Source organism: Microseira sp. BLCC-F43 (assembly GCF_041929235.1).
Taxonomy (GTDB): Bacteria; Cyanobacteriota; Cyanobacteriia; order Cyanobacteriales; family Aerosakkonemataceae; genus Microseira.
This window is the reverse complement of the sequence record NZ_JBHFNP010000019.1, coordinates 1-57,671: the sequence shown is the minus strand read 5'-3', so window position 1 is coordinate 57,671 and position 57,671 is coordinate 1. Positions and strand designations below refer to the sequence as shown.

At 46.6% G+C, this 57,671-nt stretch carries 39 protein-coding genes and 6 pseudogenes (1 of these 45 running past the window's edge); 7 read left to right on the top strand and 38 right to left on the bottom strand.

The annotated features are described in order from the left end of the window. From ACE1CM_RS02345 to ACE1CM_RS02310, 8 genes and pseudogenes are all read right to left on the bottom strand, one after another. Positions 1-755 carry the 5' portion of a TIGR02587 family membrane protein gene (locus tag ACE1CM_RS02345; protein ID WP_374875789.1) on the bottom strand. It extends 133 nt beyond the left edge of the window, so the window shows 755 of its 888 coding nt (coding positions 1-755); it begins with the start codon at positions 753-755; its stop codon lies beyond the left edge, outside the window. A gap of 84 nt (positions 756-839) precedes the next feature. Then, positions 840-1,298 carry a nitrate reductase associated protein gene (locus ACE1CM_RS02340; protein ID WP_374875788.1) on the bottom strand — a complete coding sequence of 153 codons (459 nt, stop codon included), beginning with the start codon at positions 1,296-1,298 and terminating at the stop codon, positions 840-842. 169 nt (positions 1,299-1,467) lie between these two features. Continuing rightward, positions 1,468-1,938, bottom strand: a complete 471-nt coding sequence (locus ACE1CM_RS02335) for a phosphate-starvation-inducible PsiE family protein (RefSeq protein ID WP_374875787.1) — start codon at positions 1,936-1,938, stop codon at positions 1,468-1,470. 159 nt (positions 1,939-2,097) lie between these two features. Next, the gene (locus ACE1CM_RS02330; protein ID WP_374875786.1) at positions 2,098-4,401 is read right to left on the bottom strand and encodes a molybdopterin oxidoreductase family protein; all 2,304 of its coding nucleotides are present in this window, start codon (positions 4,399-4,401) and stop codon (positions 2,098-2,100) included. A gap of 157 nt (positions 4,402-4,558) precedes the next feature. Continuing rightward, positions 4,559-6,085 (bottom strand): NarK family nitrate/nitrite MFS transporter, encoded by a 1,527-nt coding sequence (locus tag ACE1CM_RS02325; protein ID WP_374875785.1) that lies wholly within the window; start codon positions 6,083-6,085, stop codon positions 4,559-4,561. Between the two features lie 106 nt (positions 6,086-6,191). After that, entirely contained in the window at positions 6,192-6,542 is a 351-nt protein-coding gene (locus ACE1CM_RS02320) for a 2Fe-2S iron-sulfur cluster-binding protein (RefSeq protein WP_374875807.1), read from the bottom strand. Positions 6,543-6,599: 57 nt separating this feature from the next. Further along, positions 6,600-8,129 (bottom strand): annotated as a pseudogene (locus tag ACE1CM_RS02315) (ferredoxin--nitrite reductase); the annotation flags it as partial. 790 nt (positions 8,130-8,919) lie between these two features. Then, on the bottom strand, positions 8,920-9,081 hold the full coding sequence (locus ACE1CM_RS02310; protein WP_374875784.1) for a hypothetical protein: 162 nt from the start codon (positions 9,079-9,081) through the stop codon (positions 8,920-8,922). Positions 9,082-9,215: 134 nt separating this feature from the next. Here ACE1CM_RS02310 and ACE1CM_RS02305 point away from each other — a divergent pair, with 134 nt between their 5' ends. Then, positions 9,216-12,116, top strand: coding sequence for a family 78 glycoside hydrolase catalytic domain (locus ACE1CM_RS02305; RefSeq protein ID WP_374875783.1), 2,901 nt, complete (start codon positions 9,216-9,218; stop codon positions 12,114-12,116). 42 nt (positions 12,117-12,158) lie between these two features. Here ACE1CM_RS02305 and ACE1CM_RS02300 read toward each other — a convergent pair whose 3' ends face one another. From ACE1CM_RS02300 to ACE1CM_RS02270, 7 genes and pseudogenes are all read right to left on the bottom strand, one after another. Then, positions 12,159-13,460 (bottom strand): response regulator, encoded by a 1,302-nt coding sequence (locus ACE1CM_RS02300; RefSeq protein WP_374875782.1) that lies wholly within the window; start codon positions 13,458-13,460, stop codon positions 12,159-12,161. Between the two features lie 105 nt (positions 13,461-13,565). Further along, positions 13,566-14,018, bottom strand: a complete 453-nt coding sequence (locus ACE1CM_RS02295) for a PleD family two-component system response regulator (RefSeq protein WP_374875806.1) — start codon at positions 14,016-14,018, stop codon at positions 13,566-13,568. 624 nt (positions 14,019-14,642) lie between these two features. Next, a pseudogene (locus ACE1CM_RS02290) lies at positions 14,643-15,928 on the bottom strand (RNA-guided endonuclease InsQ/TnpB family protein). 209 nt (positions 15,929-16,137) lie between these two features. Further along, positions 16,138-16,515: a response regulator gene (locus tag ACE1CM_RS02285; protein WP_374875781.1), complete on the bottom strand. Its 378-nt coding sequence runs from the start codon at positions 16,513-16,515 to the stop codon at positions 16,138-16,140. A gap of 40 nt (positions 16,516-16,555) precedes the next feature. Beyond that, the gene (locus tag ACE1CM_RS02280) at positions 16,556-18,481 is read right to left on the bottom strand and encodes a PAS domain S-box protein (protein WP_374875780.1); all 1,926 of its coding nucleotides are present in this window, start codon (positions 18,479-18,481) and stop codon (positions 16,556-16,558) included. A 207-nt stretch (positions 18,482-18,688) separates the two neighbouring features. Further along, the gene (locus ACE1CM_RS02275) at positions 18,689-25,243 is read right to left on the bottom strand and encodes a HAMP domain-containing protein (protein ID WP_374875779.1); all 6,555 of its coding nucleotides are present in this window, start codon (positions 25,241-25,243) and stop codon (positions 18,689-18,691) included. Between the two features lie 160 nt (positions 25,244-25,403). Continuing rightward, a complete protein-coding gene (locus tag ACE1CM_RS02270) occupies positions 25,404-25,589 on the bottom strand; it encodes a hypothetical protein (RefSeq protein WP_374875778.1) in 186 nt (61 codons plus the stop codon). Positions 25,590-25,846: 257 nt separating this feature from the next. Here ACE1CM_RS02270 and ACE1CM_RS02265 point away from each other — a divergent pair, with 257 nt between their 5' ends. Continuing rightward, entirely contained in the window at positions 25,847-26,047 is a 201-nt protein-coding gene (locus tag ACE1CM_RS02265; protein ID WP_374875777.1) for a hypothetical protein, read from the top strand. On the opposite strand, the gene ACE1CM_RS02260 is transcribed toward ACE1CM_RS02265, so the two are convergent. Continuing rightward, complete coding sequence (locus ACE1CM_RS02260; protein WP_374875776.1) at positions 26,024-27,598, bottom strand: response regulator; 1,575 nt, start codon at positions 27,596-27,598, stop codon at positions 26,024-26,026. The genes ACE1CM_RS02265 and ACE1CM_RS02260 overlap by 24 nt on opposite strands. Positions 27,599-28,075: 477 nt before the next feature. After that, the gene (locus ACE1CM_RS02255) at positions 28,076-28,924 is read right to left on the bottom strand and encodes a nitrate ABC transporter ATP-binding protein (protein ID WP_374875775.1); all 849 of its coding nucleotides are present in this window, start codon (positions 28,922-28,924) and stop codon (positions 28,076-28,078) included. Between ACE1CM_RS02255 and ACE1CM_RS02250 the strand changes: the two genes are divergently transcribed. Further along, on the top strand, positions 28,923-29,081 hold the full coding sequence (locus ACE1CM_RS02250) for a hypothetical protein (protein WP_374875774.1): 159 nt from the start codon (positions 28,923-28,925) through the stop codon (positions 29,079-29,081). The two genes, ACE1CM_RS02255 and ACE1CM_RS02250, sit on opposite strands and share 2 nt — an antisense overlap. 34 nt (positions 29,082-29,115) lie before the next feature. Here ACE1CM_RS02250 and ACE1CM_RS02245 read toward each other — a convergent pair whose 3' ends face one another. The 3 genes from ACE1CM_RS02245 to ACE1CM_RS02235 form a co-directional block, all read right to left on the bottom strand. After that, entirely contained in the window at positions 29,116-31,185 is a 2,070-nt protein-coding gene (locus ACE1CM_RS02245; RefSeq protein ID WP_374875805.1) for a nitrate ABC transporter ATP-binding protein, read from the bottom strand. 64 nt (positions 31,186-31,249) lie between these two features. Continuing rightward, a complete protein-coding gene (gene ntrB / locus ACE1CM_RS02240; RefSeq protein WP_374875773.1) occupies positions 31,250-32,095 on the bottom strand; it encodes a nitrate ABC transporter permease in 846 nt (281 codons plus the stop codon). 112 nt (positions 32,096-32,207) lie between these two features. Beyond that, the gene (locus ACE1CM_RS02235) at positions 32,208-33,566 is read right to left on the bottom strand and encodes a CmpA/NrtA family ABC transporter substrate-binding protein (protein ID WP_374875772.1); all 1,359 of its coding nucleotides are present in this window, start codon (positions 33,564-33,566) and stop codon (positions 32,208-32,210) included. Positions 33,567-34,184: 618 nt separating this feature from the next. Here ACE1CM_RS02235 and ACE1CM_RS02230 point away from each other — a divergent pair. Next, complete coding sequence (locus tag ACE1CM_RS02230) at positions 34,185-34,655, top strand: ubiquinol-cytochrome c reductase iron-sulfur subunit (RefSeq protein ID WP_374875771.1); 471 nt, start codon at positions 34,185-34,187, stop codon at positions 34,653-34,655. A gap of 352 nt (positions 34,656-35,007) precedes the next feature. Further along, entirely contained in the window at positions 35,008-36,480 is a 1,473-nt protein-coding gene (locus ACE1CM_RS02225) for a HEAT repeat domain-containing protein (RefSeq protein ID WP_374875770.1), read from the top strand. Between the two features lie 511 nt (positions 36,481-36,991). Here the strand turns inward: ACE1CM_RS02225 and ACE1CM_RS02220 are convergent. Further along, positions 36,992-37,141: pseudogene (locus ACE1CM_RS02220) on the bottom strand (calcium-binding protein); the annotation flags it as partial. A gap of 2 nt (positions 37,142-37,143) precedes the next feature. Further along, the gene (locus ACE1CM_RS02215; protein WP_374875769.1) at positions 37,144-39,126 is read right to left on the bottom strand and encodes a pentapeptide repeat-containing protein; all 1,983 of its coding nucleotides are present in this window, start codon (positions 39,124-39,126) and stop codon (positions 37,144-37,146) included. Between the two features lie 949 nt (positions 39,127-40,075). Here ACE1CM_RS02215 and ACE1CM_RS02210 point away from each other — a divergent pair. Together ACE1CM_RS02210 and ACE1CM_RS02205 are read left to right on the top strand one after the other, a co-directional pair. Further along, positions 40,076-40,270: a hypothetical protein gene (locus ACE1CM_RS02210; RefSeq protein WP_374875768.1), complete on the top strand. Its 195-nt coding sequence runs from the start codon at positions 40,076-40,078 to the stop codon at positions 40,268-40,270. A gap of 32 nt (positions 40,271-40,302) precedes the next feature. Further along, a pseudogene (locus tag ACE1CM_RS02205) lies at positions 40,303-40,470 on the top strand (LysR family transcriptional regulator); the annotation flags it as partial. On the opposite strand, the gene ACE1CM_RS02200 reads toward ACE1CM_RS02205, so the two are convergent. The 16 genes and pseudogenes from ACE1CM_RS02200 to ACE1CM_RS02125 form a co-directional block, all read right to left on the bottom strand. After that, positions 40,435-40,926 carry an aspartyl/asparaginyl beta-hydroxylase domain-containing protein gene (locus tag ACE1CM_RS02200; RefSeq protein ID WP_374875804.1) on the bottom strand — a complete coding sequence of 164 codons (492 nt, stop codon included), beginning with the start codon at positions 40,924-40,926 and terminating at the stop codon, positions 40,435-40,437. The pseudogene ACE1CM_RS02205 and the gene ACE1CM_RS02200 overlap by 36 nt on opposite strands. Positions 40,927-41,837: 911 nt before the next feature. Beyond that, the gene (locus ACE1CM_RS02195; RefSeq protein ID WP_374875767.1) at positions 41,838-42,323 is read right to left on the bottom strand and encodes an RNA-guided endonuclease InsQ/TnpB family protein; all 486 of its coding nucleotides are present in this window, start codon (positions 42,321-42,323) and stop codon (positions 41,838-41,840) included. Between the two features lie 431 nt (positions 42,324-42,754). Then, positions 42,755-43,018, bottom strand: a complete 264-nt coding sequence (locus ACE1CM_RS02190; protein ID WP_374875766.1) for a hypothetical protein — start codon at positions 43,016-43,018, stop codon at positions 42,755-42,757. A 421-nt stretch (positions 43,019-43,439) separates the two neighbouring features. After that, a complete protein-coding gene (locus ACE1CM_RS02185; protein WP_374875765.1) occupies positions 43,440-44,261 on the bottom strand; it encodes a hypothetical protein in 822 nt (273 codons plus the stop codon). 163 nt (positions 44,262-44,424) lie between these two features. Further along, positions 44,425-44,622: a hypothetical protein gene (locus tag ACE1CM_RS02180; RefSeq protein ID WP_374875808.1), complete on the bottom strand. Its 198-nt coding sequence runs from the start codon at positions 44,620-44,622 to the stop codon at positions 44,425-44,427. A 43-nt stretch (positions 44,623-44,665) separates the two neighbouring features. Continuing rightward, positions 44,666-45,872: pseudogene (locus tag ACE1CM_RS02175) on the bottom strand (RNA-guided endonuclease InsQ/TnpB family protein); the annotation flags it as partial. Positions 45,873-45,882: 10 nt separating this feature from the next. Continuing rightward, positions 45,883-46,533 carry an ATP-binding cassette domain-containing protein gene (locus ACE1CM_RS02170; protein WP_374875764.1) on the bottom strand — a complete coding sequence of 217 codons (651 nt, stop codon included), beginning with the start codon at positions 46,531-46,533 and terminating at the stop codon, positions 45,883-45,885. After that, a complete protein-coding gene (locus ACE1CM_RS02165; protein ID WP_374875763.1) occupies positions 46,455-47,129 on the bottom strand; it encodes an ABC transporter transmembrane domain-containing protein in 675 nt (224 codons plus the stop codon). Before ACE1CM_RS02165 ends, ACE1CM_RS02170 begins: the two co-directional genes overlap by 79 nt. A 38-nt stretch (positions 47,130-47,167) precedes the next feature. Next, positions 47,168-47,347 carry a hypothetical protein gene (locus tag ACE1CM_RS02160; RefSeq protein ID WP_374875762.1) on the bottom strand — a complete coding sequence of 60 codons (180 nt, stop codon included), beginning with the start codon at positions 47,345-47,347 and terminating at the stop codon, positions 47,168-47,170. 34 nt (positions 47,348-47,381) lie between these two features. After that, positions 47,382-48,233, bottom strand: a complete 852-nt coding sequence (locus ACE1CM_RS02155) for a hypothetical protein (RefSeq protein ID WP_374875761.1) — start codon at positions 48,231-48,233, stop codon at positions 47,382-47,384. 903 nt (positions 48,234-49,136) lie between these two features. Continuing rightward, a complete protein-coding gene (locus ACE1CM_RS02150; protein WP_374875760.1) occupies positions 49,137-50,003 on the bottom strand; it encodes a calcium-binding protein in 867 nt (288 codons plus the stop codon). Positions 50,004-50,016: 13 nt separating this feature from the next. Next, complete coding sequence (locus ACE1CM_RS02145; protein WP_374875803.1) at positions 50,017-50,340, bottom strand: peptidylprolyl isomerase; 324 nt, start codon at positions 50,338-50,340, stop codon at positions 50,017-50,019. Between the two features lie 780 nt (positions 50,341-51,120). Then, positions 51,121-52,344 (bottom strand): annotated as a pseudogene (locus tag ACE1CM_RS02140) (glycosyltransferase family 4 protein); the annotation flags it as partial. 136 nt (positions 52,345-52,480) lie between these two features. Continuing rightward, positions 52,481-53,737 carry a calcium-binding protein gene (locus ACE1CM_RS02135; RefSeq protein WP_374875759.1) on the bottom strand — a complete coding sequence of 419 codons (1,257 nt, stop codon included), beginning with the start codon at positions 53,735-53,737 and terminating at the stop codon, positions 52,481-52,483. A gap of 948 nt (positions 53,738-54,685) precedes the next feature. Further along, positions 54,686-55,867 (bottom strand): calcium-binding protein, encoded by a 1,182-nt coding sequence (locus ACE1CM_RS02130; protein WP_374875758.1) that lies wholly within the window; start codon positions 55,865-55,867, stop codon positions 54,686-54,688. A 366-nt stretch (positions 55,868-56,233) separates the two neighbouring features. Beyond that, a complete protein-coding gene (locus ACE1CM_RS02125; protein WP_374875757.1) occupies positions 56,234-57,490 on the bottom strand; it encodes a calcium-binding protein in 1,257 nt (418 codons plus the stop codon). Positions 57,491-57,671: the final 181 nt, after the last annotated feature.

The following is a 57,671-nucleotide window of genomic DNA, read 5'->3' as shown; positions in this document are numbered from 1 at the left end:
ATTGCTGCCGAAGCAACTAGGGCTACGGCATAGGTAATAATACTGCCGGAGATGATGGTAAAAATGCTTCTAGAACGAGTAAATTTATCTGCGCCGATGAAGTTGCTATAGAACAGGATAATAGCACCCAGTACTATCGAAACTAAAGCTAAACCGAGCAATCTTATCGAAGAAATTTCGATGCCGACCATAATAATTTCTTCTGTCGGTGCGACGTTGGCTGCAAATAGAACAGCACCGCACAATGAGATTACAACTTGTCCCCAAAAATCCCCTTGGTTTTCAATTGGACTGGGTGGCCCTTTTGGCTGCTTTTGATCGTTCATGTTGCTGTCGTTATCTCCACCTCCAAGTTGCGCGGTCCCCACTGAAACGCCGATAGCAACAGTCATCGCTTCAACGGTAATTTTTCCGATAATTTCTTCCCATGTCATATCAGCGGTAATGCGCCCTAGCAACCATAAAAAAGCGGTGGAAACTAGCATTCCTAGACCCATTTCTTCCACCGAGTCTATGACGACTTCTAGGCGATTTGCATCGTAACGTAAACCTCCGTAGTTGTTGTAACCTAACAGCAGGGTGAAGGTGGCGAGGACGTAAATAAATATGCGAAATGGATGGATGGTGAAACCTGCCCACCACACTTCCATTGTGTAGATTAGGGGCAAAGAGAACATGATGCCACCGATGACGCCCCGCAAGTATTCTTGAAGGGATTCGGTGAGCGATCGCTGCTTGTCTGCTTTACAATCCATCCGTTATATCCGTTAGGCCGACATATTGTTACATATGTAACAATCGCCTTTGAGCCTATGGCTTGTCTACTATCCGCAGATAGATTAAGTTGCGATTAAGTTAAATTCTTTCATGGCTGGTAAAAAGTTGAGATTTTCGTGACTGGAACGGCTGAGTTTAATTAAAGCAAAACGCTGGTCTGGGGTTAGTGCTGCCCACTGTTGGGGTGTCAGCTTCAGGTTAAATTCTTGGGCTTTTTCTTGAACGCTTTCTGGTATGGTTGTTTCGTCCATCCAAGCTGGGTGAGGATCGATGGGAAGTTCGCTGGGTAATGCACCTGTTTGTTTTAACACCAGTTGCTGTAAATATTCGCGATAAGTTTGAATTTCGCTTTCTGTCGTACAAGGCATTTCGACGAGTGATTCTCGTTCTGCCAAATTAAAGTGATTCCAATGAGATAATTTTAGTTTAATGCCGCAAGTATCTAACTTGAGACGCACTTGCATGGGGATGCAGCGTAAAGATTCTACAAAGTCGGCTTCAAATTGGAAGAATTTGGTCATTTGGTAATTGGTAATTGGTAATGGGTACTTGGTAATTGGTAATTGCCAATCGCTAATTGCTAATTGCTAATTGCTAATTGCCCATCGCTAATAATTATTTTTCATTTGCTATTAGCCATTAGCCATTAGCCATTAGCTATTAGCAATTAGCTATTAGCTGTTAGCCCTCTCATTCACTCCGGTGAGGTTTGTTCATATATCGAATGACTAAGTAGCTGATGGAAAGAGCGAGAATGGCAATGGCAAGACCGATCAGATCCATTGCCGTTTTCTTTTCTAAGTCTAAGATAATGATTTTCCGAGCTACGGCAATTAAAGAAGTGACGATGACTAACTCGACTTGAACAACGTGTTTTTTAAGATAGGCGGTGATATTTTCTAATAGTTCAAGTGCAATCAAAACATTCAAAAATAGACCAAATATTTTGAACAAGGTATCTTTAAAGAAGCCTTCTGATGGCATGAACAGTTCTTGAAATAAAACAAAACCCAGGTCATAAACTGAAACTAAAATCACTACCACCATCGCCAGGGATAAAACTTTGGAAATGATAACTACTATGGTTTCCAGGTTATGCAGGAAAGGTTCGTCTTCAGTAGACGAGGCGATTTGTTTGGAGAGTTTTTTCCACTGGGACATAATGATTGTGAGTGCTGATAGCGACAGCGTTATCAGGTTAAGCTGAGAGCGCTGGCGTTTCTTGCCGGTTGCCTCTGGTCTGTTGAAACACAGAACTTAGAGGATACTAGCATTCAGCGGAGTGCAATAACACAGGACTTACGCCAAGAAACCGGGTTTCTATGAAAAATCGCAGCAAGAAACCCGGTTTCTAGGATCGTCGTGGGTAAGTCCTGATAAAATAGGTTGCGGCTGTGAGTTAGTGGAAATGGGTACTAATTGTACGGCGCAGGCTTTTAATTCGGGTTGCAGGGAATCGGGACAAGCTTCTGGGTGCGTCAGGGCGTTGGCTTCGGCGTTGTCTGCCCATAGTGCGCCCCAGTGCATAGGGGCGAAGACGGTACCGGGAGTAATCGCTTTAGTTACTTTAGCGGGAAAGCGGGCGCTACCGCGACGGCTCTTGACTTCGACCAAATCTCCTTCCTCGATACCCAATTTCCCAGCATCGCGGGGATGAATTTCCAGAAATGGATTGGGGTGCATTTGTTGAATTTTGTCGATCCGTCCGGTGCGGGTGAGGGTGTGCCAGTGTCCGTAAACTCTGCCGACGGTTAAAACAAAAGGATATTGCGGATCGGGAGGTTCTGCCAGTCCCCGCGAGTGATAAGCACCAAAACGGGCACGTCCGTCGGGGGTGTGGAAGCGCAGATCGGTGTAAAGTCGCTGCGAGGAAGAGGACGGGGAGACAGTGAGACGGGGTGACGGGTCGAGATTTGCCGAAAAACTCCCCGCGTCACCGCCTCCCCGCCTCCCCGCGTCCTCTTCCTCAGAAGCGGGACAAGGCCATTGTATCGGACCTTCTGCTTGCAGGCGTTGGTGACTGATGCCGCTTTGGTCGCAGGGGCGTCCTTTGGTTAATCCGACGAATTCGGCATAAACTTCGGCGGAGTTGGCGAAGTTAAATTGTTCGACAAAACCTAAGCGGCGTCCGACTTCGGCGAAGATTTCCCAGTCTGCTCTTGATTGTCCACTGCGATCGCGAAATCCTGGACAAAGGGTGATCGTGCGTTCGCTATTGGTCATGACGCCGGTTTTTTCACTCCACTGCGCTGCTGGTAGCACCACGTGGGCGTAATGGGCGGTTTCGGTGGGGTAGTAGGCGTCTTGGTAGACGGTGAAGGGCGATCGCAACAAAGCTTTCTTCGTCCGTTCCAAATCCGGCATACTTACGGCAGGATTAGTAGCGGCTATCCACAAAAAGCCTACCTCGCCCCTTTCCAAACCCTCAATCATTTCCCACACCGTCAAACCCCGTTCGGGGGAAATTCTACCCGCAGGCAGATGCCAAAACTCCTCAACTTCGGATCGGTGTTGGGGATTTTTCACTACGCGATAACCGGGTAAAAGATGGGACAACCCGCCTGCTTCCCGTCCTCCCATTGCATTCGGTTGTCCGGTGAGGGAAAATGGCCCTGCACCTGGTTTGCCCATTTGACCTGTCATCAGATGTAAATTAATCAGAGTTCTAGCTTTAGCCGTACCTTCGCTAGATTGATTAATTCCCATCGACCACAAGGATAAAACGCGCTGGGATTCGCCCCAATATCTAGCGGCGGTTTCTAATTCATCAACGCTGATACCGCAGCGTCGCGCGACCATTTCTGGGTGGTATTCTTTAACGATCTCTGCATAAGCTGGGAACCCGCTGGTACATTCATCTATAAACTCGAAATTAATATAATCCCAACGCATTAGCAGATGGGCGATACCATTCATTAAATCGATATCGGTTCCCGGATTAATTGCCAGGTGCAAATCTGCTGCTTCAGCCGTCGTTGTGCGGCGTGGATCGACTACAATTAGCTTGACATTTTTGTTCTTTTTGTGGTGTTTCCGCAGCCGGTTAAACACAATGGGGTGACATTCTGCGGTGTTAGTGCCAATTAAAAAGGCACAATCGGTTAAGTCTAAATCTTCGTAACAGCAAGGTGGCCCATCGGCACCAAAACTTTGAATATAAGCTGCCACTGCACTCGACATGCACAGGCGCGAGTTGGCATCGAAATTATTAGTACCCAAACACCCTTTTAGGAGTTTTTGGGCGATATAGTAATCTTCGGTTTGGAACTGACCGGAACCATACATGCAAATTGATTCTGGTCCAGAAGTAAAGCGCAGGGTTTGGATGCGGTTTACTATTGCATCTAAAGCTTCATCCCAGGTGACGCGGCGTAATGGTTGATCGAGGGATTCGCGCATCATGGGATACATTAGTCGATCTTTGGTTAAAGATTCGGCAATTGTGGCACCCTTAACGCATACCATACCCTGACTAGAGGGGTGAGAGCGATCGCCCTGCACTTTCCAAACAGGTCTTCCTTGACTGTCTCGATGGGTTGGTTTTCCTATTTGTGCCGGAGGCGACACTTCTAAACCACAGCCAACACCACAGTATGGACAAAGTGTTTTTGTTGAGTTAGTCATGGTCATTGCACCGTAATTGGTAATTGGTAATTGGTAATTGGTAATTGGTAATTGGTAATTGGTAATTGGTAATTGTAGATGTCAGAGTTTTATTTAATCCAAAATCCAAAATAAACCATTAACAATTACCCATTACCGATTACCCATTACCGATTACCTATTCTTGTTCTCTGTCGTAAGCCAGCTTGGGATAGGAAGGCAGTTCTGGGGTTTCTGCTGCGGGTTCTTCTTCGTAGTGGGCGGCAAAGGAACCTTTGGGTTCTTTGAGGAAGAAGGCACACATAGCGGCGCAGATAAAGGCAGCGACTCCCATTACTTCAAACAGGGTTTTAGCATCGGTCAAGCTGTAAATGGTGAGGAAAATTACGCCGCCGAAGTTACCGTATGCGCCCACATTTCCAGAGACTTGTCCGGTAATTTCTTTTTTGATTAGGGGGACGATGCCGTAGGTAGCGCCGCACCCGGCTTGAGCAAAGTAAGCTGAGAACATTGTCACGGCAATTGCTAGGGGAATAGGCCAACCTGCACCAATTCCGTGGGCTAATAGATAACCAATTCCAACACCAACGGTGATAACGGTCATCGTCCACTTGCGGCTGCCTAATTTATCGGAAATTAAACCACCAGAAGGACGAGAAACCAAGTTCAAGAATGGATAGGTGGCTGCAATCATTGCTGCTATTGCGTGTTCGAGGGCAAAGGTTTTTTCAAAGAATGTGGGCAGCATCGAAACCGCAGCCAATTCAGACCCAAATGTGACGACGTAGCAAAATTCTAATAGAGCAACTTGACGGAATTCGTAGCGTTCGGATGGGGCGTAAGTTTTACGACCATCTAGTAGGTCTTGGTTGACGTGAGTTGCTTTAATTGTTTGATAGACAAACAACGCTCCCAAGCATAACCATACGATTAACATTCCGTCGAGAGAAAGGAAGTGAATCGCTGGTTGTGCTAAGCGCCAAGCTAGCAATCCCAGGGCGAAAATTAACCCAAAATTGGAGAGAATCATCGCATAAAAACTGCGGACGCTGGTAACTTCCATTGCCCCGCTTTTCTTGGCTTTTCTGTAAGTTGCACCGGGGGGCGTATCTTGGATGTTTTTGTTATTGTAGTAAATCCAACCGTAAAGTGAGGCGATAATGCCAGTAAGTGCGATCGCCAGTCGCCAGTTAGTCGCACCACCGGATATAAATGCGGTAGATACTGCCAACATCGGTAGAGCAAATTCCGCGCCAAACGCACCAAAATTACCCCATCCGCCGTAAATTCCTTCAGCCATGCCAATATCTTTCGGCGGGAACCATTCCGACACCATGCGAATACCGACCACAAATCCAGCCCCAACAATTCCCATTAACAACCGACTTAAAACCAGTTGATGAAAATCTTGGGATAGTGCCGTTGCCAAACAAGGAACGATCGCAAACATTAATAAGCTAGAAAACGTTACCTTTGGTCCAAATCGATCCAGCAACATACCGATAATAATTCTTGCTGGAATCGTCAGCGCCAGGTTACAGATACCTAATGTTTTAATTTGTTCCGGCGCTAAATGTAACTCTTTCCCAATAGTTGTCGCAAACGGAGCAAAGTTAAACCAACAGACGAAGGTGAGGAAGAAGGCAAACCAGGTCATGTGCAAGATGCGATATCGCCCCTGAAACGACCACATTTCTTTAAGCATTACAAACCTTCCTGAAATTACGATTTGATTGAATAATTGCAGATGGCAGATTGCAGATTTAACTATTTCTAAAATCTGCAATCTAAAATCTTAAATCTGCAATCTCTTATGCATCGAGCGTGACTCGTCCGACTGCCTGCCCGATGCAGGTTAAGATGAACCCATCAGCGCGATCTTTATCATCAAGCGCCGCAGGTTCTCCGTCATACTTCACCTCTCCTTGCACCAACTTTTGCTTGCAAGTGCCGCAACTTCCGCCACGACAACTGCTGGGAAGTTCAATACCAGCTTGTTCTGCTGCTTCTAAAATCGATTGCCCTGCTTCAAGAGCAATTTCTTTGCCAGATTTAGCAAAATAAACCTTGTTCTTAGTTACAACTTCAGAACTGCGAACATCTGCATGTCCGTTTGTATCGAGAGGAGAAGACTGTTGCGATTTACCGTTGCTGGAATTCACATCATCAGTAAAAATCAATCCGGCGGCGCTATTTTTACTTTCTACGTCCGGATTCAGTTTTGCCTCGAAGTGTTCTACGAGCAAATTCCGCAAAATCGGTTTTAAATCTTCGCAAGGAATACCTTTCATGACGCAGCTACCCAAATGGGCATCTTTGCCCACTTTGCCGCCCATGTAAATATCAACCCCTTCAACTGCTTTGCCGTTTTTACGCGCTTTGGTTCCCATTAAACCAATGTCGGCAACTTGGGGTTGACCGCAGGAATTGGGGCATCCAGTCCAGTGAATTCGCACTGGTTTTATTAATGTTACTTCCCCATCCAATTCCTTAATCAATGCTACAGCCCGATTCTTAGTTTCAATTAAAGCAAAGTTGCAGAATTGTGCCCCCGTGCAAGAAACTAGCGCCCGCGTTAAAGGTTGAGGTGAGATGGAGAATTTTTCTAGCAGCGGTTCTTTCAAAAAGGCGTCGAGGCGGGCATCTGGAATGTTAGGAATAATCGCATTTTGCTCGACGGTTAAGCGAATTTCCCCACTGCCGTAAACATCTGCTATCCGCGCCAGTTCAAACATATCTTCGGCATACAACCGACCGACGGGAATGTTCAATCCGGCATAATTTAATCCCGGTTGCTTTTGTTTATAAACCCCAATGTGGTCGCGTTTTTCCCATTCGATTTCATCTTTTTCTGCTTCGAGTTGCAAGGGGCGTCCGAATTCTTTTTCCACTGCGGCGCGGAACTTATTTAAACCCCATTCATCTATTAGCCACATCAAGCGAGATTTTTGCCGATTCGCGCGCAGTCCGTTATCGCGATAAATGACTAAAATTGCCCGACATAAATCTACTACTTCGTCGGGACGTACCCAAGCATGTAAGGGAATGGCAGCATCGCAGCGTCTGGCGGAGAAGAATCCACCCACCAAAACGTTAAACCCAAAAACGCCATTTTTGAACCCAGGAATAAACGCGATATCGTTAATTTCAGCGTGAATTGAGTTATCGCGACATCCGCCAATCGCGATATTAAATTTACGCGGCAAGTTGGTAAACTCTGGATTACCTTCACCGTTGTTGGTGATCGTATCTTGCACTTGATTGCACAACTCGCGCGTGTCGTACAATTCATCCGCATCAATTCCCGCTACTGGAGAACCTGTGATGTTGCGGACATTATCCATCCCCGACTGAATGCTGGTGAGTCCAACGGATTTTAATTTGCGGAAAATATCAGGTACATCTTCAATCCGGATTCCCCGCAATTGAATATTTTGTCTCGTTGTAATATCTCCAGTGCCATCATCGCCGTAACGCTGTATTATCTCTGCTAGCGCTCGGATTTGTTCGCTGTTGGTGATGCCATTTGGTATCCGCAACCGCATCATAAATTTACCGGGGGTGACGGGGCGGAAAAATATCCCCAACCACTTTAACCGATAGTCCCGATCGGCTTCATCCATTGCTTCCCAGCCAATTCTGGCAAAGTCTTCTAACTCTGCCTTGACCATCAAACCATCTTTTTCGGATTTGATTTTTTCAAATTTATTCTGAGTTTGAGTCGCTGTCGGTATGGCTGTGCTAGTCATGAATTACCCTGCCTGTGATTTCTCTAAATTAATCTGTTTTTGCACCTAAATCAAATTGTTTTGTTTAGGCAGAATTTTTACCGCTTTTATCAACAACCTTGGGCGACTATTTGGTTGTCTGATTCCATATTTTTCTGAAATCGAGTATAATTGAGTGTATGCCCTTCATTTTATCTTTGGCGAATTTGTTTTTTTGTTGATTTAACCTTTGCTAGTCTCACTTTGATAAAGTTTGAACTTTGGCAAGGGTGAGTTAAGGGAAAACTCGATTCCCGCCCCAACTATTTGCGGTCAATCCGCCCCGATTAGATATGCCTAAAGATGCCAACGGGTGTGGTATCTATTGCATATTAGTAGGCTATTAGTATCAAACGGTTAAATTAGTATCGCAAGTTACAAAATAATTGTAAAGATGTATGAAGCGCATTTTTTCAATGCGGTTTTTACATTAAGGGCGGACGCAGTGGAATCAGGCTGATTCCCGATTTCAGAGTAGGAGCAGGGGAATCAAAATATTTAATATGGCAACCGCACTGGCAGTTAGGAGGTTATTTATGAGAGAAACCCTTGATACAACACGCTTCTTCCCCTAGTCCCATGCCCCATGCCCCTAGTCTCTAGCTATACAACCCACATTCCGCACCCTCAACTGTTACATTGAAGAGAATCAGAATCAAGCTCTCTGTTTGAGGGGGGAAAGGGGAGCGCTGCTCCCCTTTCAGATACCGCAAAATAGGACAGGACGTAAAGAAATGTAAAAAACCCATAGACATCGGCTGGATTCTGTGAGTCAGAACACGAGCGTCATCCCCTCATCCAGCGCCTGCGGCACCACATCCAAATCCATCAGGTAATCCCCAAAGCGCTTGATTTGACTGGTCATATAAGGACAACAGTCTTTACTCAAAGCGATCGCGCCACTAATACCTGTACAGAAAGTCGAAGGTTTCATTTACTTGGTTTAGACAGTACTCCGATGCCACGCCCTTTGGCTAAAACCTTAGCAGACCGGACACACCATTATTCATAATTAATTAATCCTGCTTCGCGCTATCAGGTCGCTAAGTTCATTTTCTTTTGTCCAATATGAAAAGAAGAAAATTTCTACATTTGACAGTTGGCGGTGCGGTGGGGAGTATAGTAATAAACAACCAGACTGCTGATACATCAGCCTTGGTCAACGTTCAGACCCATCCAACCCGAACCGTTGAGGCCAAGTTTATCTGGTACGATAATCAAGGCTTGGGACGGAATTTGTACGGTCTTTTCCGTAAATCGTTTCAGATTCAAGGAAACATTAAATCCGCGCTTTTCAGCTTATTTGCCGATACATCTTACCAGCTTTTTGTGAACGGTGAATTTGTTGAATTTGGGCCTGTCCGCTTCGATCCGAGATTTCCTCTCTACGATACGCATGACATTACTAGGTATCTCAGACCAGGGAAAAACGTAATTGCCGTCCAAGTCAATTACTTTGGTCACAAAACCTTTAAATCGATTCCGGCTCGAGCGGGATGGATTAGCTGGGGTACTGTCGAATTAGATAGCGGTAAAATTATATCACTTCACACAGAGGGAGAGTCATGGCGCACCAAACCTGATGGAGCGCATTGGCGTTATGCTTCCAAAACCAGTTTCGCCTTAAACACTGCCGACTTGTTCGATCAGAGTCGCGAGGAACTTAACTGGAAAGACATCGATTTTCAAGATAACCAGTGGTCTAAAGCCGTGGAACTAGCGAAGCAGGAGACTTGGGGAGCGCTAGCACCAAGGTCTATTCCCTATATGTCGGGAAAAATCATTTCTATTCCGGCGCTTGCTAATCCGCTGGCTTTGAAAAAATTTGAATACTGGTATTCTTTTTCCGTACCAATACCTCACTTTCATGAGGAAAACAAAGCAGAATTTAGCAATTTTATTGCCTTTACCACTTGGATTTACTCTCCTATAGATCAGGTCATCACTGCTGGAGTTTTCTGGGGCGAGAGCTGGCTCAACGGGAAGGAAATTCCACGGGGTGTTGAGTCTGTAAATCAGAGCATGCGTATCAATCAGCGCTGGGAACTCAGGCAAGGATGGAACCACCTATTTGGCAAGGTTGGTGCTTATTATGATATTCTGCATCAGTATTTTGCCATACCTCAAAATAAGGGTATCATCTTTTCTGCTGATAAAAACCCCAACTCAGTCTATACGTTTAAACATTCCCCTGTTCTGAAGGCGGCGGCATTTGAAAAACATCTAAAAGATAAACCTCTACCCTATTCCTCTGAGGAGACACTCGATGAAATCGGCGGATGGGTCTTGGTAACAAAAGATGAGAAAGCTCACAGCCCCTGCCGCGAAACGAGCTGGGATAATTATGGTGAGCCATTTGAGACTCTGACACCAGAGACCTTGCAAGGCCATGTTTTTCGGTTAAGGGATTATCCTCATGGCTTTTCGCTGCTGATGGATATGGGTCATATGCATTTAGGTTTTCCCCGCATCCAACTCGAAGGTGTCCGTGGAGCAATTATCGACCTGACATACAGCGAACATCTCAATCCAGACAAGGTACATCTTCGCCACACGCATTTTTATTCCAGTGGTGACCGAGTGCTGTGTAGCAGAGATACGGTGGATTGGTTCCCCAGTCATCCACGCGGTATGCGGTATTTCAAACTTACACTCCGCAATACAACAGCAGATGTCACCCTCAAGTCCGTCTCCCTACGTTTAGCTAACTATCCTGTGGAATCAAAAGGCTGGTTTCGCTGTTCCGACCCACTTCTCAATCAAATCTGGCTGATGGGACAACGTACACAGGCAGCCAATATGGAGGATGCGTTTGTTGACACTCCAGGGAGGGAACGGGGTATGTACGGGCGAGACACCATCATCCAGTATTATGTCAACCTAGCTACGTTCGGCGACCAGGCCCTAATGCAGCGCTGCCTAGAACTCTACGGTCAGTCCCCCGATGCAACGGGTAAATTCCGTGCTGTGTATCCGAATACGGGAGACTATACCATTGCTGATTTTGCCTTAAACATGGTGGAAGGTTACTGCGCTTATTACAAGCATACCAATGATACCCATCGCATCCAAACCGACTGGGAAGCGATTATGAAAAACCTTCAGTGGTTTCACAATCTCGCCGATGAACGCAACGATTTGCTGCTGGATGTTCAATGGCATATCCGTCAAAATATCGACCCTAACTACGGCTTCTTTGGCGATCCGGACATTGTCAAAAATTATATGGACAATACAGGCATTCACTGCGTATTTAGCTGTACCTATCTGATTGCCCTACAGAATGCCGTGGTACTCGCCCAAGCGATTGGGAAAACACAAGACGCACAAGCGCTACAAAAACGAGTCAACATCCTGACTCGCACGATTCCCGAGAGTTTCTGGAATTCACAGAAGGGTTGTTTCAGCGACAATCTAAAACGCACCACCCATTCAGCACATGCCAGTCTGTTTGCAGTCCGGGCTGGTCTTGTCAATGCCACACAGCTAGAATCGATTCGGAAACATGTTGCCCACGAACTCCGCTCCCTGTTCGTCAACGGCTTCGATCCTTCAGACGGAGTCTTTGTATCACCGAGTTTCGCTTTTTATATGCTCGATGGTCTTTATCAAGCTGGGTTAGCGGCAACAGCCGAAAATCTAATGCGGCAGGGTTGGGGTTGGGCACTAGCTCAAGGACTGAAGACCTGCCCAGAATATTTCTCCCTCGCACTCAGTCAATCCCACGCCTGGTCAGCCAGCCCGACTTACTATCTGTCAAAGTATGTTTTGGGCGTACATTTCCCCAAAGCGCCCAATTTGGATGTCGTAGAAATCCGCGTGCAAACTGACAGTATTACACAGGCTGAAGGTGCTTTCCCGCATCCAAAGGGTTTGATAGAAGTCAAATGGCATACCGAAAACGGCAAGCGAGTTTTTGACACAGTCAAAGCACCTCAAGGCGTTCAGATTCTCTTGCGCCAATCCTAAATCCGCCATTGTCCGTTAGCTACTGCCCGTTTGGCGAGCGCTTTAGGCCATCCTCAAAAGGGTTTTGTTTGTGCAACCCCCCATTTGAGTCTGGTGACTGACGCCACCGTCGCGGTTGCCCCTATCCCAAGCGAGCAAATTTGCCCGCTCTGGAAGCTGGAAGAAGAACGTCGCGCCGCGTTGGGGAGCAGCTTGCGCCCAAATCTTGCCACCGTGGCGTTGAATAATTCGTTGTACGGTTACCAACCCAATCCCCGTTCCTTCAAACTCTCCCCGATCGTGCAGGCGGTGGAAGGCGGTGAATAATTTATCCGCTGCAGTCATGTCAAAGCCAACACCATTGTCGCGCACGTAGTAAGTCCTGAGTTGTTTCTCTAGGCTATCTCCCTTGTCTACTCTGCTGCTCTTGTTCCTTGCTGCTGTACTCTCCTGTTCTAGGACACCAAATTCAATGCAGGCATGGGGTTGCTTCCCGGTATACTTCCAAGCATTCCCCAGCAGGTTTTCCAGCACGATTTGCAGCAGGCGGGGGTCGCCTTGTACAGTCATTCCAGAAGCGATCGCCAACTCAACCTGTCGCTGGGGTTCGCTTTGATGCAGTTTTGCCACAATGTTTTGCCCCATTAAACTCAAATCTACTGTCTCGTACCAAATCTGACGGCTTTTCCCTAATGACAAATTCAGTAAATCGTCAATTAGTTGCCCCATGCGCTTACTGGCAAGATTAATTTCCTCTATGTATTGTTTGTCTGTCTTCTCCAGCCTTTCAGTACGGTACATCAAAAGTAAATCGCTAAAGCCTTTAATAGTCGTCAGCGGGTTACGCAGATCGTGGCAAACAGCGGCATTGAAAGCTTCTAGTTCTTTGTTAGCGATTTGGCATTGCTGATTCAACCGCGAAATCTCTTCTAGCTGCTGTTGCAGTTGTTTGTTGGCAGCTGCGAGTTGTTCTGCTTGTTGTTTCAGTTCTACAAACACTTTAACTTTAGAGAGCAATATTTCCGGCACAATTGGCTTGACCAGGTAGTCTACCGCCCCAACACCATAACCTTTAAATATAAACTCGGTCGTTTTACCAATCCCTGTGATAAAAATAATCGGCGTCTGGCGCGAATTTTCCCGCATCCTAATTAATTCTGCCGTCTCAAATCCATCCATACCAGGCATCTGGACATCAAGCAAGATCGCGGCAAAATCCTGAGCGAGCAGGCATTTTAATGCTTCCTCGCCAGAATTGGCTTTGACCAAATTCTGTTCCAAGCTCTCTAGTACTGCCTCCAAAGCCAGCAAATTTTTTGAGTTATCGTCCACTAGGAGGATGTTAACTTTTTTTTCGTATAGCATAATGGGTTAGAGCGAACCAGCGATCAAATGCTACGTCAAGAATGTGAATTATTTGTGAAGTAATTTCATCGCGGCTGGTACAACTGCGCCAAGGGGGAAAAAGTATCAGCAATAGGTGATGTCACGGGATGAGGGCAAGGAAGAATAATAGGGATCGTACTCGATGCCACATGTCGGGGAATTTTGAGCGGAATTTGTTTTCAAGTGGATTACGATCGCTAGCAATAGGTGCTTCAAATCGATGGGTTTTGTCAGATAGTCATTCGCCCCTAGCCCCATGGCAAGGCAATGCGCGTCAGCATCTACCTCGGCGGTGAGAAAGATAAACGGTATATTGGCTGTAGCCACATCTTCGCGTAATGCTTTGAGTACCTCATACCCATCGAGTTCAGGCATATGAATATCAGAAAGAATCAAGTCTGGCTTGTGTTTTCTTGCTAACTCTAAGCCAACCATACCATTTTCAGCGAGCGTCACTTCAAAATTCTCTGATGTCAGAAACAATGAAATCATGAGTCTCGGGTCTGGGTCATCTTCAATCACCAAAATCTTTTTCATACGTTCCTCGGTATGTTTAATTTTAAACAAAAAAGCACAAATCATTCCCTCGATTCCTTAGGGTATTAGCGAGGCAAAATGACTCCCCTATTCTTGGTAAGCTCTACACCAAAATCAAGATGTTGTTACCAAGTAATTAAATCGAGCCAACTGTTTCTCAATTTAATCTAAGCTTGTGAAGATTTTGTGAATAGCTTAACTGACCAAGTAAAAAATTACTCGGCAAATTTTATAAGTATTTTTACTTAAAAAATCGATTCATTTCTTGTCCGATCGATTACAGCGAATTGCAAGATCGTCTAGGTAAAGCAATTTTCGCGCCTTTTGTCAAGCGCGCACCCTTAAGGGTGCGCGCTTGACAAACCAAGGTGTACCTCATCCGACTGCAATCCGCTATACCCATAATCAGAAGCCGGGACACGGCATTATTAACGTTATCTGTTTGTCCGAGAAATCTATGATGCCGTGTCCCTACGCAACGACAGAGTGAGGTTTTTTTATTATGGGCAATTCAACGGACATCGTATCAGATCTTGTCCGGTAGCAACCGTTGTGTAACTGCTAATAGCTAATCGCTAATCGCTGCTGGAGGAGGCAATTAGCAATTAGCAAGCTGGCAATTAGTCATATGAGATTTTGTTTGGTTGAGCTTTGACGTACTCCCCTGACTGAAGTCGAGGGGAAACTCATGCGGATGTTACGAGGAGGGTTGAAACCGCGCCTCTTCACCGCAACTTCTCTGCTTCTAGGACTCTTAACTAGACGGTTTCGGGTCCCCGCCAGACCGTCTCCACAGGCAATTTCTTTATTGTCCAAGATGCGTCCCACCTCAGACAGTCCACGATTCCGAATGATTTGTGCTGCTGCTACATCTCTATGCGTTGTGTAACCACACTCAGGGCAAGAGTGAACTCTATCTCTTAACTCCTTCTTACCTGTGTGTGCATCACATTGAGGGCAAACTTGAGAGGTGTAATTTTTATCCACCTTTCCAAAGTACACACCCCGTTTCCAGCACACAAATTTCAAGATAGACAAGAACTGTCCAAATCCAGCATCAAGCGTGTGCTTGCTGAACATGCCGCCCATACTCGGAAATCGATATCTTCCACAAATATCATCCCGACACCATCACATAGCTTGTGGGCTAACTTAAAGTGCCAGTCTTTCCTAGTGTCGCTAATGCGTTGATGTAGTCGTGCAATCTTTCGATTGAGTTTGTGACGATTGAAAGACCCTTTCTTTTTGTGCTTCAGTCTGCGTTGTAGCAATTTCAGCTTACGGTGCAGCGAATTTAAGAATCGGGGTCTTTCTATCACATCTCCATCGGATGTTGCCACAAATTTATCAAGTCCCAAGTCAATACCCATCGGATGACCAGTGGGTATCGTATCAGGTACATTGACATCGCACTCCAATGTCAGCATCACAAAATATCCAGACGCCTTGCGGACAATCCGTGCTTGTTTAACGACAAATCCGTCTGGAATCTCTCGTGATTTAACATATTCCAGCCATCCTAATTGAGGCAGCTTGATTTGACTTCCCTTTAAAATCTCTGATTTACCAAGCTGCGGATAAACAAATGACCGCATCCGGTATCTATTCTTAAAGCGAGGGAATCCCATCCCTTTGCGACTCATGTCTAAAAACGCTGTTTCCAATTTCCTCAAAACTTGCTGCAACACTTTAGCGTTGACAGTTTTAAGTTCTGGAAACCTCTCTTTGGCAAGAGTGAGTGACTTGCACTGAGCCGCGTAATTGGCGTATTTTACCTCTGCTGGAACAATGTACTCTGAGGTGATTGAGCAACCATTAACCGGACATTTCCGATAATTTATCCAATCCTTGCGTTCACGCAAAGCAAAATTCCATACTTTGTGACACACCGTTAAAGTTTGTTCAATCATCTGGATTTGTTCTGGTGTAGGTTTGGCTTTTTACTCGTAGGTTAGGCTTAACACTTATTTTCACCTCCTACATTATTGCATGATTTTGTATAATTGTGGGAGACGGAAGGATAAATCCTTCCTTTCGCTTTCATCCACCGCTTAAAAGACGGTGGCTCTCAGCTTCTAAGATGTTCTGGTAGGAGCGGGTTTTAGCAATAACCGCTGTTTTATCTGTTCCAGTTGAGAATCTTGCAGATTTTAGCGACTATATACTCAGGGGTGAAGGGTTTAGTAACTACCCCATTAACGCCTAAATCTAGCAATTGTTTTTGTTCGCTAAAGCCTGCTTTGGCTGTGACTAAAATAGTCGGTATGTCTTTAATGGCACTATTTGCCTGTAACTGACGAAATGTGGTAGGGCCATCCATATCGGGCATCATTACATCTAGCAGGATAGCATCGGGTTGCTCTGCTTCGGCGATCGCTAACCCTTCCCTACCCGATGCGGCGGTAAAAACTTCCCACCCCGCCGCTGCTTCCAAACAGATTTGCAGGATTTCCCGCACACCATCTTCATCGTCAATGATTAAAATTCGTTTGGTCATATATTTGTTTTGTGACTAGCGTAAATCATTTTTGATTTTTTCATCGGGGCAGAGTGAAGTAAAAATTGCTACCCTCCCCTAGAACGCTTTCCACCCAGATTTCTCCGCCGTGTTGCTGCACGATGCTGCGACAAATAGCTAACCCCAAACCCGTACCTCCTTGTTTGCGGGAATCAGAGGCATCAACCTGGTGAAACCGCTCGAATATAGTATCAATTTTTTCAGCCGGAATTCCCCGCCCCTGGTCTTTCACCTCAAACAATACAGTGCTTTCCTGGTCAAGATCCCCTCGCTGTTCAACTGTTAACCAGACGGTTGCACCTTCGGGGGAAAATTTTATAGCATTGCTGAGGAGATTTGTCAATACTTGGACAATGCGATCGCTATCAACATTTAATCGAATCGATTGGGGAGAAACCGAGATAGTCACTTTGGCACGATTTGCCATTTCCTGCATTGAATCTATAGCTTTTACCATTAAATCGGCAGCATTGCAGGATTGTTTTGATAAACCGATTTTACCTGATTGCAGGCGTTCTAAATCGAGGATGTCGTTAACGATTCTGACTAAGCGATCGCTATTTTCCTCGGCGATGGCGATAACGCGGCGACCTTTGTCAGAATTAGCATCTACCAAACCAGTAGATAGCAGGTGTAAAGCACCGTGAATTGCGGTGAGAGGGGTGCGGAGTTCGTGACTGACAACGGCGATAAACTCGTTTTTAATTTGTTCTATTGCTTGACGTTCGGTAATGTCTTTAAAAGTAATAACTGCACCGACAATCTCGCCTTGTTCTTGAATCGGCGTGCTGACGTACTCCACAGGAAACTTAGAACCATTCTTCCGCCAAAAAACCTCGTTATTGATGTGATGAATTGTGCCATCTTTTAATGACTTATAAACCGGGCATTCTTCTAAAGGATAAGGACTTCCATCTGCTTTTGAATGGTGCAACAAGCTGTGCATTGGTTTACCGATCAGTTCTGACTGTTCGTATCCCAGCATTTTCGCTGCAACTGGATTAATAAAAGTTGTTTCTCCTTCCCGATTTACCCCGTAAATTCCTTCACCTGCCGATTGTAAAATTAGCGATTTTTGATGATTTAGAATCGCGATTTCCTCTTCGGATCGTTTGCGCGAGGTAATGTCGCGAATTATTCCTAATAATCCGATGGTGTTGCCATCAGCATCTTTAACAAGGGTATTAATTGTATCGCCGATAAATTTTTCACCATTTTTCCTAAAATAAACCATTTCATAACTCCTTAAATTGTCTATATTATTCAGAACGGTTGTCAGCGAGATTTTGTTATTCTTCCAGATAATTTGGTAATCTTGATTAATTGCTTCTGCGCTTTCGTAACCGAATAAGGTTGTAAATGCTGGATTGCACATCATTATTTTTAAATTCAAATCCGCCAAAATTATGGCGTCGGGAATCGATTCAAATATAGCTTTAAACTCGCCTTGCTTTATTTCCAATAATTTAGTAGTTCTCCGATGCTTTTTTATTTCGTTTTGCAATTCTAAATTTATTGAATCAACCAGTTGTTTTTGCTGTTTGATTTGGGCATTTGTCTTAAATATATTGATAAAAATTGATACCTTATATTTCAGTATTTCTGCTGGAAACGGCTTAATCATATAATCTACCGCTCCCACGGCATAACCTTTAAACATAAACTGTTCGTTTTTGTGGAATGCTGTGAGGAAAATAATCGGAGTTTGTTGATTTTTCGGGCGCAATCTAATTAATTCTGCCGTTTCAAATCCATCCATCCCCGGCATTTGAACGTCTAGCAGAATTACAGCGAAATCTCGATCGAGAAGGCATTTTAATGCTTCTTCACCCGAATTAGCTCTGACTAAATTTTGCCCCAAACTCTCCAGTATTGCTTCCAGTGCCAGTAAATTTTCTGGATGGTCGTCAACGAGGAGAATATTGACTTTGTGGTCATTGGTCATTGGTAATTGGTCATTGGTAATTGGTAGTTGGTAATTGGTAGTTTAATAACTCGTTCCCAGGTTCAACCTGGGAACGAAATCTGGGAGGTTCTACCTCGCTTTTAATCTCGTTAACTCGTTTAACTCTTAACTCGTTCCCAGGTTCAACCTGGGAACGAAATCTGGGAGGTTCTACCTCCCTTAGTGCAAGCTGTAAATACAAGAACATTATTGATACAACCATACGCGGAGGAGAGAAAGTAACTGTTGCATGTTCACGGGCTTGGTAATATAGTCAGATGCACCAGCTTCGATGCACTTTTCCCGATCGCCTTGCATAGCTTTAGCGGTGAGGGCGACGATTGGCAAAGAATGGAATTGATTCATCTGGCGAATAGTACGCATAGTTTCGTATCCGTCCATTTCCGGCATCATTACGTCCATCAGGACGATATCGATGTCGGGGGTGTTTTGCAACATGAAAATGCCATTTGAGCCATTATCAGCGTACACGACTTGGATGCGATAGTACTCCAACATACTGGTGAGGGCGAAAACATTCCGCACGTCGTCATCGACGATCAGAACTTTTTTGCCTGCCAGTTCGGGTATGCTTTGATGGTAGCGATCCAGCATCTGCTGTTTCTCTAATTCGAGATTGGCTTTTGAGCGATGTAGGAATAAACTGGTTTGGTCGAGAAGGCGCGCGATCGCTTGGTCATCTTTGATGATAATTCTAGCGATCGCTTGTTTGAGTGCGGTTGTTTCTTGCTGGGTTAACTCCTTATCTGTGTAAACAATTATCGGTAAAAACATCAATCCTTGGGTTTGATGACTCCTGACTCGTTGCTGAATTTGTTTGATTAATTCCAATCCGTTGATATCTGGCAAAATCAAATCCAGCACGATGCAATCAAATCGTTGTTGTCCTAGCGCTTCTAGCGCTGCTACTCCTTTTCCGACAGCAGTTATAGAAACGTCATCGCCGGAAAGCAACTCAACGATACTGTCGCGTTCGGTTGGATCTGCTTGCACTACTAGCAGGTTTTTCACCTGGCGTTCGGCAAAAGCTTTCAAGTTCACCAATGCTTGAGATAATGCAGCTGTAGTAACAGGTTTTTGCAGATAGGAAACTGCCCCTTGTTTGAGACCGCGTTGGTGTTCTGATTCAATTACCGTGAGAATATAAACGGGGATGTGCCGCGTTTTGGCGTCGTGTTTTAAACAATCGAGAACTGTCCATCCATTCATCACCGGCAATTGGATATCTAAGAAGATAGCATCCGGGTGAAATTGCGATGCCAAAGCTAATCCTGTTTCCCCTTGCAAAGCAATGATGCCTTTAAAACCTGTTTCCCGCGCCATCTGCAACAAAACGTGAGCAAAGTTAAAGTCGTCGTCTATTATTAGTACCACCCGATCTCCGGGTTGAATTTGTCCCCGGTCATCGCTTAAGGGTTGATAATTTGACTCGGGAATATGGGAAGAGGACGCGGGGACGCGGGGAGGGGGGGACGCGGAGGAAGAGGACGCGGGGACGCGGGGAGGGGGGGACGCGGGGATGGGGGTAGGTGTTGGTGAGGAGATAGGTAGAGGAATTTTTTCTGAGTGGCGATCGCTTTCTTTTTGTACCTGCTGTTTTGCATTCGCATCTGGCACTTGTAAGCGCAGATTTGACCCTACTTCAGGATGAAATAGGGTTGGTAAATTTTCCCCTGAGATTGCTAGTTGAGTTTCCCCTATTTTGGCAACTCCGTTTTTCAATTGTGGCAGGTAGAGTGTAAACGTACTGCCTTTGCCTGGATTGCTAAGTAACGTAATTTCCCCGCCCAAAAGCTGGGCAATTTCTCGACTAATTGACAATCCCAATCCGGTACCGCCATATTTGCGACTCGTGGTGCCATCTGCTTGCTGAAATGCTTCAAAAATGATTTTATGCTTTTCGGGCGGAATGCCAATCCCCGTATCGCTAACCGCGAAAGCTATCACCATATCAGCGCGATTCAAGCTATTTATATCGGGATTCCACCCAGAAACAGCGGGTTCAATCCACAAGCGGATCTCTCCTCGTTCGGTAAATTTAAACGCATTGGAAAGGAGATTTTTCAACACTTGTTGCAAGCGTTTGGCATCGGTATAAATGGCGCGGGGCAAGGATGGTGCCAATTCGACTTTAAAATTTAGCTTTTTATCCTGGGCGACAGAACGAAAGGTGCGTTCTAGATATTCTTTCAAATCGCTAAACAGCATTTGGTCGATTTCAATCGCAATCGTTCCCGATTCGATTTTTGCCAGATCCAAAATGTCGTTAATCAGCGCCAACAGGTCGTTACCTGCTGAGTAAATTGTTTGAGTGTATTCGACTTGCTTGCTAGTCAGGTTGCCATCATTATTTTGCGACAGCAGTCCAGCTAAAAGCAGCAAACTGTTAAGCGGCGTTCGCAATTCGTGGGACATGTTGGCGAGGAACTGGGATTTATATTTAGAAGTCAATGCCAGTTGTTCTGCTTTTTCTTCCAAAGACATCCTTGCTTGGTCAATTTCGCTGTTTTTCAGTTCTACTTCTTCGTTTTGCAGCGATAATAATCTGGCTTTCTCTTTCAGTTCTTCGTTTGTTTGTTGTAGTTGTTCTTGCTGTTTCTTCAGCAGTTCTTCCGATGTTTGCAGCGATTTCGCTTGTTGTTCTAATCGCTGGTTGGTTTCCCGCAATTCGTTTTGCTGAGTTTGCAACTCTTCTGCCAAGGATTGGGATTGTTTGAGCAATTCTTCGGTACGCATCGAAGCGGCAATCGTGTTCAGAACGATGGCAATGCTTTCGGTTAGCTGATCGAAGAAGGTCAGGTGAATCTCGTTAAAGCGGCGGAAAGATGCTAATTCGATCACCGCTGTCACTTGTCCTTCAAACAAAACTGGTAATTCGACCACATTTAGCGGCGGTGCTTCCCCCAGACCGGAATTAATCTTTATATAATCGCTTGGCACTTCTGTAATCAGAATCCGCTGTTTTTCGATCGCCGCTTGTCCCACCAATCCTTCACCCAAGTGGAAGCGATTCGAGATATGCTTGCGTTCGCGGTAGGCGTAGGTGCTGATTAATTTCAGATACGATTGATGGTCGCCGGTTTCCATTAAGTAGAATACGCCGTGGGATGCGCCAACCAGGGGTGCTAATTCGGAGAGAATCAGTTTGGAAACTGTTTCTAAGTCGCGCTGTCCCTGCAACATGCGGGTAAATTTGGCGAGGTTGGTTTTTAACCAATCTTGTTCGGTGTTCTTCTGGGTTGTTTCGCGCAGATTGGCGATCATTTGGTTGATATTATCTTTGAGGATGGCGACTTCGCCTTGCGCTTCTACTGAAATAGAACGAGTGAGATCGCCTTTGGTAACGGCGGTAGCGACTTCGGCGATCGCGCGTACCTGTGTGGTCAAATTCGCCGCCAATTCGTTGACGTTATCCGTCAGCGCCCGCCAAGTTCCCGCCGCGCCCGGAACTTTCGCTTGTCCGCCTAATTTCCCTTCAATTCCTACTTCCCGCGCCACTGTAGTAACCTGATCCGCAAACGTCGCCAATGTGTCGATCATTTCGTTAATCGTATCTGCCAAAGTTTCAATTTCTCCTTTGGCGTCTAACATTAATTTGCGCTTCAAATCCCCATTCGCCACTGCGGTGACAATTTTGGCAATCCCTCGCACTTGGGCAGTCAAGTTACTTGCCATCGAATTCACGTTATCCGTCAAATCTTTCCAAGTTCCGGCAACTCCCATTACCTGCGCTTGTCCGCCTAATTTCCCTTCCGTACCTACTTCCCGCGCTACCCTTGTTACTTCCGAAGCAAAGGAAGAAAGCTGATCCACCATGACGTTAATCGTATTCTTCAGATCCAGAATTTCTCCCTTCACATCGACGGTAATTTTCTTAGAAAGATCGCCATTTGCTACCGCCTTTGTCACTTCGGCAATGTTTCTTACTTGGGCAGTCAAATTCCCCGCCATTAAATTGACGTTATCGGTCAAATCTTTCCAAGTTCCCGCGACGCCTCGGACATACGCTTGCACGCCCAATTTACCTTCCGTACCCACTTCGCGGGCGACTCTAGTTACTTCCGAAGCAAAGGAATTCAACTGATCGACCATCGTGTTAACGGTGTTCTTCAGTTCGAGAATTTCCCCTTTTACATCAACGGTCACTTTCTTAGAAAGGTCGCCATTCGCTACCGCCGTCGTTACTTCGGCGATGTTTCGTACTTGGGCAGTTAAACTCGATGCCATTGAGTTTACCGAATCGGTCAAGTCTTTCCAAGTTCCTGCCACTCCTTTAACTTCTGCTTGGACTCCCAACTTGCCTTCTGTTCCTACTTCCCGCGCCACGCGAGTTACTTCAGAAGCAAAGGAATTCAACTGATCGACCATGACGTTGACGGTGTTTTTCAGTTCTAAAATTTCCCCTTTAACATCAACGGTAATTTTCTTAGAAAGGTCGCCATTTGCTACCGCCGTTGTTACTGCGGCAATGTTCCGTACTTGGGCAGTTAAACTACCTGCCATAAAGTTGACGCTGTCGGTTAAATCCTTCCAAGTTCCCGCAACTCCTCGCACATCTGCTTGCACGCCGAGTTTGCCTTCGCTTCCGACTTCCCGCGCGACTCTTGTTACTTCAGAAGCAAAGGAAGAAAGCTGATCCACCATGATATTGATGGTATTTTTCAGTTCTAAAATTTCCCCTTTGACATCCACGGTGATTTTCTTAGAAAGATCGCCATTTGCTACCGCCGTCGTCACTTCGGCAATGTTCCGTACTTGGGCAGTTAAATTCCCCGCCATCGAGTTTACCGAGTCGGTTAAATCTTTCCAAGTTCCCGCTACGCCTCGCACTTCTGCTTGCACGCCGAGTTTGCCTTCTGTTCCCACCTCGCGCGCCACCCTTGTTACTTCCGAAGCAAAGGAATTTAATTGATCCACCATCACGTTAACGGTGTTTTTCAGTTCTAAAATTTCCCCCTTTACATCAACGGTAATTTTCTTAGAAAGGTCGCCATTTGCTACCGCCGTCGTTACTTCCGCAATGTTTCGCACTTGGGAAGTTAAACTACCTGCCATAAAGTTCACGCTATCGGTTAAATCTTTCCAAGTTCCCGCTACCCCTCGCACATCTGCTTGCCCGCCTAATTTGCCTTCGCTGCCAACTTCCCGCGCGACTCTTGTTACTTCAGAGGCAAAAGAAGATAGCTGATCCACCATGATATTGATGGTGTTCTTCAGTTCTAAAATTTCCCCTTTAACTTGTACTGTAATTTTTTTAGATAAGTCGCCGTTAGCGATCGCTGTCGCCACTTCGGCAATATTTCGCACCTGTCCGGTCAAATTCCCCGCCATCGAGTTGACGTTATCCGTCAAGTCTTTCCAAGTTCCCGCAACTCCCTTAACTTCTGCTTGCACCCCCAACTTGCCTTCGCTTCCCACTTCCCGCGCCACCCGCGTCACTTCCGAGGCAAAGGAAGAAAGCTGATCCACCATGATATTGATGGTGTTTTTCAGTTCTAAAATTTCCCCTCTCACATCAACGGTAATTTTTTTGGAGAGGTCGCCGTTAGCGATCGCCGTCGCCACTTCAGCAATATTCCGCACTTGGGCAGTTAAATTCCCCGCCATCGAGTTTACCGAATCGGTTAAATCTTTCCAAGTCCCGGCAACGCCTCGAACTTCTGCTTGCACCCCCAATTTACCTTCCGATCCAACTTCCCGCGCCACCCGCGTTACTTCCGAGGCAAAAGAAGAAAGCTGATCCACCATAATATTGATGGTGTTTTTCAGTTCTAAAATTTCCCCTCTCACATCAACGGTAATCTTCTTCGATAAATCGCCATTTGCTACCGCCGTTGTCACTTCGGCAATGTTTCGCACTTGGGCAGTTAAATTCCCCGCCATCGAGTTTACCGAATCGGTCAAATCTTTCCAAGTTCCGGCAACGCCTCGCACTTCTGCTTGCACTCCCAACTTGCCTTCCGATCCGACTTCCCGCGCTACCCTTGTTACTTCCGATGCAAACGAATTAAGTTGATCCACCATTACGTTAACGGTGTCTTTCAACTCCAAAATTTCCCCTTTCACATCAACCGTAATTTTCTTAGATAAATCCCCATTTGCTACTGCCTTCGTGACTTCGGCAATATTCCGCACCTGGGCAGTCAAATTCCCCGCCATCAAATTGACATTATCCGTCAAATCTTTCCAAGTTCCCGCAACCCCTTTGACTTCTGCTTGCCCGCCCAACTTGCCTTCCGTACCGACTTCCCGCGCCACCCGGATCACTTCCGAAGCGAAGGAGTTCAACTGCGCCACCATCGTGTTGACGATTTGCCCGGTTTGGAGAAATTCGCCCTTGAGTAGACTACCGTCAATTTCCAATGCGATCGTTTGGGAAAGATCGCCGTTAGCAACTGCCCGAATTACCCGCGACGTTTCCGCCATTGGTTGGACTAAATCTGTAATTAGGGTATTGACAGATTCAACGCAATCTGTCCAAGAACCACCCGCACTTCCTAATGAGGCACGCTGAGTAATTTTTCCTTCTTTCCCCACCACCGTACTGATGCGATCGAACTCCTGCACCATTCTTTGATTTAGCTCGATAATATCGTTGAGGCTGTCGGCTATTTTTCCAGCTAAACCCGTTTGATCTATCGGCATTCTTACCGAAAAATCGCCTTTTTTAACGGAGTTCAGGACTTTTAGGAGTTGTCTGGCATCTAGATACTCTGTATCGGTGATTTGCGCGGTGGGCATAGTCTTAGGAAATTGGCGTTCGTGGTGGTGCGATAACGGCAGAATACACCCAGCGAAAGCACTAGGTGTTTTAGTTAAAAAAGTCTTAATTTTGTTTCAGTTTGTCATCGGTATGACAAGCTTTATAGTGCTAGTAGTCTGCGTTGGAAAAGGTTGTATCTCAAGTTCTCGCAACAACCAAGGGTGAGCGATTAATCAGCTTCTCTAATTTATCCTTCTGAAATAGTATTTCTTCTCTAGCAGATAAATTGGGCATTTCTTGGCGACAGTGGTTACAATACCAGTAAATTTGTTGAGGACGAGCGTGGCGCAGCATGGGGTAGGAGCAACAAGGGCAGGGTGTCATAAAACTAATTAAATCGTTACTTATTGTTAAAATTCCGACTCAGTTATGACTGAGCTTGTTCTGTAATTTAAGCTATACCTGTGTTGTGAAGATTCTGTGAATTAGGCTGAGTGTTTACAAAACTAAACTTTGAACGGGTAATCGGCATTTACTTGGGGTGACGACTTACAGCGGTTTTCAACAGGGTGCAACGCCACATTGTCGTCGGGGCACGGCAGGAGTAAGTTTGATCGCCAGTTCAAACATGGTAGAATGCCGTGCCCCTACCGGCATCGATCTGGCGGCAAATGCCTCTGGGTGTATTTCACCAACTGACGCCACATTGTCGTCGGGGCACGGCAGGAGTAAGTTTGATCGCCAGTTCAAACATGGTAGAATGCCGTGCTACTACCGGCATCGATCTGGCTGCAAATGGCTTACCTGGTCACCTGCGATTAATTTTGCGCGTTCTTTGGTAGGGCAAGCTCGAAGCCCCAAGGTTCGAGTAATGTGCGTAACAAATCGAACACTTGGGGGTCGGCATCGACTACGAGTAACTTGGCTTCGGGGGTGGTGGATTGTTGCAGGATTTGGGCGATCGCTTCCATCACCCGACTCGCCGACACGGGTTTGTGCAGGAAACCCCTAGCCCCGAGTTGGGCGGCGGTGATGCGAGCGCTCAAATTCTCCCGCGCTGTAAACACCAACACTGGTATGGGAGGTTGAGAAGTTGCCAATTCCGCTAACAGTCCAAATCCGTTTTCTGCCGAGTCGGGGAAGCACAGATCGAGCAACACGGCATCGGGGCGGGTATGAGCGATCAATTCTCTGGCTTTGGATAAATTATCAGCAGCGGCAGCCTGCATTCCCCAGGTTGTCGCCTCGGTTATCAAATGTGCGGTGAGGGCGGTATCGTCATCGACAATTAACAGTTGGGATTGCTGCTTGAGGGGAATCGGGGCGGGTGTTGGTAGGGATGGAGTGGCTTTCTCTCGCTCTAATTCTTGCCGCAATTCCAGAACGAGTTGAGGTAAATGCTCTATTTGCCCCGGATTCGGGTTTGTATCGGCTTTAAAGGTTTGTTCAATTTTACGAGAGAGGTGGGAGGCTTTCTCGAAACCAAAGCTGCCCAGGGAACCCACGAGGGTGTGTGCTTCCCTGAGAGCGGACTGGCGTAATTCTTCAGTCAGGTTGCTTTGTTCTAGGGCAGCGATCGCTTGTTCTAAAACCGCAATGCGAGCGAGGTACTTCTGTTTATATCGCTCCCAAATACCAGAAATAGCCGATTTGACATGGGGCATAGCAGATTCCCCCCCGCTCTCCTGCTCCAGAGCTCCCCTGCTCCAGAGCTCTGTTTCTCTTGGTTTGAGCCGATACCCCAGGCGATAGACTGTTTCGATCAGATCGGCTTTAGCCCCAGCTTGTTTGAGTTTAGATCGCAAACTCTTAATATGCGCTCTGACGGTATTTTCTGAAGGGGGTTCGTCAAATGACCACAGGTGATCGAGCAGGGCACTGGAACTGTATATCTTATTACTGTTGCGTAAGAAAAGCTCGAGCAGGCCATACTCTTTAGCAGTCAAATGCAGGAGTTGACCGTTGTAAGTAACTTCACAGCTACTGGGATCAAGACGAAGATTTCCCCACTCTATCACTGGCGAACTGGTGGTATTGCCTCGACGCAGTAAAGCGCGTATCCGGGCTAATAACTCTTGGAAATCAAATGGTTTAACGACGTAATCATCTGCCCCGGCGTCTAACGCCATCACCTTGCTGGTACTGGTGGATTGGGCGGTGACTAAAAGCACAGGGGTGCTATTTTGAGCTTGTCGCAGCCGTTTGCAAAGACTAATCCCGTCGAGCTTCGGCAGCATCAAATCGAGCAAAATCAAGTCATATTGGATACCTTCGGCCAAGTTCCAACCAGCTTGACCATCTAAAGCCAGATCGACTAGATAATGCTGGTTTGTCAGCGTGTCTTTCAGCACTTGAGCCAGATGCTCATCGTCTTCTACTAGCAAAATTCTCACGGCGGCTAGTTACCCTCAAGACTTGGCGAGAGCGAAATATCTCCTATAATCCAGATTAATCCTGAACGGTCGCTAGCGATCGCCCCAGGGCAGCTGTTACCGAAAGGTTTTACTGGTTTTAGGGGTAGACGGCTAACAACTGTGACAAAAATTCTGCTTAAATATACTTAAATATTGTGGGTTCTAATATCGTTTCCGGTTGCATCTAAACGATCAAAATTGGTTGTCGGGGCAGGGCAGTAGAAAATCTTCCGGTTTTGGGCAAAGCTGATGGGTGGCGTGCCCCTACAATATCAAAATTGTGGTCGGGGCACGGCAGTAGAAAATCTTCCGGTTTTGGGCAAAGCCTATTGATGTTCCCTACAATGACTTGACGGGTAGACAAAAATATACTTCGGACGGTGATAAACAGGCTGTTCTTGCCATTAGCAATTAGCAATTAGCAATTAGCACTATCTATGACCGCATCAACCATAATTAATCTACATCATCATGGGCATAGCGCCGATACAGGAAGTCTAAAGCGTAGTTGCGGAGGTCGTAGTAAGTTTGGTCTTCCATAATTTCCTCGCGATCGCGCGGACGTTCAAACGGAATCTCCAACACTTCGCCAATTTTAGCCGCAGGGCCGTTGGTCATCATCACGAGGCGATCTGCCAAATACAGTGCTTCATCGATTTCGTGGGTAATCATTAATACCGTTACCCGATGTTCGCGCCAGATGGCTAGAAGTTCGTCTTGCAATTCTTCCCGCGTCAGGGCATCTAATGCGCCGAAGGGTTCGTCTAAAATTAGCACTTGGGGACGAATAGCTAAGGCGCGGGCGATCGCCACCCGTTGTTTCATCCCGCCGGATAATTGGGTGGGACGCTTGTACATTGCTTCTCCCAGTCCGACCATTTCCAGATGTTCGCGCGCGATCGCAGTTTTCTCGGCTTTGGATTTTTCGGGATAAACTTCGTCTACGGCTAAGTAAACATTATCAAACGCGGTCATCCAAGGCAGCAAACAGTAATTTTGAAACACTACCATGCGGTCGGGTCCTGGTTCGGTAATGCGCCGAGTTTGCAGTCGCACTTCTCCCGTTGTCGGTGTTTGGAACCCGGATACCATGTTCAACAGGGTGGATTTACCGCAGCCAGAGTGACCGATGAGGCAGATAAATTCGCCTTCGTAAACTGTTAAGTCAATCCCATCCAATACAACGGCAGGGCCTTTGGGAGTGGGATAAACTTTAGTGACGCTATCGATTACTAAAAATGGGTCTTTTTTCCGTACCGATTGCTGTTTTTTTAAGGCTGTTTGAGTGCTGTTGAATGTTTGCATGGTTATCAATAAGGGACTAGGGGATAGGGAGTGGGGAGGCTTACTCGTTTGGCTAGGGAAGAATATCTATTTATTGAACCGCCAAGACGCCAAGGACGCCAAGAAAGAAGAAAGGAAGAAGATAGGTAATGTTGTGGCGCGCTGGGAGTGGGAATAGAAAAATAATTTCTTTCCCTAGCCTTTAGCCCCTTCTACGCTGCTTGAGAATCGACTAAAATTTCTTCAACGTTGAATTCGCGTTTGATTTCTAAGCGTTTGAGATAGCCTAGGGGATCGTCAGGATTAAATACAACGCCGTCGAACAGGGTAAACGGTTTGCGGTCTGGTTCCATATCGGACCAATTTAATTGGCGTGCGGCTTCGCCGTATAAGTCTACCCGGCGGACTCGTTCGAGAATTTCGATCCAATTTTTGGGGAAGGCGGTAATTCCCCAACGGGCGAGTTGAGTTAATATCCATAACCCTTCGGCGCGACCCGGACAATTAGTATTCTCGAAGTGGAATTGGTTGAAACGCGGCATTAGTTGCGGCGGCGCACCCGTTCCCCGATGATAGTATCCTAAGAAACCTGGGCGAATATATTCGGCGGGGACACCGACATATTGGGCTTGAGTTAGCCATTGCATAATCTCTTCCCGATTGCGGCGGTCTTCGCAGTATTCGCAAGCTTCTAAAAGCGCTTTAACGAGGGCGATGTGCAGGTTCGGATATTGATTTGCCCAATCTTCCCGTACTCCCACCACTTTTTCTGGGTTTCCGGGCCAAATATCCAGGTCGGTGGCGATGACGAAGCCCAATCCTTCGTAAACGGCGCGACAGTTCCAAGGTTCGCCGACGCAGTACCCGTCGATGTTTCCCGCTTTGAGTTGGTTGACCATTTCTGGTGGGGGAACGACGACTAAGTTTACATCGCGGTCGGGGTCAATTCCACCTGAAGCTAGCCAGTAGCGCAGCATCAGGTTGTGCATCGAACATTCGTGAACGACGGCGAGGGTGTAAACTTTGTCTTTGTTTTGTCCGATCGCGCGTTTAAAATCGCTTAATGTCCGCACCCCTTGTTGGTAGAATCTATCGCTTAAGGTAATCGCGTTACCGTTGCGGCTGAGAACCATCGCTGTAGAGGTGGCTACTGGTGCGTTGCCAAATAGACCCAACGTCATTGCGAGGGGCATTGCCGTCACCATTTGGGCAGCGTCTAGGCGTCCCGTGGCGACACCCTCTGCGATCGCATCCCAGTTACTTTCCCGCACCAAATCGACTTCTTCTAACCCATGTTTTTTGAAGAAACCTTTTTCTTTAGCCACCACAAACGGCGCGCAATCTGTTAAAGGCAAAAAGCCAATGGCTAATTTAACTTTTTCTAATTCCCTGCCACCTTTAGAAACGATTTTGCGGACAACTTCTTTAGTTTGCTTGACAGATGTTGCACTTGCTGCTTTAGTTTCGGTTGCAGCTGCGGCTTGTTTTGCCTTGCGTCGTTTATCCCGCTTCTGCTGGTTGAGGAGATTAATTAATTGGGCCCGCATGTGATAATAATCGGGATGGTTAACCACTTCCAAACGATGGCGAGGGCGGGGAATATTCACTTCTAAAATTTGACCGATATGGGATTCTGGCCCATTAGTTAACATGACAACGCGGTCGGATAATAGAAGTGCTTCGTCCACATCGTGGGTAACCATTACCGAGGTAACGTGACTTTCCTGGCAAATTTGCATCAGTTGTTCTTGCAAGTTACCCCGCGTTAAAGCGTCCAACGCGCCGAAGGGTTCGTCTAAGAGTAATAGTTTAGGACGGATGGAAAGGGCGCGCGCGATTGCTACCCGTTGTTTCATCCCCCCCGATAATTGTCCCGGACGTTTATCGGTGGCGTGGCGCAGTCCCACCATATCAATACTTTGTTCGATAATTCCGCGTCTAGAGCCTTTAGGTTCCGACCCATAAACTTCATCAACTGCCAATTCAATATTTTCCCGTACCGTCAACCAAGGCAGCAACGAATAGTTTTGGAATACTACCATGCGATCCGGTCCCGGTTCGGTCACTTGGCGACCTTCTAAAATCACGCCGCCGTGACTTGGTTTATCCAAACCGGCAATAATATTGAGCAGGGTTGATTTACCGCAACCAGAGTGACCAATTAAGGAAATAAACTCGCCTTTACGAATCTTGAGTTCGATATTCTTCAGGGCGATATACTTACCGCCATTAGCTAGCGGGAATACGCGGTCAATGTGATCGACTTCTACGAAGAAAGACATGGTGATTGGTAATTGGTAATTGGTAATTGTGTTTGTAGTAGGCGCTGCCATCGCCTACTACGAACTACTTATGTTCTTGCGGTACTAGAAGGCTGCCGATGAAGCTAACTAACCTGTCTAGTAGCAGACCGACCACCCCGACGTAAATCAGCGCGACAATAATTTGGGACAACAGCGAGTTGTTGTAAGCATCCCAGATAAAGAAACCAATTCCTACACCGCCGACTAACATTTCAGCCGCAACAATTGCCAACCAGGATAAACCAATTCCTATTTTCAACCCGGTAAAAATGTAGGGAACCGAAGCGGGCAGAACGATCTTCAAGAAATACTTATGACTTTTTAGACGCAACACCCTGGCGACGTTTCTGTAATCTTGCGGAATGTTCTGTACGCCAACGGTTGTGTTAATCAGAATCGGCCAAATCGCCGTAATAAAAATTACAAAGATTGCGGAAGGATTGCTTTGTTGAAACGCGGCAAGAGAAATCGGTAACCAAGCGAGGGGAGGAATGGTACGCAGCACTTGAAAAAGTGGGTCTACGGCGCGAAAAACAAAGTCATTGACGCCAATAAAAATACCCAAAGCGATGCCAACAATTGCCGATAAAGAAAAGCCAATTGCTACCCGTTGCAAGCTGGCGAAGACTTGCAAAGCCAAGCCTTTATCGGTGCCACCGTTATCAAAGAAAGGATTGATGATGTAAGGGTCCCACGTATCGGCGATTACTTGCATCGGCCCTGGTAAGCCTTTGGAACCGGGAGGACAGAGAATTTGCCAGACAATCGCAAAGAATGCGATCGCTACAATTGGCGGCAAGACATATTTATTATTTTTCTTGAACCAACTACCCAACAATTGCTGGGGATTGTTATTAGTTGAATATCTGCGATCGCTTCTAGCAGTCATGAAACCCTCCAAATTATCAGCCGTCAGTTATTACTTTGTCTTCCCCTAGTTCCCAGGCTCCTGCCTGGGAACTCAATCCTAGAGGCTCTGCCTCGGCTACATTATTGACTAATTAAGCCTTCTTAATCTTGAGACTTGCCAAATAAGCTGCCGGGTTTTCCGGATCGAAAGTAACGCCATCAAAGAAAGTTTCGACACCGCGAGAAGGACTGGTGGGAATTTCGGCCGCCGGTACGCCCAATTCTTGAGCGGCTGCTCTCCACAAATCTTCCCGGTTGACTTTATCAACCAATTCCTTAGTATTAGTATCCGCCGGAATATTGCCCCAGCGAATATTTTCAGTCAAGAACCACAAATCGTGACTCTTATAAGGATAGGAAGCATTATCTGCCCAGAACTTCATCCGCAAGTCGCTAGCTTGCAGCGCGGGACGACCATCGCCATATTCAATATTGCCTTTAGCCCGTTCGATAATATCAGCTGCGGGTACTTTAAACCACTTCGCTTGCGACAGAATTTGGCACATTTCTTCTTTATTTTCCGTCTTTTCGCACCACTGCTGCGCTTCCATGACAGCTTTTAAAATTGCCTTCGCCGCTTTAGGATGTTTATCCACCCAATCTGCGCGCATTCCTAAAGCTTTTTCGGGGTGGTTTTTCCACAGTTCTCCTGTCACTAAAGCGCTATAACCTGCCCCCTGGTTAATCAATTGCGCGTTCCAAGGTTCCCCTACGCAAAATGCTTCCATATTCCCCGTCTTCATATTTGCCACCATTTGCGGCGGTGGAACGGGAATTACCGAAACTTCTTGGTCTGGATTAATGCCGTTAGCTGCTAGCCAGTAGCGCATCCACAAGTCGTGAGTACCGCCGGGAAAGGTAATGGCGACTTTAAGTTCGTCTTTACCGCTGGCTTTAGCTTGAGAGAATGCATCCTTAAGCGCTTTAGCTTCTAAGCCAATCTTGGCATCTTTGTAAGTATTGCCAATAGAAATCGCCTGACCGTTTGTATTTAACCTTGCCAAAATGTACATCGGTATAGCTTGCTTGGTCTTGGTTTGACCCAAGGTCATAAAGTAAGGCATGGGGGTTAGAATGTGCGCCCCGTCGATACCGCCGCCAGTGGAACCAATTTCTAAATTATCGCGAGTAACCGGCCAAGATGCTTGCTTGAGGACTTCTACATCCTTCATCCCATACTTTTCAAACAACCCCTTTTCTTTGGCAATAATTAGGGGTGCAGAGTCGGTCAGCGCGATATATCCCAGTTTGGCTGTCGTCACTTCTGGGGCGTCGGCGGCGCTGACGTTGGTAGCTACGACTGGACTCGAAGTTGCCGCGGGTGCATTGTTAGCAGCGGGCGTATTGTTGGCGGTAGTATTATTCCCTGAAGTACAGCCGTGGGCTAAAAGAGTTCCTGCTGCTGTTGCGCCTGCGGTGATGATGAATTTGCGTCTGGAAAACTTGGTCATTTTTCTTTACCTGTACGATAGTTGGTTTCTTTCCGGCTTGGCTCCCCCTATCTAGAGGGGATTAAGTTGCATCTGATAGCAAGTTGGTGTTCGTTTTGGCTTTCTGCAAGCGGGTAATAATTTTACTCTGGATCTTAGACAAATTAAATCGATGGATGGGGTATCGCCTTTAACAGAAAGCATCGTATTTGTAAATAGTTTTGCTAGTAGGTTGCGTTTAGGTACGTTATCACTTGGGGTTACCCTTACTGAACAGCTATTGAGTTTTGTTAAGTAAAACCGGCTTCGGCTCCTCCTTGGTGTCTAATTAAGCCATCGCTGAATTGATTGTTTCGTATCTTTAGTTACAAATTATTGCAATAAATGAAGTTTAGGCATATATGTTATGCAATTTTGACATATATAATTCTTGAGAAAGATTGACCAAAGAGGCAGAGGTCCAGGGGCAGGTGGGCAAAAGGTGCTCCAGGGGAATTTGAATGTACATTCTCCCCATCTCCCCATCTCCCCATCTCCCCATCTCCCCTGCTCCCCTGCTCCCCTGCTCCAGAGCCCCTCTGCTTCTTTTTGACCCAAAGGAATTGGTAAAGTTGAATTTGGAAGCGCTTAGAGTTATTTATGGATCGTCGTACCTTTCTGGGCTGGGTGGGTGTGGGTTGGGTAGCCAGTTCGCTGCCGGTAGCACTTGCCGCCTGTTCCTCTAACAACACCGATACTCAAGCACAAACAAATAACACCGCCACGGACACAGCCGTCGCCAGTTCTCCCCGCAGCGATCGCTTTGTCGTTGTCGGTACGGTTGCGGATTTAACTCAGAAAGGTCAAATCCTGGACAAGCAATCTGCCGTTGGCCCGGTTTTAGTTGTCCGTAACCCTGCTGCTGCTAACCAACTTGTGGCGGTTAATCCCACCTGTCCCCACTTACGCTGCACGGTAGATTGGAAGTCGCAGCCAAGGGAGTTTGTCTGTCCTTGTCACGGTTCTAAATTCGCCACCAATGGCACCGTTGTCACCGGTCCAGCGGATAAGCCGCTAAAAACTTACCAAGCCAAGATTGAAGGTAATTCAGTTTTGGTCAGATCCAGCTAGATCAACCACCAAATATGATCAAACAGCATGGTTTCGATGCATAATAAGAATCGAAAAAGTCATTCAGTAGTAAAAGTTACAAAAACCAACTGGGAGAACCGAATATCGTGTTTTCAGTAAAACATCAAGTACGTCGCGCAACAGCGGAATTAACGCCTGTGGACAAGAAGGAGCCGACTCCCTTGGCTGAAGCAGGAAATAAACGTCAAAACAAGCGAGTTAGATAGCTATGCGTGTTTTGAGTCAGTTTTGTGTTGCACCTACTCCAAGCCCTCCGATTGACAAGGCGATCGCCTCCTATGAAAGGGGCGATTTTTTATTAAAATCCAACTCGCTCAAATAAATAAGGATCATGTTGAACGTTCTAGAACAGGCTGCTTGTGCCGTTGAGCAAAAGAATTGGTCTTTGCTCAACCAATGCCTGCAACAACTGCCGGTGAAGAGAAACAGTGCAGGCGCACCTGGGGGGGAACAGCAAGCCTTACCTGATATAAATTTACTGCTAACTTTAGCGTTAGAAATTCTGGAAACCGGGGATTTTCACCAACGTTGGGAAGTTGCGAAGGTTTTCCCTCGACTGGGAAGTTTTGCGATCGCTCCTTTAGTAGCTATTTTGGCAGACGAAGCCGAAGAAGATCGGGAGTTACGCTGGTTCGCTGCTCGCATTTTAGGCGATTTCCACAATCCAGAAGCGATCGCGGCTTTGGTAGACGTTCTCAAGACCAACCATAGCGAAGATTTAACCGCAATGGCAGCAGCCGCGTTAGCCAGCCTCGGTGCATCGTCAAAAAATGCTACCGCTTTTCGCTTAGCAATCGACGCTTTGACGGATATGCTGGAGCGAGACGAAACCAGATCCTTGGCAGTAAAGGCGCTTTCCCACATCCGCCACTCGGAAACCATTACACCTCTGCTCAGTGTTATCCGAGATAAAGAAGTAGCGGTTAGAACAACAGCTATAGAAGCGCTCGCCAGCTTTCACGACGATCGCATTCCGCCAGTTTTGTTAGACGCGCTCAAAGATACCGCAGCGCCAGTGAGGCGGGAAGCCACCATCGGTTTGGGTTTCAGGGCGCAATTGCAGGAAGAATTAGAATTGGTGGCGCAGTTGACCAAGCAACTTTGGGACTTGAATCTGGAAGTTTGCCATGCTGCTGCTATTGCCTTGGGGCGCATGGGAACAGACGCCGCCGCCGATGCTTTGTTTGCCGTGCTGCGAAAGGGAACCGCGCCGCTATCGTTACAAGTTCAAATTGTGCGAAGTCTCGGCTGGATCGAGACGCCAAAGGCGCTAATTTATTTACAAAAAGCGATCGCACAGCGGAATCGATCGCCGGTGAGCAAAAAAGACGGGTCGAATGGGAGACGCGGCGACGGGGAGAGTTTTTCTACAACATTCACCGCGTCACCGCTCTCCCTTGTCACCGCTTCCTCTTCGCGTCCGATGCCCAACAATCCAGGGGATATTGACTTAGTTTGCCAGGAAATTATCGCGGTTTTGGGGCGCGTAGAAAAGCCAGATGTAGTACGGCTCGCTGCTAAGATTTTGCTTGATGGCTTGAATTCTAACTATCCGACGATTCAACATCCTAGACTGAAACAAGCCTTGGCAACGAGTTTGGGGCATCTGAAAGATCCGGCGGCGATTGATTCGCTAATTCAAATGTTGGCAGATGGGGATGAGGGTGTAAAATGGCACGCCATCGCAGCCTTAAAAAAGTTCTCTGGGGTCGCGCCAAAATTAGAGGCTCTGGTCGCTAATCATAATTTGACCCCCGCGCTCAAACAAGGGATTGCAATCGCTCTGGAGAATCTCAGATTTTAGATTGGGTAATTGGTAATTGCTAATTGCTAATTGCTAATTGGTAAGTTCCCCCCTGCTCACCTGCTGAATTTGCGTAATTCCTGATATAGTACAATCTGCAAGCCCGCAATTGAAACCCAAAAAGCTCCCAGTGGGTGGGAGCTTTTTATTGACTATTAGCACTTACGCAAAGAAACTTTGGCGAGCCGAAAAATCCTTGGTTTGGCAATCATATCATGTCCTTAGGCATCGGTAGTGTATGGATAGCTAATTGCGTGTAAGGGCTATCGCATTTGCGCTGTTATTTTGTCGGCCAACAAGAAATATTTCTACGCAAATGCGATAGCCCCTGCTAATTGCTCGCTTGTCAATTGCCTCCAGAGCTGCTCAGTAATTATTGACTGTTTCTTTTTTATTTAGCCATTAGCGATTAGCTATTAGCAGTTACACAACCGTTGCCAAGGGACATGATATCAGAGATCGACGGTCGAAACCGGGTTTCTGGCCTCGGATTGCGTAAGTTCTGTGACTATTAGCACATTGCCAAATCTACCTGTTCCCCAATTAAATCCAAAAATCTGGTTCCATAGTGCTGAATTTCCCAAAAACTTGCCTGTGGTGCTACTGATTTGTAGACCCGAAATGTCTTGATAATTCCCAAAGTGGCGGCACTTTCCAGAGGCTTTAAACAAACAGGAAGTCGGCAGCGGTGAGGTTTGTTACACCAGCAACAGTAATGCTATTGCCAGTACCAAACGCTGTGGAGGTGACAATCGAATTGCCACTACTGACGCTAATGGATAAATTGCTAAAGCTAATGCCAAAACTGATGAGATCGATCTTGTCAGCTCCATCTCTGAAGCTATTGATCCTATCGGCTCCAAATCCACTGGAGAAAATCAGTAGATCGGCTCCAGCCCCACCATTGAGCGTATCATTACCAGCCCGACCAATCAGCCTATCCTCTCCATCTCCACCATTGAGAATATCGCTACCAGCACCGCCATCGAGATAATCATTTCCGGCTTCACCATTGAGGGTGTCATTGCCCTCGTTGCCAAAGATGTTATCGTTGTCGCCAGATCCCGTCAGAATCTCAGCACCTGAGGTTCCTACATAAAGGGCGATCGCACCCGTTGCCGTTGCGCCAGTGAAATCGGCGTTGGTCAAGTCAACTTTGGTGAAGTTGGCATTGGACAAGTTGGCATTGGTGAAGTTAGCACCAACCGCTGAACCATCCACAAAGTTGATGCCGCTTAGGGTTGCACCCGTCAGGTTAGCGCCGTCCAGATCTGCCTTCTGGAGAGAAGCACCGCTCAGGGTTGCACCCGTCAAGATAGCATTGTTGAGGCTGGCCTCTGTGAGATCCGCTGCGGTCAGATTGGCTGCCACCAGGAGAGTCGATCCATTGCCCTTTATCAGTTTCAGATTCGCATCAGTTAAATTTGCGCCAGTTAAATTGGTGCCAAAGATCTCCGTATTTTCCAGAAAAGCGTTATTGAGTTCAACACCACCTGTGAGATTAGCACCATTGAGGAAGCCAAAGCTCAGGTTAATCCCGGTCATCTTTGCCCCAATAGCTGTGGCATTAGTCAGATTGCCACGTACCAGTTCAGCACCCGAAAGATCGGTTCGATAGGAGGTGCTATTTGGTGAGACAAAAGTATTGAGATTTGCGCCAACTAATTGCAGATCTTCTGCAATCAAGTCCACCATAATGGCACCCCGCAGATCCGCTCCGTCCAAGTCGGTATCCGACAGAAGCGCCCCAGTTAAATCAGTCTGGATTGCAGTGCCATTGGCGTTGACATAAGGACTGAAGTTAGACCCTGTAATCACCACATCCTCTGTCCGGAAGCCAGTCATAATGGCACCCCGGAAACTCAGATTTGCGGCTACATTCGGTGTTAGGGTACTCGTATCGGTGAGCGCTGCTCCACTTAAATTCGCCCGGTCAAAGATCGAGTTTTCCAGGTTAGCATCGGTAAAGTTGGTTAATGTGAAATCAGCACCTGTGGCATTGGTGCCAGAAAACTTGATGCTTTCAATGTCAGCACTCTCGAAGTCAGCACCCGTAAGGGTCGCACCTGTGAAATCTGCACCTTTAAGTTTGGCATCAAAAAACTTGGCATTCGTGGCGTTGGCGTTGTTAAACTTACTGTTTTCACCGGATTCGCCACTCAGATCGGCTAAATTAAAAATGGTGTCAACCAGGGTGGCACTGCTCAGGTCGATGCCTTTCATAACAGCAAGCGACGCATCAGCTCCACTCAGATTTGCACCCACCGCAACTGCATCGGTGAAATTGGCTTCCCGCAAATTCGTTGTTGCACCTGACAGGTTCGCACCCGATAAGTTGATTCCCAAAGCGGTAGCCTTGAAAAGGTTTGCACCTACCATGTTTGCCTGAGTAAAATTCACATTACTCATGGCAGCCAAATTAAACTTCGCGCCTGTTAAGTCGGCACTGACTGAATTGAAAGGCGAAAAGTCAACATTGGTCAGGGATGCGGCTTGAAAGTCAGCATTCTGTAAAATTGTGCCTTTGAATTGCACATCGCCGATCAGAGAAGAGACAAACTTAGAAAAGTCATTGGGAACGCTCAAATTCTCACCATTAAAATTTTCGTTGCTTACTGTGTCGAAGCTACGATCGATTACTGCCATAAACATCCACCCGAATTATTGTATTGAACGTTCTTTTTTCTTTTATTCTCAGGTATTCTCAAACACTTAGAACCTAACAACAGACTTTTTGCTTCGGTAATTTCACCCTAGATTACTGCTTTATTGAACTCGAGTCAATTTTGTTTGTCAACGATTGTGAGAATTTTCTCATCATATTATTACCTTTTATAAATCGAAAATAAATTATCATTTTAAATACCCCAAAATAATATAGATGCTACCTTTTGGCGCGGCTTTGGTGCCCAGATTCCGCACGCTGTGGTATCGCACAGCATAATTACCCAGACAACTCTATTTTTCAAGTGATAAATTATGCCTTTAAACAGGGTTTTCTCCGTTTATATACGTTATAAACGTATAATTTATAGCTTTATTATTTGATAAAAACAGGTAAAAACCGATTGTGACAGTTGAGGGGGCGAAATCTGGGTTAATAGTGAAATGTACTTTCCTAGTTTTGTTTTGCAAAAGATATAAAGGACAGGACTGACGCAACTTTCAAATGCGATCGCATACGCCAGATCTGGGTAGCCTGGGCTTGACAAAAAGACCGTTTAATGTATCATTATTCTGAGAATGATAATAAAACAGCATTATGAGAATTTTCTCTTAGCTGCATAAACCAGCTATAAATCTTTTCCTCTTAACCCAAGTTGTGCGAGCGCTCTACCAAAATTGGTTGATTTCGTGGGTTTAGTTGTAAAAGTCACAAATTTTTCGGCGAGCTGCTGCGAGCTAATTAATACCAAGTTGTGCCTCAGAGTACTATAAGTCTGCTTCGCTCTTTTCTCTGTTGTTTCTTTGTCACTTCTATCCACTATCTTAGAATGCAGCTTGCTAGAGCGATGGTCAAAATTATTTTATTTTATTGCGGTAATAACAAAATAGAGTAACTAAGACTCAACATTAACCAAAGAAAAATAAAGATATGACAAGCGGTTGTATCAATTTCTACGGAACTGGGGCAAGAAATGCGGTATGGTCTTGTCAGCTCCGATGTAAACCAGGATACAAAACCCTGGGCGTCGAGCAGTTGCAGGCATTGCTAGCGATCGCTGAAACTGGCAGGTTCAGGACTTACGCACGAGGATCTGATCGCCAAAGTTTCTGGGTGGCTCTCTAGTGTTATAGCGACGATTTTTCAGAGAAAGAAAGGTGATTTGCGTCAGGAGCTTTCAGAAAGCAGCGCGATTTGGCGGCGTCACGCAATCGACGATTAGTCGGCAGATCCAGTCTAAAGAAGCAGATCTGGGGTTGCCGCTATTTGATCGCACCGCGCCAGCAAAGCTAACCCTGGGGGGGGAAAGATTTTGGCCTCGCGCTGCCTTGGTTGACTGGTTTTGATGGGTCTGGTGGCAGCACATCAAAGATGAGATGAATGCGCCATTGTTCCGAAGGATTGAAAGCTTCGTGGGGTTGTTTATTGTCAAACCACCAGAGTTCGCCTTCATGCATGATGGTTTCCTCACTACCGCATTTCATCCAGCTTCCGGATTGGCTGTGGAGAACCAAATGATAGCGCTCGCGCAGTCTGTAATATTCACCGTAGTCGATGTGGCTGTAGACTCGTCCTTTTGGGGCTAACTTGAAGATGTTAACTCTGCCTAATTCTCCACCAATTTCCTCGACAAACCTCTCGACCCAATTCATCACCACGGGAAATTCCCCAGCTATTTCCGTGGGACAGGAGGCATGGACATCTCTGGCATTCTCAATTCCTGGCGGAAAGGGTTTTGCCGCTCTTGTGAGGAAAATGCTTTGAGTTTCTGGCTGAGGCATCAGCTTTTGTTGCCGACTCGTATCATAGAACCAGAAAGCTGATTTATCGGTGATTTCTGCGATCAAAGGGGCAATTTCTACGCTTTGTTTCAGCCGTTGAAAAGCCTTCCTGGGTTGCGTTACCCGCTCGGGAAACGCGGACAAGTTACAAAGTTTGAGCAGCGCCATCAAGCTCTGCTGCACATTATCCAGGCCAATCTGGTTGTCATAGACTGTCGTCCGCACAGCTCCCTGAACTTGCGATCGCTTCCTAACGTAGAACATATCGACATCGTTTTTAAATTGCAATTGGCGAATGTGGCATATTCCCCGCCAAATGACTAACTCATAGGCATTAGCTCTAGTCGGATCGTTGTTTTGCACTGCCAGACGATAAGCCTCCGCTAGACCTTGCAAATAATTCCCAGTAGCTGCCGCCTGGGATAAGCCATATTCCGGGTATGTCGAACCGTAAAATCGACCTCGCAAATCCAGGGAGCGTAGCCGATCCCATTGTTGTATGGGCAATAGCCAGTCATTCATCTCAAAGACAAAATCCCGGAATATGGGGTCGCCAGTCTCGTCAAATAGCAAGGCATAGGCTTGGCTATGCCAGGGGATAAAGGCGGGATGACGATTAGCCAGGTGATATTTTCGATAATAGGAGAAGCTTTGGCGACACTTATCCAACCTCTGCACAGTGGGATTCATTTGATATAGAGATGCCCAAAACAGAAGGGCGACTCCGGCGTCAATATTGTGGTGTTGATCTTCGTGTCCCTGATGCGGGTTATTAAAAGAACCATCTGCTTGCCACAACGCCTCAATCTCCTGGCATAGCATCTGGTAAATGTGCAACACAAAACTTACTCAAAGGGCGCATTTCGCTTAATTCGACGGAAAGCTTGCTGCTTCAACCAAGGATGACGGCATCAACAGTCCCCAGGCGTAAATTCCGCGCTTGCCGCACGTACAAGGGTTTTTGGGGCATTTTCCAGATTTATCGCAGCATTTAGATCGCGATCTATGGAAACGCCACATTTACTGCAAAAGTAAACACGCTCTTTCAAAGGCATTGGTTGAATATTGCCGCAGCAGGAGCATGTTTTAGAGGAGGGAAACCACCGCTCAACCAGTTCTACTGTAGTACCGAAGAATGTCACCTTGTAAATCAACATTCTGCGGAATTCATAAAATCCCAAGCTGGAAATGGCGTCAGCTAATTTTTGATTAGCTATCCTGCCAGCGACGTTGAGATCTTCAATCCGAATTCGGTAGTACTTAAGGCTTATGTCAGTCGTATTTTTTGGCAAAAAGTCTCGCCTTATCTTAGCGATTCTGGCGGGCCTTTTGGCTAATCTTTGGTAGTACTTTAGGGCATTATTTGATGCTTTTACCCCAAGACTGCGGTTGCCCAATTGCTTGTTGCGGTTGTACCACTGCTCCTAAATTCGCTTGGTTAGAGCTGATTTCAGGGATTGTGGTGCAACAAATTTAGAACCATCCGATAATGTGGCAAAGCATTTAACGCCTAAGTCGATACCAACTGATTGAACCGGATGTAGGAGTGGTGGAACTTTGTCAACATAAGCGTGCGAATGAGACAAACCATCTATCAGAATCCCTCGAAATAGTGAATGTTTGGCTCAAGCAAAGGAATGGAATTCTTTGCTTGAGTCTAAATTCTCCTAAACCGGGGATAGTAATCTTCTTGCCTGGGTGAAGCACTTGGCGATTCGTGAACGGAATCATCGCTTCACCCTTGGCAGGATACAACCCTGCCTTTTTCAAGACGGTGAAACTGTCTCCCCTCTTCTTGGATTTGAATCGAGGGAAACCAGATTCACCTTTACGCCATCGCAAGGGTAGCCTTTGCTAAATTCAAGAGTGCTGATGAGTAAATAGCTGATGGATACTGTTTCATCCAAGCATACTCAGGCTTGGTTTTGACATAATTGGTAAAGACTTTTTCTATTTCGGCTAAGCGCTTGGCATCACTGGCTTTAATTCCCTCAAATTCCCAATATTGAGTTAGGAGTGACAGACCGAAATTATAAACAAGCCTAGAAAAACCGGCACATCCTGCTATTTTAGAGCGTTCTTTATTATTCAATTTAAGCTCTAGTTTCAGACTGTACATTTTCACCGATTGACTAGGCTGTATACTGCGATCATACCAATAAATAATTCCTCAAGCAAATGGACTTCAAAAAATCTAAATAAGGTCTGAGCTTAGAAATTTAAGAGGCTTAGAATATAACTCCACTACAATTGGAGCTAAAAGAAGACGTGAGAGCAGCTTCGGCGAGGCACTTGCCGAACCCGTCTCGCATCGCCTTACACAAAAATGCCACTGTTTGGCAGCCAGAGTCGGAGCGAGATACTTAGATTTGAGTGATTTAAGTAGAAATTATCCTATCTAGTCACACGTCTCGATAGCGATCGCGCTGAGGATGTTGCAAAATCGCCAAAGCAGCAAAAGCCATTGTGCCGAGAGTGAATTGATCTGGAGGTTCGAGTCTCCCCTCTCCTGACTAGATTGAGCAGAACTGCGCCAGATTGTGGTGCAGATTACGGTCAGCCACGGCAAGATGCTTTGGCTCACCCGTAAACCGGGCATAATCAATTAAGCTCAGGGTTGCCATGAATTGGCAAGTGAGATTGCCTTGATGGGATGCTTTACCCTTGCCAGGTAAATATTTGTTTGGTAGGCTCCCATCCTCAGCACCCACTCGCAACAGCCATCCTGCCATATCGTCAACCATGTCTGCCAGGGTTTGACGCGACATGTCCTCCAATGGCACAACCTGATTGCCTCGGTACATCATCGTCACGGTTACTGGAGGCTGGAGAGAAACCAGAATCTGTCTTGCCTCGAACGCGAAAATCGCCCCTCCACCCTTCTCAAAGGCTTCTGCTGACAACGATATACGCTTCAGAAAACGCTTAAACACCTGTTTGAAACTTAAGTTATCAGCAATCATCTGGGTGGGGCTGTAAATAGCCCCGTAGGATTGATATTGCAGTTTAATGCCGCGAATCCCTCTTTTGGTATTTGGGAACTTGCTTTTAAAGGCTTCGAGTGAGACACGGCGATAGTTACGAGTCAGGCACAGTTCAATCGTATCCACATCGTTAAAGTTGCCCTGGGAGAGGGCTGGAGTCATGGCAGCCACGGCACTGAAGAGTTCCCCTTCCTCCAGCCAGTACTGCTTGAGCAACCTTCCCTGGTGACGTAAAGCGACATAGGTAGATCCCAAACAACTAACTGGCTCAACGGCTTTGGGACTGTGATTGAAAGCTGCTTTTAAGCATTCTGCCAAGGTAATATCATCAATCTGTAAAGCACTCTTCATCTTAATTGACCCATCCTATTTTTGAGAATTACCTTTGAGTTGAGATTGAAGTTTGGCTTGAATTTTGTTGTTAGGACTTACGCAAAGAAACCCGGTTTCTCGGAAAATTCGTTGGTTTGGTCACCAGAAAGCGACGGTTGCAACTAGGTTTCTACGTAGATCTCTAGTTGCCAAACCAACGATTTTTCAGAGAAACTTTGGTGTTTGCGTAAGTCCCGTTATACTTGGGTTGAGGTCTGGATACAAATTTTGATGGTTCAAGATTATAGGCTTTCTGTGCTGCAAAAAAAGATTTCCAGTTGCGGTGTAAAACCCTCAAAACTTGATTGCTGACTTGACGAGGTAGCGCTGTATTTGACATCCTCACCGCCGTGAACGGGCGGTGATTCCCAAACCTCACTTCGGCGCGGTTTCTGCTTCTGTCCCTTGCGGGGTTTCGCACCAGCCTTTACAGACTTACTCTGTTCGGGTCTTAGGGTCGCTCCACAGACTGACACGGGCTTCCCCTGCCGCCAAAATGTTTTTACTAGCGTTAATATCTCGGTCATGGTGAGTTCCACAGCTTGGACAGTCCCATTCCCGAATATTTAACGGCATTTTTAAGGGCAATATGCCCGCAATTACTACACCGTTTAGAACTAGGAAACCATCTATCTATTTCGATGTAGTTTCTCCCATACCAACGGCATTTATAGGCTAATTGACGAGTCAGTTCTCCCCAACTAACATCACCCCCCTTTCATCCCCCCTAATAGGGGGGATGAAAGGGGGGTGGGATTTTTTACCATATTCTTTACCGCTAAATTCTCAACTACAATCCTTTGGTTTTCACGCACCAGTTGAGTCGTTAGCTTGTGCAAATGGTCTTTTCTACTATCGGTTATTTTGGCGTGAATCTTGGCTACCTTGATTCTCGCTTTCTCCCTATTTTTAGAACCCTTCTGTTTTCGATAAATATTTTTTTCGGCTTGACGCAATCTTCGATAATGCTTTTTAAAATGCTTAGGATTAGATACCTTGCCTCCCTCACTGGCGAGCGCAAGACTACTAATTCCTAAATCAATTCCTATCGCTTTATCTGTGGCGGGCAAAGGTTTAATCGTTAGGTCATCAAATCTTATTGAGATATGCCAACCTCCAGAGGGATGTAATTTTACTGTTACGGTACTAGGGGAACATCCTTTCGGTATCTGCCTATACCATCGAATTGGTAATGGTTCTGAACATTTAGCTAAATAAATTTGTCCGTCTTTAAATTTAAACGCTGACTTGGTAAATTCTGCACTTCCCCCTTGATGTTTTTTCTTAAAGTTAGGATACTTAGTACGACCTGCAAAAAAGTTAGTAAAAGCGGTTTGTAAATGCCTTAACCCTTGCTGTAAAGGTACACAGCTAACCTTATGCAAGAAAGTCTAAGTCTTCCTGCTTTTTCCAATCGGTTAACATTGAGGATGTTTGAGCATATCCTATCCTTTCTTGCCTTTCGTACCAAGCCTGTGTTCTTTCATGGAGTGCTTTATTGTAAACCAATCTTACACAGCCCAATGTGCGCCGCAATAGCGACTCTTGTTCGGGTGTTGGGTAAAATCTGTAATTATATGCTTTTTCCATACCTCACATTCTAGCACATATTTTGTGAAAATATTAAAATTAAACAGTAAAGCCGCCGTTTTACGGCGGGGTTTGAGACCCAAAATTTTCGATGAGCGGCTAAATCTTGCCCATCCAAGCGAATCACACCCCGGTCAGGGTCGATCAGACGAGCGGTAACAGCCAGCAGGGTTGACTTACCAGCACCATTGGGACCTACGACAGCCACAACTTGACCGGGTTGGACGATGGCGCTAATTTCATGCAAAGCCCCGTCTACGCTGACACACTCAAATTCCAAACATCCTGCACCCACGATCAAGTCGGGTGCATCGGGTATTTCAGTGACTAAAGACGGGGTATCGAGAAATTCCTGAATCTTTTGCAAAGACACCCGCGAGTTGTGCCAGTACTCTTGCACCCTGCCTAAGTCCTCGAGACGGGGAACCAACAACCCGACAATTGTCATCGCCGCTACCACGGTGCCCGAAGTGATGCGACCAGCCGCCACCTCACCTGCTCCCACGAGCAAGATCGCATCTATAGCTAGAGCGGTGATGGCTTGTGTAATACCTACCAACTGACCAGCGACCCTTGCCCTATCTACCATCGCCATTTCCAGGCGACGACTTTGACGGGCAATGCGCTTTTTCTCATAGTGAGACTGTCCAAAAACTTGCACGACTGCGATCGCCGCCACCTTTTCATCATTATTTCCCTCCCCTTCTCCCCCCCCCCACGACTGAGATGGCGGCGGGCTACTCTTGCTACTCTTTGCAGGCGCTGGCCCAACTTGAAGCTACTTAAGCTACCAATAACCAGCACAATGCTTGCCGTCAGAGCCAAATGCCAGTCTAGGAAAGCTAGGGCAATTAAAGCTGCTGCCGTCGTGGTGATTCCCACTATCAGGCGGGCTAAACCCAGGCTCACCCACTGCCGCAGGGCAGTTAAGTCACCCACAAAGCGCAGCATCACTCCCCCTTGACTGCGACTTTGCAAAGTGCGGGGAGCAAGAGTCGTCAGCCGATTGTACAAAGTCATCCGCACATCATAGGCGTAGCTTTGACCGATTTGCTCTGCATCTGTGCGTTCTAACACCCGCAGCAACCCTATGACGACAGCCCCTGCCACCAAACCCAAGCCAATCTGCCAAATGAGTGGGTAGAAACTTGGGTTGGCGATGGCGATCAACCGCTCAAAGGTGAGTTCCACCAGCAAGGCATTAGCTACCGTAGCAGCTGCTTGAACAAAACCATTGATCGTCAGACGCGGCAACAACCAACGACGATGACCGCTAACGACAGGAGGAATCTGCCTTATACGGATAGTGGCATTTGGAAATCAGACAGACGCGATATCATGCTCGCTGCTTCAGCGCGGAGCATCTCTAAGTCGAGAACGGGTAACCCAGTGGCGGTTACCGCTTCACCCATCGCCAGGGGAGATGCGGTTAGCAAGCCACTGATGGCGAGGACGGGCAGGTGACGCTTGTGCAACCAGTCTACCCCAGCCGCTGCTCCTAGGGCACCATCAGCCGCAAATACGATACCCGACAGTTTGACGGAAGGGAATCGAAGAAACCAGGGCTGAGGTTTCGTCCTGGTACAACCCATCGGCAATCTCTAAGACAATTGCATCTACATCTTGGGCTGCCAGATGATTGGTGAGCGTTGCCAGAATCTCTTGCACTTGTTTGGGAGTGGCTCGATAAGTGGTGGGAAACCCAACACAGGTAAAATCTAAAGCCAAACTCGCCCCCCCATCGTGCATAAACCAGGTATCGTTACCCGCACCCGTACCTGTCACCTTAGCTGCACCAACTTTCATCCCCGATTTAGCCAGACCGCGAATCAGGTGTGCCGCTGTGGTTGTTTTCCCAGAGTTCATAGATGTACCCACAACCGCGATGGTGGGAGGTCGTTGTCCAATATAGCTAGTGATTGGTAAAGCCCAATTAGCCCGGTTAAGGGGTTTTCCTTGTTGATCTCCTAATAAACCGATCGGAGTAATTGCGGTGGGCATTTCCATATCGACATGTTGGGAGAGGACTTTTGCGGCTATCCCACCCGCTGCTGCTAGATGACAGGGTGATAAATCTTCTGGAACTTCGGCTTCAAATTGGTCGTGCGCATAGCGATTTCCATAGCACAGGACTAATTCGTCACCGCGAAAGAGGATTGCTTTGCGTCCATCGCCTTGTTCTAGACGTTCATGCTGACCAATTTCATCTACTCTGACTAGCACTAAATCGCCGGATTTAGGCTTGATCTCTCCACCGATCAGCGTCGCGATCTCATTAAAATCTACGTAGCGAGTCGTATAACCTGCTTTTGCCCGTGTCAGCCTTTCTTGTTTCAGCTGACAAATATCGCTCTCGCTCATTAATTACTCCTAAAATCATTTATAAATAGGATTTTTACTATTTTTATGCTTAACAAATTATCTCTGATGTTCGTACTTTTTTTGGCAAAAATCATGGTTTTTTATAGTTTAAATCGATCGAGTTAATCGATAAGTTTCCGCTTATTTTAATAAATCAATCCCTGGGAAAATAGCGAAAAATTCAATCAAAAATAACTATGATTTAAGAAAAAATATAGCTTTTATATATTATGTTTTTTACTAATTATTAAGTCAGATGCTCAATCTTTGAGATAATCAGGCAAAAGAGTGGAAGAGGCGAGGGGTGCTCGCCTCTTCCACCTCCCTGTGAGATTCACGATTGCTTTTGGCAAACTATAGCAGTTTTATTCTGATTCTTATCAACTAGAGAATTTCTAGGATGGGGATTGTACTTCCATCATTTTGAGCTTGTTTGTAGCAAAATAATGAAGACAAGCTAAATTTAGAATTGACAATTCAGTTATTTTTACTGGATTTACCTGCACCGTACTTACTGTCACAATCGGTTGTTTCGGAATTATGAGTCAGATTAATGTAACTTTTGAGACTATAATTTACGGGAAATAGTCTTGCTGTTCCCTGTGAAGAAGTTACCTCAAAATCTGTAGTGTGAAACTTGAGGATGTGGAAAGTGAGATTAAACAGCTATAACGTATACAAAATAAGGAGTTTAGCCAACGGAAGTTGTCCCGCAGGGGGCAACTTCCGGTAAAAAAAAAATTAATAAAATAGTCCTGGTAATATCATGTCCAATAGCAACGGTTGTGTAACTGCTAATAGCTAATCGCTGGCTCAATCAGGAAAAATACTAGATTAGCAATTAGCAATTAGCAAAGCCATCCATACACTACCGAGGACATGATATAAGTTGTCATGTCAGACTTAGCACATCGCTAAATCTACCTGTTCCCCAATTAAATCCAAAAATCTCGTTCCATAGTGCTGAATTTCCAAAAAACTTGCCCAATCTGCTACTGATTTGTAGACCCGAAATGTCTTCATAATTCCCAAAGTTGCGGCACTTTCCAGCGGGCTAACGAAACTGGTATCCCGGTCGAGAAAGTGAGATTGGCTAGCCCAATTAGCCATCTGATTGGCATTCAAAAAGTAGCAACCAGAATGAGGATTGAGAGCGCGTCGGAAGGTGATAGGAACCCCCACGATGTTGCTTTTCAGTTGCGCTCGCTCGTTCACATTTTGAAACGGCGCGGTGACTCTTGGAGCCAAATCGCCGTCAACGTAGGCTTTGCAAGTGAGAGCGCGAGTAGAGATTTCATAACGATTAGGTTGAAGCAAGCACAGATTGCCTGCCTCCTTGGTAAACCAGCTTAATTTGTTAAAAAACCAGGGATCGTGGAGAATCAGGTCATCTTCCATAAAGCAATAATAGTCATACTTACCAAGGCAATCCCGCAAGACTGCTTGGCACTCAAACCCCAACAGCAGAGGTTCTGCCCCAGTGGGATAATGCTGATAAAAATGAGCGGGTAAGGAAAGTTGATTCAGAAGATGACAGTCTCCAGTTGTACAGATGACGATATCCAGATCGTGAGCTTGGGGTTGGTTAACAGGAATTGCTAATCGGCGATTGATGTCGATGATGCTTTGAGATTTACCAAATAGCTGGTGTAAAGCAGCAAGACTTTTACTTAATGCTTCCAGACGGGGCTGGGGGTCTTTTAGTTTGGAACCGTGCCGACCATTTTTTTCCGGTTTAAAGAAGTGGGGGATGGTAATTAAGATTCGCATTGGTTATAGAGCTTTATAGAGGTTGTTTGAGTTGTTCGTTGAGCCAACTAGCGAACAGTTCGTTGAGTAATCGCTGCCGCATCGGTTCATCGAGTTGAGCAGGCAAAAACTTTTCCAATCGCACAATTACCCACACATCTTTGATCTGAGTGGGAGGCATTAGTTGCCCTGGTTCGCTGTTTAAGATCAGTTGGGCGAGTTTAGGATGGGCGTTACTCAATCCCACCGGACCAATTAAGCCACCCGTTCGAGCTTCTGGACCCTGGGAGTATTGCTCTGCCAGTTGAGGAAAGGACTGTTCGCTTTCTTGCAAGCGGAAGTAAATTTCTTTCGCCATGTCAGCATCTTGAAGACGAATCAGAGAGTAGACAAACTCGTCAAGTTGCGACTTGCGTTTGAGAAAGTAGGTTTCCAACTTGCTCGCCCAGGTTGCTTGTTTAAACTTTTCGATTCTCAGTTGCCGAGTTGCCAGGTTGATTAATTGAGCTTCTGTCATACCCTGCTGCTGCAACCATTTCTGGCGTGCCGCTAGGGATGTCAACTGATACTCTTCGTAGAAGTCCTGGCAGCACTTAGCTTGCTCCTCCGGTGTGCAGTCAAAAGGCGCGATCGCCTCCTCAATTAACATCTCTTGTTTCAGCTTTGGCAGCAGTTGGTATTGATTCAGCAGAGATACCAATTCGGTTCCCGTCACCGTGCGATCGCCAATTTGTAAAACTGATGGCTGTTGCTCATTTGACTCTAGGCTATTAGCGATCGCTGGTGTAGGTGAATGCTTGGTGTCTTTACGTTTCTGATTAGACTTCTCCAATAACTCTTGTGGGGTGGGCGGATCGCCCGCCTTTGAGGGTAGTTTTTGCAGAGGTCTATTTGACCCGAAACCCTTAGCGATCGCTGGTGTAAGTAAATTCTTTGATTTTTTATATGTCCTATTAGACCTCTCCAATAACTCTTGTGGGATAGGCGGATCGCCTGTCAAAGAGTTTGTTTGTTGGAGAGGTCTATTTGACTCGTTACTGTTGGCGATCGCAACTAACTCTGGCGTGGATGAGGGTTCTTGATCTTCAAATTTCCCATTCGACTCGTTAGCTGGCTTTGACTGAGTTGGCGTCCATAGAGGAATTTGACTATCCCCCATGTCCTGCCCAATCCACTGCAAGTGCTGGGGTAATAAAAGCGACAGATCGTAACGTTCTTGAATGATTTGCCTTGCCTTGGTGCGGATTTGATTCATGCGATCGCGATCTTTCAAGGCTTCTTCAATCCGATTGGCAATTTCTTCAGGCGAGAAGAAGTTCGCTAACAAACCATTTACCCCATCTTGGATCACCTCAGTTACCGGCGCAGTACTGGAACCGACAACCAAACAACCTGTAGATAAAGCTTCCAACATTGACCAGGATAAAACAAACGGGCGAGTTAAATAAACATGAGCTGAGGAAGCTTGCAAAACTTTCAGATATTCTTCGTAAGGGAGATGTCCGGTAAAGTGAACTCTGGACAAGTCTAAGGGGAATTTTTCTAACATCAATTGCTTATAAGTTTTGCCATCTGGCAGAGACTTGCCATAAGCGACTCGATCTTCTCCAACAATGACAACATGACATTGAGGGCGGCGTTGTTGTAGTAAGTAAATTGCTTCAATAAACTGCGGAAAGCCCCGGTAAGGTTCCATACCTCGACCTACGTAGGTAACGAGTTCTTCCACATGAGACAAGTCGAGATTTAAGCGTGGCAGAACTAACTTAGCTCCTGGTTGAGGGCGAAAGAAATTGGTATCAACACCATCATGGCGTACAGTTATTTTACTGTGATTTTCTAAGGGAAATTGTTGGCGTTGCCAGTAGGTGGGAGAAAGACCGCGATCGCAACTATATAGATCCACTAAAATCGGTGCATTCTTCAGTCGAATCCGGGCTTCATCGTCCGCAGTGAGCGGTTCATTTGGGTCAAAATCCGCATCAGTGCCATGAGCATGATAAAACCACTCGAAATAACACAATAATTTAGCTTTTGGGAATATATCTTTCATCAATAAAGTTGGCCCCCAACCCGAATGACCATAGACCACATCGGGAACAAATCCCCGCGCCTTCAGTTGTTCTGCCATGCGGTAGACAGCCTGACCTTGAATCACGGCATTTTCCAAAGGACGGACATAGTGGTGAGTTTCGGGTCGAGCTTCTCTTTTCGGGCTATAGATCATCTTGGTGACACCCGGTAGGCGACCTTCGCGACGAGTGGTGCCGAACACGACTTGGTGACGGCTATCTTGCGCGATCGCCGCCGCCAGATGACGGAACTGGGCAGGAAAATTAGGATGTAAAAATAGAATACGCATGGCTTTATTTTAGTAGTAAGTTCCTGCCGTCTCTTTTGCTCAGAGACAGCAGGAGATGAACCGAATGCGAGATTTGCTCAACCAAATTGAGCATCAGGTGTGCGTATCTGGTTGCCCCCAGATACACACCCATTTCTTAGATCAGGAAGTCTGCTTCTGTAATCGTGACGAGCGAACCACCTGCGCCATTTATCCTGGCAACCAATTCGATGTAGTCAGGTATCCCTTCCGCAGGTATACCTTCATTCCGAACGCTGATCGTAACGCTAGAAGTACCGTTGCCGTTGATAATCAGTTCGCTAAAGTCCGTAACAAACTCATACTCGATGAAGTCAATTCCATCTTGGAAATCAGTAATCAGGTCGCCAACAGGTTCTGGCGGCACTGGTTCTGGTGGGAAACTAGGCTCAACAGGTTCTAGCAAAAAGCCTGTGCTTGACAACTGGAATAAGTCAGCATCAGCACCGCCAGTCAGCGTATCGCGGGCGGTTTGGGTTTCGGAATCTTCACCACCACTGAGAATGTCAAAACCTGCGCCGCCGATCACCCGATCTGCACCAAAGCCACCATTGAGGATGTCATTTCCGGCTTGACCATTGAGGACATCATTGCCAGATAACGAATCTGCTACACCGAAATCCCCATACATGGTGTCATCGCCACCGCCACCTAAGAGGCTGTCAACGCCTTCACCGCCATCAATGAAGTCAGCATCAACACCACCAGTAATGGTTTCTAAGCCAGCGCCGCCCAACAGTACGCTAGAGCCAGTACCGCCATTAAGGATGTCGTTACCGTCGCCCCCATCGAGGGTGTCAATACCATCGCCGCCCAGGAGCGAGTCATCACCCGCATAGCCATAGAGAGCATCATCACCAGCGCCGCCCACGATAGTATCGTTGCCGCCGCTAATTGTGTCGTTACCTTCGCCGTAAAGGCTATCATTGCCATCGCCACCAAACAGCGAGTCAGCACCACCTGCAATTGAGTCATCCTTGGTGCCATCGCCGTACAGCGCGTCATCATAGGAGCTACCAACTACGGTGTCATTTCCCGCACCGCCCAGTGCCGTATCCTCAAAGCCGCCAAATACCCAGTCATTGCCAGCACCACCATCGAGCAAATCTTTACCATCAAGGGCATCGGTAATGCTCGTCCCACCATAGAGAGAATCATTGCCAGCTTCACCATACAGCGAGTCTTCGCCTGCATCCCCAAATAGCCTGTCAGCACCAGCGCCACCAAGCAGGGTGTCTTTATCGAGTCCACCTTGGAGTAAGTCATTACCGCCTAAACCATTAAGGATGTCATCACCAGCAAAGCCGCGCAGGGTGTCGGCATTCGTAGTTCCGGTTAGGGTATCGGGAAGCGCTGTGCCATTTCTGATTGCCATAATTTACCTCTGTGGTTGATTGAAGTTGTTTTTTAAGCCGAATAACAATCGATGCAAGAAAGCATCCAGCAATTTGTTGCTAGTGTTAATTTCCTCATTGTTCGCCCTTGCCAAACTTTAGGAGAAAAATGACGAAGTCATAGAAATGAGGAATAATACCAAATCCCGGTTTAATACCCGCTTGCTCCCCTAGACCGCGTAGGCGGTCTTCGGTTGTGTAGGCGCGACTTTAGTCGTTAGCCATAAAATGAACCATCGCAGCGGATTTGGTAGAAAAGGTTAGCAAACATCAAATAGACTTCGTGTATTTGCACAAGTAGATTGCCGAATTTAGGCAAATTCGTATAAACATCAAACTCCTGATAAAAGTTTTGGGCAAAAGCTCTCTTCCCGCTAGCTAGCTATCGATTTAACTGAATTTAATCAGCTATGTAGCGGTTTTTTAACCTAAGTCAAGTCTATTTCAGCAAATTTGTTTTTGCAACAGGTTTATGAAAACTTTATAAGAAACAATGAGAAAAATTTAATTTTTAAATATTCCAAAGATAAACAGCATAAATTGGGAATTGAACTAGCTTTTTAGCGCCTTCAATCCCCTTGTTATTTGTTATTTATTCACCCTAAAGTGAAATAAAATTTTGTAATTGTCTAAAACATATAGATATCCCTGTGAACAAAGATGGCAGATTGCAAATGGGGTAAATCTGAAATCTAAAATCTGAAATCTGAAATTCCTTGAGCGTTATCTTGTGCGATCGCCCGCTTCAGATGACGGAACAGGGCAGGAAGATTAGGATGGAACAGAATACGCATTGCTTTGTTTTGCTAGTAATTTCCTGCCGTCTCTTTGCCCAGAGACAGCAGGAGATGAACAGAATGCGAGATTTGCTCAACCAAATTGAGCATCAGGTGTGTGTATCTGGTTGCCCCCAGATACACACCCATTTCTTAGATCAGGAAATCTGCTTCTGTAATCGTGACGAGCGAACCACCTGCCCCATTGATCCGGGCGACCAATTCGATGTAGTCAGGTATCCCTTCCGCAGGTATACCTTCATTCCGAACGCTGATAGTAACGCTGGAAGTACCGTTGCCACCAATAATCAGTTCGCTAAAGTCAGTGGCAAACTCATACTCGAGTAAGTCGAGTCCATCTTGGAAATCAGTAATTAGATCGCCAACAGGTTCTTGTTGCGGGGGTGGTGGTGGGAAAGTAGGCTCAACAGGTTCTAGCAAAAAGCCTGTGCTTGCCAACTGGAATAGGTCAGCATCAGCGCCGCCAGTCAGCGTATCGCGCAAGCTTTGGGTTTCCGAATCTACACCACCATTGAGAATGTCAAAACCTGCACCACCGATGACCCGATCCGCACCAAAGCCACCATTGAGGATGTCATTTCCAGCTTGACCATTGAGGACATCATTGCCAGACAGCGAATCTGCTACACCGAAATCCCCATAAATGGTGTCAGCACCACCGCCCCCTAAGAGGCTGTCAACGCCTTCGCCACCATCGATGTAGTCACCTTCAAGACCACCAGTGATAGTTTCTGAACCAGCCCCACCGGAGTAGTAGTTCGCACCTAGTGTATCGACGAAGATATCATTACCGTCACCGCCATAGAGACTGTCTGTACCGTTGCCACCGACGAGAGAGTCATTGCCATCACCACCATAGAGGGCATCATCGCCATCGTTGCCAATCAGGGTATCTGCTCCCCCAACAATTGAGTCTTGCTGGTCATCGCCATAGAGGACATCATTGGTGTAGCTACCAACCACATGGTCATCGCCAGCACCGCCCAGCGCCGTATCACCTTCGCCAGCGTAAACCCAGTCGTTTCCAGTTCCACCATCGAGGAAGTCTGGGCCATCCACCGCATCATCGATGCCGGTACCGCCATAGAGAGTGTCATTGCCAGCGTCACCATACACCACGTCTTCCCCTGCATCCCCAAACAGTCTGTCATTGGCACCACCACCATGCAGGGTGTCTTTATCGTTTCCACCTCGGATGAGGTCATTACCGCCTAAACCAATTAGTGAGTCGTCCCCTCCGAAACCGCGTATCGTGTCGGCATTGGCAGTTCCTGTAAGGGTATCAGGATTTTCGGTTCCATTTCTGATCGCCATGATTTAGTCCTCGGTTGTGAAATGAATTGGGTTATATCTGAGGGTGCGCGATGCATCAAAAAATTCGATGAATTCAGGGCTTACGCTAAGAAACCCGGTTTCTGTGAAAGTCGCTTTGGAACTATAGATCGCAGCAAGAAACCCGGTTTCTAGGATCTTGGTGCTTTTGTCATCTCCCTATCTCTCCCCCTCTCCCAGATTTAGGAGAGGGGTGCTGAAATCATGGACAGGGTAGATAAAAGGTTAGTAATCATCAAAGAAATCCTGATTTGTAGTTAGGGGCTAGGGGTTAGAGGCTAGGGGAAGAAAGGGGTTTAATTTTGGGTTTTATCAATTAAGAACGTCCTAAATCCCTTCGCGCATAAATCACAAAGCAACAAAGTCTAATTCTGTGAACCTTCCGGGAAGTAACCCAGCCACAACGGCTAATTCTTCGCCAGTTGCAGTTACGGTGATGCGAGTACTACCCGTCGAAACACCACCAATGTTGAGATTGATGCGGCTAATAGTTAGCGCGTCAAAGCTGAAACCTGTTTGTAAGAAATCAATGCCATCTTGGAAGTCTGAGATGTAGTCGCCTAATTGCCCGCTTAACCCTGAGTCTTCCAACCTAAAGTAATCACCGTTGGTGCCGCCTATGAGGGTGTCGCGTTGGATTTGTTCGGGGAGGTCATCGCCGCCATAAAGGGTGTCGCTGCCAGCACCACCCAAAATGCGATCTACCGCTCCACCGCCATCGAGGAAGTCATCGCCAGCACCGCCATTGAGGGTATCGTTGCCAGCGACAACATCAACTCCGTCGCCATCTATGATGTCGTTGCCAGAACCACCTAAGAGGCTGTCGGCTCCTTCTCCGCCTTCGATTACATCCGCATCTAACCCGCCGGTGATGGTATCGTTACCTGCATCGCCTAGCAGCGTGTTGATGCCTAGTTCGTCTGTGAGAAAGTCATTCCCTTCACCGCCGTCGAGTAGGTCATCGCCATCGCCACCGTTGAGGTAGTCATCTCCGGCAAAGCCATAAATTTCGTCATTGCCAGAATCCCCCAGCAGGGAGTCATTGCCACCCGCACTCAAGGTATCTGCATCGCCGTAAATCGTGTCGCTGCCATCTCCACCCAGAATGGTGTCAGCGCCCGCAATGCCCACGGTGTCATCACCTAACAGGAGGTCATTGCTTAGGCTGCCGTCGATGAAGTCGCTGTCTCCGCCGCCTTGCAGCGTGTCTTCAAAGAAGCTTCCCGTTAGGGTATCCGAACCTGCTTCGCCGTTGAGGGAACCTTCACCGGATAGAACGTCATTGCCATCGCCGCCCAGTACTTCATCCTCTGGGCCACCAATCAGCCAGTCGTTACCAGCACCACCTAACAGGGTGTCTTTGCCATCACCACCATCGAGGGTGTCAGCACCAGCACCGCCGTCGAGCAGGTCTTCGCCTGCTTCTCCGAAGAGGCGATCGTTACCGCCTCCACCTAAGAGGTCGTCACCGCCATCCCCACCGAGAATCAGGTCATTGCCGCCTAAGCCAGAGAGAATGTCTTCTCCAGCAAAGCCCCGTATTGTGTCGGCATTGGCTGTTCCTGTAAGGGTATCGGGTAGTTCGGTTCCATTTCTAATTGCCATGATTTACCTCGCTTAATTGGCTGAATTTGCGTTGTATTTGGAGTCCAGAAACCGGGTTTCTTGGTAGATCTCTTGCCTTTGCCGATGATTTTTCCGAGAAACCCGGTTTCTTTGGCTGGCGCGAGATGAGGTCAGAAACCGGGTTTCTTGGTAGATCTCTTGCCTTTGCCGATGATTTTTC

Coding starts and splice junctions, on each gene's coding strand:
- ACE1CM_RS02230 (WP_374875771.1), top strand. CDS start 34,185: ATGGATCGTCGTACCTTTCTGGGCTGGGTGGGTGTGGGTTGGGTAGCC.
- ACE1CM_RS02130 (WP_374875758.1), bottom strand. CDS start 55,867: ATGGCGATCAGAAATGGAACCGAAAATCCTGATACCCTTACAGGAACT.
- ACE1CM_RS02225 (WP_374875770.1), top strand. CDS start 35,008: ATGTTGAACGTTCTAGAACAGGCTGCTTGTGCCGTTGAGCAAAAGAAT.
- ACE1CM_RS02340 (WP_374875788.1), bottom strand. CDS start 1,298: ATGACCAAATTCTTCCAATTTGAAGCCGACTTTGTAGAATCTTTACGC.
- ACE1CM_RS02150 (WP_374875760.1), bottom strand. CDS start 50,003: ATGCGAATCTTAATTACCATCCCCCACTTCTTTAAACCGGAAAAAAAT.
- ACE1CM_RS02335 (WP_374875787.1), bottom strand. CDS start 1,938: ATGTCCCAGTGGAAAAAACTCTCCAAACAAATCGCCTCGTCTACTGAA.
- ACE1CM_RS02185 (WP_374875765.1), bottom strand. CDS start 44,261: ATGAAGAGTGCTTTACAGATTGATGATATTACCTTGGCAGAATGCTTA.
- ACE1CM_RS02255 (WP_374875775.1), bottom strand. CDS start 28,924: ATGCAAACATTCAACAGCACTCAAACAGCCTTAAAAAAACAGCAATCG.
- ACE1CM_RS02330 (WP_374875786.1), bottom strand. CDS start 4,401: ATGACTAACTCAACAAAAACACTTTGTCCATACTGTGGTGTTGGCTGT.
- ACE1CM_RS02295 (WP_374875806.1), bottom strand. CDS start 14,018: ATGAAAAAGATTTTGGTGATTGAAGATGACCCAGACCCGAGACTCATG.
- ACE1CM_RS02245 (WP_374875805.1), bottom strand. CDS start 31,185: ATGTCTTTCTTCGTAGAAGTCGATCACATTGACCGCGTATTCCCGCTA.
- ACE1CM_RS02280 (WP_374875780.1), bottom strand. CDS start 18,481: ATGACCAATGACCACAAAGTCAATATTCTCCTCGTTGACGACCATCCA.
- ACE1CM_RS02310 (WP_374875784.1), bottom strand. CDS start 9,081: ATGAAACCTTCGACTTTCTGTACAGGTATTAGTGGCGCGATCGCTTTG.
- ACE1CM_RS02270 (WP_374875778.1), bottom strand. CDS start 25,589: ATGACACCCTGCCCTTGTTGCTCCTACCCCATGCTGCGCCACGCTCGT.
- ACE1CM_RS02215 (WP_374875769.1), bottom strand. CDS start 39,126: ATGGCAGTAATCGATCGTAGCTTCGACACAGTAAGCAACGAAAATTTT.
- ACE1CM_RS02125 (WP_374875757.1), bottom strand. CDS start 57,490: ATGGCAATTAGAAATGGAACCGAACTACCCGATACCCTTACAGGAACA.
- ACE1CM_RS02275 (WP_374875779.1), bottom strand. CDS start 25,243: ATGCCCACCGCGCAAATCACCGATACAGAGTATCTAGATGCCAGACAA.
- ACE1CM_RS02305 (WP_374875783.1), top strand. CDS start 9,216: ATGAAAAGAAGAAAATTTCTACATTTGACAGTTGGCGGTGCGGTGGGG.
- ACE1CM_RS02285 (WP_374875781.1), bottom strand. CDS start 16,515: ATGACCAAACGAATTTTAATCATTGACGATGAAGATGGTGTGCGGGAA.
- ACE1CM_RS02235 (WP_374875772.1), bottom strand. CDS start 33,566: ATGACCAAGTTTTCCAGACGCAAATTCATCATCACCGCAGGCGCAACA.
- ACE1CM_RS02210 (WP_374875768.1), top strand. CDS start 40,076: ATGACAAGCGGTTGTATCAATTTCTACGGAACTGGGGCAAGAAATGCG.
- ACE1CM_RS02145 (WP_374875803.1), bottom strand. CDS start 50,340: ATGGCGAAAGAAATTTACTTCCGCTTGCAAGAAAGCGAACAGTCCTTT.
- ntrB (WP_374875773.1), bottom strand. CDS start 32,095: ATGACTGCTAGAAGCGATCGCAGATATTCAACTAATAACAATCCCCAG.
- ACE1CM_RS02135 (WP_374875759.1), bottom strand. CDS start 53,737: ATGGCAATCAGAAATGGCACAGCGCTTCCCGATACCCTAACCGGAACT.
- ACE1CM_RS02300 (WP_374875782.1), bottom strand. CDS start 13,460: ATGCTATACGAAAAAAAAGTTAACATCCTCCTAGTGGACGATAACTCA.
- ACE1CM_RS02325 (WP_374875785.1), bottom strand. CDS start 6,085: ATGCTTAAAGAAATGTGGTCGTTTCAGGGGCGATATCGCATCTTGCAC.
- ACE1CM_RS02155 (WP_374875761.1), bottom strand. CDS start 48,233: ATGAGCGAGAGCGATATTTGTCAGCTGAAACAAGAAAGGCTGACACGG.
- ACE1CM_RS02200 (WP_374875804.1), bottom strand. CDS start 40,926: ATGCCTCAGCCAGAAACTCAAAGCATTTTCCTCACAAGAGCGGCAAAA.
- ACE1CM_RS02180 (WP_374875808.1), bottom strand. CDS start 44,622: ATGTCAAATACAGCGCTACCTCGTCAAGTCAGCAATCAAGTTTTGAGG.
- ACE1CM_RS02250 (WP_374875774.1), top strand. CDS start 28,923: ATGGTTATCAATAAGGGACTAGGGGATAGGGAGTGGGGAGGCTTACTC.